Below are 55995 nucleotides of genomic sequence, written 5' to 3' on the forward strand. Positions count from 1 at the left end.
CCCGCTGCGCAAGCTCCACATTGGTCACTCGGCCTTCCTCTTGCAGTTCGGCGAGCAATTTCCGGTCAATCTCATCCAGGTTGGCCATGATCCTGTCCCATTCAACGCGCTGCAGTGAAGCTGCAAGACCGCGAAACTTTCCTCTTACTATCCTACCCTTGAGGATAATTTTATTGTTTCTGCCAGCAATTGTCCCGCTTTGCAACGCGCTGGGAACGCAAGCTGAGCACAACGGTAGAAACTGGTAAGCCCACGCCTTGGCGAACGCGCGCGCATACGACATGGTGCTGCGTATCGCGCCATGTGCCGGAGATGCGATGTTTTTCGATGACCGCCTTGCCACTGTGCTGCGCCACCGCGCTGCGGGCGAGAATGCGGCGCGCACGCAGTTCCGGCAATTGCTCGATTTGCTGGGCAATCGCAAATATGGCCGCGACGAAGCGCTGATTGCTGCCGCATGGTTGCGGCTGGCGGCACTTGCAGAGCAGATCAAACCGGCAGAGCGAGTGCGGATCATCAGCGAGCCGGGTTGGCGGTTCCGTTCGCCTGAGCTTGCCGCGCATCTGGCTGAGGACGAACCGGAAGTCGCTGCAGCGGCGCTCGCAAGGGCTGACCTGGAAGAGAATGATTGGGAAGACCTGATCCCACGCTTGCCGATCCGCGCCCGCGGTTTCCTGCGGCTGCGCAAGGACTTGCCTGAGCGCGCTGAGGCCATTCTCGATGCGCTGGGCGTGTCAGATCGCGGCTTGCCTTTGCCTGCCGAAATGGCGGACGCAAACTCGCCTGAAGATGAGCCTGATGAGGCGGAGCCTGCGGAGACTATCGATCCCGTCGCTGAGGAGCATGAAGAGCCTTCGCGCGTCATCAATCTCGATGACTACCTGATCCTGCGCGAAGATCAGGCGATCACTGAAGACGAAGGGTCCGGGCAGCTTCCGACCACAGAAGCCACTGAACCGGTAAAGGAACTCCAACCGAAACAGGACAAACAGCCAAGCGAAATCGCCGCGCTTGTTGATCGCATCAACCGCTTCCAGCGCGAGCGCAGCGGCGAATTTGAAGATCCTGATTTGTCACCGCGCTTGCCGCTCGATGATCTGGCCGAGCCGGATGACGCGCTGATCGCAGGCTTCGGCTTTGCGACTGATGCAGTGGGACGGATCGAATGGGCGGAAGCTATCGCTGCGCCCATGGTGATCGGCAAACGTCTGATCCGCCAACGCCAGCTTGGCGCGCCGCTTGCGACCGATCCGCTATCGCGTGCGTTCTCTGCCCGCCAGCCGATTGAAACTGTTGCAACTTCGCTGGAAGGTGCGCCCGCGATCACCGGCGACTGGATAGTCGATGCAGAGCCGCGCTTCTCCCGCGTAGGCGGACGTTTCGAAGGCTATGTGGGACGCTTCCGCAGGCCAGCCGATGACAGTGCTACCAATCCGGCCGTCCGCGAAGGGGAGCGCGTGCGGCAATTGCTGCATGAGCTGCGCACGCCAGTGAACGCGCTTCAGGGTTTTGCCGAGGTCATCCAGCAGCAATTGTTCGGCCCCGCCCCGCATGAGTATCGCGCACTCGCAGCAAACATTGCCGGTGATGCGGCACGCATTCTGTCCGGCTTTGACGAGCTGGAACGCCTCGCACGGCTGGAAAGTGGCGCACAGGACATACTCAGCGGAACTTGCGATCTCGCCTCGCTCATCGCGCGCATGACGACCCAGCTACAGCCAGTGCTTGCTCCACGCATGGCGGGGATCGAAACTGCGCCTGATTTTCCTGCCAGTCTCGATGTTGCTGTGCACAAGGACGAAGCCGAAGCGCTGGTCTGGCGTATCCTCGCGACATTGTCCGGCATTGCAGGTGCAGGCGAAACACTGAAGCTGCGCTTGAACTATGCCGCAGGCCAAGCGGTCTTTACTTGCGACTTGCCTGATCGCTTGAAACGAGAAGAAGATTTGCTCGCTTCGCAGATCAATCCCGGCGCGAAGGGGCCGCGTGCCGGTTTGTTTGGCGCGGGCTTCAGCCTGCGTTTGGCTTCGGCAGAAGCTGTTGCAGCGCGCGGAGAATTGCGCCGCGAAGACGCTCAATTGAAACTTGTCCTGCCTCTGGCTGCTCGCGAAGGCGGCGGCGGTGATCAACCGGCAGCCATGCGCGGCACCGGGTCCGATGAAAGCGAGGAAAGCGAGCCTGTCCGCGAAGCTGCAAACGGGCGTTAGCGCCCGGCATAAGGCCTAGACCTCGCAATTGCACTTTTTTGCTAATTTTGGCTGTTTGAACGCTTGTATACTTGGCGCGCCCATTGTAGGGGCCGCTTCCGCATTGCATCGCATGAGGCAGTGGGCGGGCCTGTAGCTCAGTTGGTTAGAGCTGGCCGCTCATAACGGCTAGGTCGCGGGTTCGAGTCCTGCCGGGCCCACCAACCACGCGCAGCGCAGTGCACTGAAATCTGTCGGGGAGTGGCGCAGCCTGGTAGCGCACCTGTTTTGGGTACAGGGGGTCGCTGGTTCGAATCCAGTCTCCCCGACCAGATTTCACCGCGGGGAAACACCGCTTTTCACACGATCGATGGATACATGATCGCAGGCCGTGATCGACCTGTGTATCCGCCATGTATCCAGAGGATCCTCCACTTAGTGTCTCGTAGCTGGCTTTGTCAGGATTTAGGCCGGGAGCAGAATGTCGGTTTGTAAGCTTTCCACCTCTTTAGCGGTCCGTCTGCTCTATGTTGAGACAAAATTGCGCCTCGCTCAGCAAATGGCGCCTTGATGCCTCAGCGAGGAAGAATAGCGCTATCGGTTCCTTCGCTGCAGCTGATAGTCGTAAAGCGAAGGCACCAGGGTGACTGGCGCATTGTGGCCTTCGACATAGGGCTCAGGCACATGCGTCAAACGGATATCGCGGTTGCCGTGCATGCCGACAACACGTGCGTCTGGTCCCTCCGAGCCTGCAAGGATCATGATGGGTGCGTCTGGCGCGACCCCGCCCGTCACCTGGATGTTGAGGTTCCAGGTCGTGTTGTAGCGACCATGCCCCGGCTGCCAGTACCCCGCGCCCCCAGCCTTGTAGAGGTCATACATCGGCGTGCCGTCAGGAGCGGTCCGATCGGGCGTTACATACACCGTCACATTATCATAGAGGTTCTGGTGGTTCGCGCCTGCATGCTGGTCGAGCGTGGGCGTGGTCCACACAGTCGCGTTCTTGTAAACCGACTTGGTCGATTGCGTGTTGAATGACAGCGCATGGACGGTCGGATTGTAGACTGTCAGGTCCTCGACCAGCACATTGTGCACATTGCCGATATGGACACTGTAATGCGCGGTGTGGTCGCCCTCAGTTACAACATTGCGGATCGTCACATTCGCAAGATCATCTGTCAAAATGCCACTGTCGCTGTCTGCAATGCGCACATTGCTGATCCAGCCATTATGCACGCCGGTGAAATAGATGCCGTTAAAGCCGCTTTCATTGTGGTGACCGAAATAGGGGTTCTCCGGAAACGTGAGAGCAAGGTCCTGAATGCCCACCTCGGACAGGTGGTCCCATTTCGCGAAATAGGCTGGCAAGTCACCATTGATCGAATGTAGCAGGGGGTCAGCGATCGTGACTGTGTTGCCATTGATCGCTTCAATTCTCGTGGCCTGACGCACTAGCGGCCGATCAGGCTTCTCCCAATGGCGGCTACCGATCTTCAAGTCTGTCTCGCCATACATTGACGTGATCAGCGCACCGTCCGGCCCGTCGCGATTGTGCCAATGGATCTGCAGGACATCGCCGACCTTGAGGGTGCCTGGGTCAGCCACAGTCAGCTGGCGCGTGAATTCTTCTCCAGCTGTGATTGGTGTGATGACCACAGGTTCGCGGTCGTAGCGTTCAAGATAGGTCGCATGACGCCTGCCGGGAAAGCGCGTCCAGATGAAGCCTGCGCTCCAGCTATATTCAGAGAACAGTACTTCGAGATTGGCATCGGGCTGGCGCTCATACTTGTCATTTTCGATCAGGTACTCGCGTATTTCCTTAAGCGCGCCGCCATCGTCGATCTGATCGAGCGGGCGCGGCATGAACAGCTCAGTGCCTTTGTCGCCCATACCCACGCCAGCGAGTACGATCCCGCTTTTCTCGATCCACAGGATCTCTGTGAGAATGTAGCGGCCTGAACCAAGTTGAACGCGTACAGGTCCATCAGCGTAATGCGCGGCTTTGAGCGCGGCGATCAGCGCTGCGCTATCGTCTTTTCCATCGTCCGGGACCGCGCCAAAATCGGCGACGTCGATCACGTTCTCGATTTGCGGGAGCGGAGCATTGCCAAACTCGTAGCCTGCATAGGAGAAGTCCGGCAGCGGATGGTCAGCCGCTGTTGCAGGATTGCCGAGAATATCCGGCAATTCACTTGCCTGAAGCGGGGTTTGCACACTCGCTGCCGCAAAGGCAAACGCCAGCAAATATCTAATATTACGATGAATTTTTGACACCTTCTGCCTCTCCCAAAGCGATCTTAGCAGCTTTTTCAATTCGGGTATTGACGCGCAATGATACCGGTGTCAAATATTTAGGTAACCGGTGTCACAAACAGGTGAACCGAAGCCGTCAAGGCTATTGGGAGGAGAACTATGATCAAATTGGCCACGCCGCGGGCGACTGTCTCGCGTTCTCATTTGCGCGCAGCTCTGCTCGCATCTGTCGTAACACTCGCTGTGCCGAGCGCTGCATTCGCGCAAGACGAAGCTGCTCAGGAAGAGGAAGTCCAGGACGAAATTATTGTTACTGGCGAAATCGCTCGTACGATTGAGAACTCGCTGGAAACAAAGCGTCAGCTTGATGTTATCGGCGATGCGATTGTGGGCGAGGACATTGGCGATCTTCCGGATTTGTCAGTTGCTGAAACGCTCGAGAGAATTGTCGGCGTTACGTCCGACCGCTTTAAAGGCGGTGCATCAGAACTATCCATTCGCGGGCTCGGCGCATTCCTGGGTGCGAGCTACCTCAACGGCCGCGAAATCTCGTCAGGCAGTGACGGCCGCGATGTAAACTTCGGCCAGTTTCCTTCAGAGCTGATCAATGGCGCGATTGTCTACAAATCGCAGCAAGCGAGCTTCATCGAAGGTGGTGTCTCTGGTCTCATCGAGCTGCAGACCCTGCGCCCGCTCGACTATGGCAAGCAACGCCTGCAGGTACAGGCCTTGGCCGGTTACAGTGGGTATGAGGACCGGGTGCGCGATGGCGAGCCGTTGAACCTGCGTCTGACGGCATCCTATGTCGATCAGTTCCAGGCTGGCGATGGTGAGCTGGGCATTGCGATCGGCGCTCAGATCCGCCGCGACACAGCTCCCGAAGACATCTTCACTACCAGCTCAACTTTCCGTCCTTGCAACACGATCGAAGGTATCGATCAAAGCAATAACTGTGCTTTCGATACGGACGATCAGGGTATGCCCAATGGCGCGTCGGATCAGTTCTATTTCGTATCGAACCAGTACATCTACCGCGCAATGGCAACCGATGCGGATCGCGATGCGGTGATGGGTGCCATCCAATGGCAACCGAGCCCCTCGCTCGATATTAATATTGATGCGCAGTACTCTTATCGCGATGACGTTGAAGAGCGCGCGAACCTTGTCGTGGCCGATGGTCGCCGTGATATTGTGCCGCTGGAAATTTCTCCAACCGGCGCGCTGTTGAACTGGACGGGTGAGACCCGGCTTGAGAACCAGTCCGTGTGGCGTCAACGCACTGAGGAATATGTCGGCCTTGGCGGTAACATCGCATGGAATTCTGGCCCGCTCACTCTCTCTGTCGATGCGAGTTATTCACAAACGCAGCGTCGTCAGGACGAGATGGATATGCGTATCCGCACAGGCGACCGCGTATTGTTCGAACTGGATACGCGCGGGGTCGAGATTCCCAACTTGATCCTCACAGATGTGAGTGACGTTGAAGATGACACGGGCCTCGTCTTCGATCTCAGCAATCACGATCTTTATGACAATGGAGCCCGCGCGCGTCGCCGTCTCGAGAACATCGATGATGAAATCCTGGCGCTGCGGTTCGATGGCGAATATGAACTCAACGGCAACTTCCTGAGCAGCGTCGAGTTCGGCCTGCGTTATGGCGATCGCTTCCGTAAGCGCGATGACGGTATCGATACCACGCTTTCTCTGGTGGATGGAAATTACTTCAATGACGCAGCGATTGCGGCGCGTCTTGATACGTTCATCGTGGAGGATCTGTTCGAAGGGGCGGATACCGATATGGTGGGACTGTCCTGGGCAACCTGGGACCCGCGCGCGCTGTTTGCGGCATTGACCGGCGACATCGATGCAGGCTTGCCAGCTCCGGGTGAATCCACACGTTCCACTCAGGACGCAGAGGTCACTGAAAAAACCTATGCAGGATATCTGCAGGGCAATTTCGACACGATGTTCGGTGAAACTCCGGCGCGTGGTAATTTCGGCGTGCGAGTCATTCGTACCGAGATTTCGTCGGTTGGCGTTAGCTCTGCGCTTGAAACGAGCCCAGGCGCTGATCCTGACACGCTCATCATTACTGAAGTTGGCGATCCGATCGTGAACTTGGAGACCAACAGCTTCACGAACATCCTGCCAAGCGCGAACCTCATACTCGAGCTTGCGCCGGACAAACTGCTGCGCCTCGCTGCCTATCGGGCGATTGCAAGGCCTGATCCCGAAGCGATGTCTGCTGCGCTCTCATTCGATGACGAAGCAGATCTCGGAGATCTGGGTTCCATCGTTAGTGCGAGCGGTAATCCGTTCCTTGAGCCGCTGAAATCATGGAATGCGGATGTCTCCTTTGAATGGTATGCGTCAAAGACAAGTTCATTGTCCGTTGCGCTCTATGCCAAGCAGTTGCAAACGGGCTTCCGCACCGATGTGACGCCGCTGACTATCCAGGTCGATGGTACGCCGACCGATGTGATCATTGGCCGGACGGTGAACTCGGATGACAAAAGCCATCTGCTGGGCTTTGAGATCTCCGCTCAGCACAAGTTCGATATGGGACTTGGCTTCCAGGCGAGCTACAACTTTGCGGACTCGAACTTTGAGTTTCCCGATCCTGTCGTTGTCTCTGGCAATGCTATTGCGGATTTCACTGAACCAGCGAACATCCCGGGCTATTCCAAGCATTCGATGAACGCGACAGTGTTCTATGAAACCGGCCCGTTCAATGCGCGGCTCGCTTATCGCTGGCGTTCGGAATATTTCAAACCGTTCCGCAGCGGTCAGAACCGCTTCACCAAGGATCAAGGTTTCCTTGATTTCTCAACCAGCTATGAAGTTGTCGACGGTGTACAGGTCCGTTTCCAGGTGCTGAACATTCTGGACGAGCCGAACATCTTCTATCGTCCGACCGGCGACAGCTTTGCACAAGCAGACTTCTCCGGAAGGCGGTTCTTTGTAGGCTTGAGGGGCCGGTTCTAAGAAGCGCGCTGGTTCTAAAGAGAACGACAGTGACTGACAGCACACCCATCGACTTGCCTTCCTTGAGCGCATCGGGTCGCGCAATCTCGGAAATCCTGCGTGAAGCGCGCAAAAAGGCGCGCGCTTTGCCGGGTTTTCCGGGAGATGTGCCCGACACGCTAGAAGAGGCTTACGCCATTCAGGATGCATCGCGGCAGGCATGGCCTGACACGCTGATCGGATGGAAGGTCGGTGGGATGTCAGCTGGAGCGGCAGAGCGCTTTGGAACCAGCCGTTTGGCTGGGCCAATATTCTCCCGCACGTTGCAGAACGCCAAAGCTGGCGAGCGCACTCGAATGCCGGCTTTTGAAGGCGGTTTTGCTGCCATCGAGCCTGAGTTTGTTTTGTGCTTGGGTGACACCCGCGAGACGGACCGCTTGTTCATCGGTTGCGAGATTGCGAGCAGTCCCGTGCCGGACATTAACGGCTATGGCCCAGCGGCAGTCATCTCTGACTTCGGCAACAATCACGGATTGCTGGTTGGCCCGGAAGTCACTGATTGGCGCAAACCTGCTGATCCGGTACCGGTCGGCATCATGATCAATGACGAGCTTATCGGCAGCCGCGAACTGGACGACATCACGATTGATGTGATGGCTGCGCGGGAGTTCCTGCTCGCGCTTTGCGCTGAGCGATCGATTGAGCTGCCTGTGGGAACGCTTGTATCCTGCGGCGCTATCACAGGCGTGCATGAAGCCAGCATAGGCGCGAGCGCGCATATCACTTTCGGATCGCTTGGCGCGCTCGACCTTGAGCTTGTGCCTGCCAGGCAAAGCTGAAGCGAAGTAAGCGATGACATCTGAAAGCTCTGCGCCTCTGCCATCGCTCAGTTTCAGTCGCCGTGCAGTCCTGGGCGGAGCCTTGGCGATGACCGCGGCGTGCGGAACCCGGCTCGGCAGTGTCTTTACATCCGCTGACACACATGTCGGCACGTACCCGACTGTGCGGGCTGTGGAGCGCTTGGGCGCCATCCTGTCTGAGCGGACCAATGGCAGGCTGGGCGTTAAGGTCTATCCCGGCGGTCAGCTCGGCAATGAGCGCGATACGCTGGAGATCACGACTTTTGGCGGGCTTGATCTCAACCGCGTCAACCTCGCGCCGCTCAATTCGATTGAGCCGCTCACTCGCGTTGCAGCGCTGCCTTTCCTGTTCGAATCCACCGAGCACATGCGGCGCTCGCTTGATGGCGAGATCGGTAACGAAATCCTTGCTTCGCTTGAGCCGCATGGGCTGATCGGCTTGTGCTTCTACGATTCCGGCTCGCGCAGCTTTTACAACACACGCGGGCCCATCACGAAGCCTGAGGACATGCGCGGATTGAAGCTGCGGGTTCCCGGTTCTGACTTGTACATCGCCATGGTCCAGTCGCTCGGCGCGGACGCGGTGCCTATGCCGCTTGACGAAGTGTATCAGTCGCTCGCGCAAGGTGTGATTGACGGAGCAGAGAACAATTGGCCGTCCTTTGAAAGCGGCAAGCATTTCGAGGTTGCCCGCTATTACAGCCTTACCGGCCATTTGCTCGCGCCTGAAGTGCTGGTCATGTCGAAGATCACCTGGGAAGGTCTTAGCAAGGACGATCAAGCGCTTGTGCGCGATGCCGCCCGCCAATCCGTGCCTTACATGCGCGAGCTGTGGGATGCGCAAGTGGAAAAAAGCAAAGCGATCGTCACCTCCGCCGGCGTTGCTGTGAATGAAGTTGATACTGCGCCATTTGCCGATGCGATGACAGGCATGTGGGAAGAATTCCTCGAGACATCACGCCAGCGCGATCTGGTCGAGCGCATTCTCGCGTTGAAGAGCGGGGCACGCTGATGGACCGGATATCAAACATCCTTATCCGTCTTGGCGCGGCCGGCCTGATCCTCATGACAGGCGTGATCGGCTGGCAGGTTTTCGGCCGGTTTGTCCTCAATGCAAGCCCGTCCTGGTCAGAGCAGACCGCGCTTGTTCTGATGATCTGGTATGTCTTCTTCGCCGCGGCGGCAGGCGTGTGGGAGCGCTTCCATATCCGTATCGAGTTGCTTGAGCATAGCCTTGCACCTGAGAAAGTCCGGTTGCTGCGGATCGGCATTCACATTGTCGTGGCGCTCTTCGGCCTGGTGATTGCTGTGCTCGGCGCGCAGCTTGCATGGCTCGTGAAAGACCATGTCATCCCTTCACTCGGAGTGAGCCGGGCACTCGCCTATGCGCCGATACCGATCGCAGGCGCGCTCATGACCATTTTCTCGATAGGCCGCATCAAGCGCCGCTTGGCAGGGGAAGACTGATGGAGATCCTCGTCCTTTTCCTTGTCCTTTTCGCACTTCTGGCTCTCGGTGTGCCGGTGGCCTTTGCATTGCTGGGCGCAGCGCTCGCGACTTTTGCTGTGATCGACATTCCGTTGATTGTCGCGATCCAGCGAATGGCCGCAGGGATTAGCGTGTTCACACTGATGGCGATCCCGTTCTTCATCTTTGCCGGAGACCTGATGTACCGCTCCGGCATTGCCGAGCGGCTTGTGCGCGTGGCTGATGCAGCCTTCGGGCGCGTGACGGGCGGTCTTGGCGTAGTCAATGTCGGCGCATCGATGATGTTTGGTGCGGTGTCCGGCTCGGCCATTGCAAGCGCCTCGGCCATCGGGTCCACCATGGTGCCGCTGATGGAAGAGAAGCAGTACGACAAGGACTATTCGGTCAATGTCACTGTGACGGCAGCCATTGTCGGCCTGCTGATCCCGCCATCGCACAACATGATTATCTACTCTGCTGCTTCCGGCATCGGCGTGAGCATCGGCGATTTATTCCTCGCCGGGATTATTCCGGGCATTCTTACAGGCACCATGCTGATGCTGACCGCCTGGCTCATTGCCAAGCGGCGCGGACTTCCCAAAGGGCAATTCCCTGGTTGGCGGGCTTTCGTACGAGCCGCGGTCTACGCCATTCCCGGCTTGATGACTGGGATCATCATTATGGGCGGCATCCTGAGCGGCATTTTCACGCCGACGGAAAGCTCTGCCATTGCAGTTATCTATACAGCGCTGATCGGGAGCTTCGTCTATCGCAGCCTTGGCTGGAAAGGTTTTGTGGAAGCGGCTCAAAAGTCTGTCCGCACAGCGTCGATGGTCTTGTTCATTATCGCGTCGGCCACAGCCTTTGGCTTCGCGCTTGCGCTGCTTGAAGTCCCTGCCGCGCTTGCTCAGCTGATCGCGCTGATGACAGACAATCCGATCCTGACCCTCGTCATCATCAACGTGATGCTGTTGCTGCTTGGTACATTCATGGACATGGCACCGCTGATCGTCATCACGACGCCGATCTTCCTGCCGGTCGCGATGGCTACAGGTATCGACCCTGTGCATTTCGGCGTCATTCTGATGATCAATCTGGGCATCGGGCTAGTGACGCCGCCTGTCGGCTCAGTGCTGTTCGTTGGCTCTGCGGTTGGCAATATTCCGCTTGCGCAGATGGTGCGGACGATCTGGCCGTTTTACCTCACGCTTATTGCGGCACTGGTGCTGATCACCTTCGTTCCGGCATTGTCACTGATGCTGCCAAACGCATTCTGACTTCAAATTGCACGCCAAATCGGCCTAAGGGGAATTAGTCGAGCAAGGGGATGACAATGGCGAAGAGTGGCAAACCGACGATCAATGACGTCGCGCGCCTTGCCAATGTCTCGAAAAAGACGGTCAGCCGCGTCATCAACAAGTCGCCTCTGCTGAGCGAAAAGACGCGCGAACATGTCGAGAAGGTGATTGCGGACATCGGCTTTGTTCCCAACCTTCAGGCGCGCGCTCTCGCGCTCAGCCGCAATTTCATCATCGCTGCGATCCACGACAATCCCAACGCGCAGTTTCTGGTCAATGTCCAGAAAGGCATCCTTGAAGGGATCGCGGGAAGCGAATTCGGATTGATGGTCCAGCCGGTGGATCGCAATTCGGCAACCATCGTCTCCGATATCCGCGCCTTTCTCGAACGCCACAAACCCTATGGCGTCGTACTGTTGCCGCCCATCTCGGAAGACGATGCCATCGCGAAGGCGTGCGCGGATTTTGGCTGCGGTTATGTCCGGATGGGCTCAGTAAAGCTGGACGAAGAGGTCCATACGGTGAGCTCGAATGACCGTGAAGCGGTGCGGCAGGCAGTCACCTATCTAATCGAGAAGGGGCATCGCCGGATCGCGCTGATCGAAGGCCCGGTTGGCTTTACTTCGCCGCGCGAGAGGCGTGCGGGCTTTGAAGAAGCGATGCAGGCTGCAGGCCTTGCGCTGGACCCTGAATTAGTGCGTCCCGGTCAGTATACATTTGAATCCGGAGTCGAAGCCGGACAGTCCCTGATCGAGCTGGAACAGCCACCGACAGCCATTTTCGCATCAAATGACGAGATGGCGATTGGTGCAATGATTGCAGCGCGACGAAGCGGCATGCTGATCCCGGAAGACGTTTCGATCATCGGTTTTGATGATACGCCGCTTTCCAGCCATGTCTGGCCAACACTGACCACTGTGCATTGGCCGATTGTCGCAATGGCAAGCACCGCTGCGCGCAAACTGATCGCACCCGAAGACAAGGCATTGGCAGAGCGCTGGCTGCTGAAATCGGAGTTGGTTGAGCGCGCTTCGGTTGTCCCCCCTAAACAGACCTAAGTTTCCCGCCACGCCCTTTCAGAAGGCGCTTGCATCCAGTAATGACACCGGTTACCTAAACAGACAATTGAGGTTGGATTTGCAGCGTACACAGGCGCAGAATGCAGTCCCAGAAGAGAAGCGAGAATTATGAAAGTTGCACTGATCGTCGAGAACAGCCAGTCTGCCAAGAGTGACATGATCCATGACGCGTTGACGTCAGTGGCAGAGCCTTTGGGGCACGAAGTCTTCCATTACGGAATGTACACGCCGGAAGACAAAGCGCATCTGACCTATCCGATGAATGGCCTGTTGTCGGGCGCGTTGATCAATTCCGGTGCAGCGGATTTCGTTGTCACAGGTTGCGGTACGGGCATGGGATCCATGCTTGCACTGAACGCGATGCCAGGCATCTTCTGCGGTCTTATCATCGATCCAACCGATGCTTTCCTGTTCAGCCAGATCAACGCCGGTAACGCTATCGCGATGCCCTATGCCAAGGGTTTCGGCTGGGCGGCAGAGCTCAATTTGCAGGACTGCTATCGCAAGCTGTTCGAAAACGAGCCGGGTCTAGGCTATCCCAAGGAACGGGCCGAAGTCATGGCGAAGAACCGCGGGATCCTTGCGGACCTCAAGAGAGTCAGCTGCAACGACATGCTGACGATCCTCAAGAATGCCGATCAGGACTTGCTCAAGACCGCTATCTCCGGTGAGCGTTTTGCCGAGTACTTCTATCCGAACTCAAAGGATGCAGAAATCAGCGCCTACTTGCGCAGTCTTTGAGGCCCGCAAAAGGAGGGGGAAAGCATGAGCGAACATCCGTTTGATCTGAGCGGCAAGGTCGCCATCGTCACCGGCGCGAACACCGGTATCGGTCAAGGTATCGCAGTGGCGCTTGCGAAAGCTGGCGCGGACATCGCGCTGGTCGCACGTAGCGATCCGTCAGAGACCGCCGGGCTTATCGAACAGGCGGGACGCCGCGCTTTGGTGGTGAAGGCGGACCTCTCTTCGACTGAACCATGCGAGCGCATTGTCAGCGAGACTGTCTCTGGGCTTGGCGGGCTCGACATCCTTGTCAACAATGCCGGCATCATCCGCCGCAATGACGCACTGAATTTCACGGAGGATGATTGGGATGCGGTGATGAACACCAATCTCAAAGTGCTTTTCTTCCTCACGCAAGCGGCCGGACGGCACATGGTAGAACATGGTGGCGGCTCTGTTATCAATATCGCGTCCATGCTGACTTTCCAGGGCGGTATTCGTGTTGCGAGCTACACCGCCTCGAAAAGTGGAGTGGGCGGCCTGACGAAGTTGCTCGCAAATGAATGGGCAGCGAAGAACATCACAGTGAACGCGATCGCGCCGGGATATATCGCGACGAATAACACCGCGGCCTTGCAAGCTGATGAGACACGCAACCGGCAAATCCTTGAACGCATTCCGGCCGGCCGCTGGGGCGAGCCATCGGACCTTGGCGGCGCGGCGGTCTTCCTTGCTTCTGATGCAGCGCGTTATGTCCAAGGGCATATTCTGGCTGTCGATGGAGGATGGTTGGCGCGCTAGTGCAGGGGACTGTCGTCTGCTTCGGAGAGATCCTCAACCGGCTGAGCCCGCCTGTACCGCTGCTGTTGGAACAAGCGAACACGCTGGAAATCTGCACCGGAGGCGCTGAAGCGAATGTCGCGGTTGCGCTTGCCAATCTCGGGCGCTCAGCGCGCATGGTTTCTGTCCTGCCGGACAACCGGATGGGGGATCGCGCACTCAAATCCATCGCTGCGCATGGCGTTGATGTGAGCACCATCACAAGCGCGCCCGGGCGGATGGGTCTCTATCATTTCACTCCGCCTTCCGGGCATCGCAGCGGTGAAGTGATCTACGACCGCGCGCATAGCGCTTTCGCAGCCGCCACAGCTGACCAGTTCGATTTTGAAGCTGCGCTGAGCGGGGCGTCTCACTTGCATATCTCGGGTATCACGCTGGCGCTGAGCGAGGCCTTGGCACAAGCCGCAATCGACTTCGCTAAGGCCGCAAAGACTGCGGGCGCATCGGTCTCTTTCGATGGCAATTATCGCGCTGCGCTCTGGGCTGAGGCACGCCATGAACCGCGCGAATGGATCGCGCGTGCTCTCGGGCTGGCAGACATTGTCTTCGGCAATCATAAGGATGCAGCGCTCGTGCTTGACCGCGCGTTCGATGGTGATGGGCCAGAGAGGCGCCGCGAAGCCTCGCTCGCGCTCATCGACGCTTTTCCCACTATCAAGGCCGTCGCATCCACCGCGCGCCATATCCATGATGGCAATGCGCATCGAATCACCGGACGCATCGATACGCCTGATAATCATGCTGAGAGTGCGGAATGGGTGATGAACGATATTGTTGACCGGGTCGGCACCGGCGATGCCTTTGCAGCAGGCGTCTTACACGGCTGGCTTCGCGCGTCTCACGATCTTCATGCAGCGGTCGATTTCAGTATGGCTATGACCGCGTTGAAGCATGCAACATGGGGCGACTTCTCGCTCGCAACTCAGTCAGATGTCGAACTGGCCTTGGGAGGGCAAAGCGATGTTCAACGCTAGCAGATTGTTTGCGGTGCTCTTGGCGGGTGCAGTCATTCCAGCATCCGCCGCTATCGCTCAGGAGGAGGAGAACCCTGCTGCGCCGGTCGCGGCTCAGCCCGTTTGTAAAGGTGCGCAAGGCTATGCGGAGAGCTTTGACGGGCGGCGTACCTATTTGTGGCGCCCGCAGTGGCTTCAAGCCATCGCTGAGAACGCCCGCGAAGACAGCAAGGCGCGTAAGGGCATCGCCGCGGCTGCCGATGCGGCAATGAAACTTCGAATCCAGTCTCCCCGACCAGATTTCTAACTTTCTCTTGTCTGTCGACCTTGCTGCTATCTTGGGGATGGTGCGTAGCCGCGCATTCTGGCAAGGGCAGAAAATGTCCAGACAACTTTCATCGTTCGACTATTGCATTCCAGTGGTTGTCGTGGGTGGAGGCGCGTGTGGAGCAACGGCCGCATTGGCGGCAAAGGCAGGCGGTGCTGAAGTTCTGCTGATCGAGCAGGACCCGCACCCTTATGGCACGACGTCCATGTCGCAAGGCCTGATCGCGGCGGCTGGCACGAAAGCTCAGGCTGCTGCTGATATCGAAGACAGTCCCGACGTGCTCTTTGATGACATCATGACAAAGACCAAGGGCGAAACTGATCCGGTAATTGCACGCGCGCTAGCTGACAATTCCGGCCCGACGATCGACTGGCTAACCGAGCATTGCGATATTCCGTTCGCGCTCGACCTCGGCTTCAAGCCTTCTTACGGCAATTCGCGATACCGCGTGCATGGCTGGCCCGGGCATGGCGGCGAAGATCTGCTCGGGCTGATGCACAGACGGCTCGACGATCATGGTGTCGACGTGATGCTGGGCTGCAGGCTGAGCAATATCTTTACAGACGAGCGCGGCGCGGTCAGTGGCATTGCTATAACGCAGCCAGATGGGAGCCGCGAAGAATTTGGCTGTGAAGCGCTGGTGCTCGCCTGCGGAGGCTTCGCCGCAAACGCAGAGCTTGTCGTAAAGCACATGCCTGAGCTCGCCAATGCGCGCTATAACGGCCACGAAGGCAGCCACGGCGATGCGATTGTCTTAGGGCAAAAGCTTGGCGCAGCGGTCGGCGATATGGGGTCATATCAAGGCTATGCGATGCTAACCGATCCGCAAGGCATTACCGTCCCGCCCCTGCCTCTCATTGAAGGCGGCGTGCTCATCAACACAAATGGCGAGCGGTTCGTTGACGAGAGTCTCGATATTGCTGGCATGATGCTGGAAGTGCTCGCACAGCCCCGCGGATATGTCTGGGTGGTCTATGATGAAACGATCGAAGCGACCTGCCTCTACACAACCGAGATGGCCGAACTTATCCGCCTCAATGCGCCGCGGACAGCGAACAGCGTTAAGGCGCTCGCTAAAGCGATAGGCGTGCCGCACAAGGCCTTGGACCGAGAGTTCCAGATAATCGACCGGGCAAAAGAGACTGGCAATCGCGACGCAATGGGCCGCGACTGGAGTGAATGCCACGTGCCGGAAAAGGGCCTAAGAGCACTCAAGGTGACCGGCGCGCTTTATCACACCCAAGGGGGCTTGCAGATTGACGGGCATGCGCGAGTCCTGCGCGAAGATGGCAGCGTGATCCCCGGCCTCTTCGCCGGCGGCGGTAGCGCGCGCGCAGTCTCCGGCCCAAGCCATTGGGGTTACATGCCCGCCATGGGCCTCTGCACGGCTGTGACGCTTGGCAGGCTCGCAGGAATGGGTGCCGCAGAGCGCGCGTCCAAGCAGGCCATTTCCGCTTGAGCCAAACGGCGAGCCAACCGCCCGGTGCGGCGCTCGACACACGCGCGATCTGGGCGATTGCTCTGCCCGCCATGCTCACCAATGTCGCCACCGCACTGATCGGGCTTGGCGATATGTGGATCGTTGGACAATTGAACGACGCGCCAACGCAAGGCGCTGTCGATATCGGCGCGCGGCTGTTCGCCATGCTGTTTGTCGTCATGAACTTCTTGAAGACAGGCACAACCGGACTGGTCGCACAGGCAGGCACACGTGAGGGTGAGAAAGCGCAGGCCGAGCTCCTCGCGCGCGGACTGGCGATCGGCCTTGCGATTGCGCTTGGCCTGATGCTGGCAAAGCCTGTGCTTCTCCCTGCCCTGCTGAGCGCGCTCGGTGCGGAAGGCAAGGTTCTCGAGGCTGCCCGTACATATGCTGTGATCCGGTATTGGAGTGCGCCGGGCGTCATGCTCAACCTTGCTCTGATGGGCTTTCTTATCGGGCGGCGGCAGATGGTCGCCGTGCTCTGGATCGAAGTCGCTTACAACGTGCTCAATGTCAGCCTTGGCTACTGGCTTACGCTGATCCTCGACTGGGGAATTGCAGGCATTGGCTGGTCGAGCTTCATCGCGGAATATGCGAAGCTCGTCGTACTGCTTACCCTCGTCATGCGAGGTTCCGCTGCGCGCGACATCTGGGCATCGCTGACCAATAGTGCCATCCTTAAATGGCAAGCGATCAAGCCGTTCCTCAGCACCAATCGCGACCTGTTCTTGCGCACGGTCGTGCTGATGCTGGCGCTAGCTGCCCTTACGCGCCTGTCCGCCGAGCGCGGTCCCGATGTGCTCGCCGCCAATGGCATTCTCTACCAGATGTTCGTGCTGACCGCCTTGCTGCTCGACGGGTTCGAGAACGCAGCACAAGTCCTCAATGGTGAGCGGCTGGGCGCAAAGGATAGGCAAGGCTTTGCAGCCTATATCCGCGCGATCCTGTGGCGCGGCCTTGCCGTGGCCGGCGTCGTCGCGCTTGGCTTCGCTTTGCTTGCTGACCCGATCCTTGCAAGCTTTGCAGCGACCCCTGAAGTCGCGCGCGAAGCGCAAGCGCAAGCAATCTGGCTGGTCATCATCCCGTTTGCCGGGGTCGCGAGCTTTGTCTTCGATGGTGTTTTTGTGGGGGCAAGCTGGACCCGCGCGATGCTCGCTTCGATGATCGGTGCAGCAATCGTCTTCGCGCTATCGTTATGGCTCAGCTGGCCGCTTGGTAACGCAGGGTTGTGGGGAAGCTTCGTGCTATTCCTCGCCGTGCGCGCAATCCTGCAAGCAGCGATAATCCCCGCGCGCATGCGAGCAAGTTTCGCGGATTAAGCCGCTTCGTCAGTAGCGAGAGCAGCAGCCGCATTCTCTGCCATCGGTTCACGCTTTTCCTCTCGCCGATCAGCCAGCACCTGGTTCCGCCCGGCCTCCTTCGCCCGATAAAGCGCTGCATCTGCGCGCGCGAACAGCTTGCCAAAGCCTTCCTGTGGACGGCATGTTGCGACACCAAAGCTAGCTGTCAGCCGCACATCACTGTTGATCCCGTCATGGGGCATCGCAGCAAAGGCTTCGCGGACCCGCTCGGCCAGACGCTCCGCCGGATCAAGCTCGCAATTCCAGATCATGATACAGAATTCTTCGCCGCCGATGCGGCCGCAAACGTCGTCTGCGCGCACCATGCGCTGGATCAGCTTGCCAAAAGCGACAATCGCGCGGTCACCCGACTGGTGACCCCAAATGTCGTTCACTTGCTTGAAGTGATCTATATCTGCCACGATCATGCTGACAGGCACATTCTTGCGCGTGCCGCGATCAATCATGTCCATTGCAGATTGTTCAAATGCACGGCGCATCTTGAGGCCGGTCAGGTGGTCGTTTTCTGAATCCTCGCGAACCATGCTCATCTGGTCCTGAAGCACCGCTGCGACAATAGACATGGCAAGCGCCAGCGTGAGCACACCTACCGCCACCATAAGCAATGCATAATAGTCTGAGGACTTGTAGACTTCGACTGTCATGCGCTGCGTCACAATGATGGAGAGGACCGGTCGCGCGAAAAACATTGCCGAGCAAATCCCGACAACCCAAACGATAACCTTGTCGATGCTCGTGCGGATCCCAAGCTGCATGAGGTCACGCGCGGCAAGTGCAAATATCAGTCCATGGCCGACATTGGCAGAATAGAGCCATGGGCGCATGTCATCGCCAACAATCGAGACTGACATTAACACCGCTGTGATCGCCTGGATAACAGCAAACAGTCGGATCGGAGCATACAGGCCGACGCGGTGATAGAGCCCCCAGAACATCATAATGCCTGCGACCGAATACAGTGTGTGAACTGCAATCATCGCCGGGATATTGGTGGGCGCGGCGGCATAGTGGAACAGCAGGAAACCCAAGCCGACCAGCATGTATGTGCCAGAAAAGGCTAGGACGTGCCGTGCATCACGCATGCGCAGCCAGAGCGCTGCGAACGCTCCTGCGAGAATAAGCGTGATGGATGGGACAAAAAGCCCCAGAATCTGGCTAGACACCGTGTTCCCCGTTTCGATCCAAGAAACGGCATAGCCTGCGCGTAGTTAACAGGCTGATAAGGGGCCTGAAAAGTGCTGCGAATTTCGGGCTTTTAATCCTCGACGAGAGGTTGCTTGCCCTTGCCGCTCTCACACCCTATCTGGCCCCTGTAATTCTCAAACAGATTCAGACTTGAAGGACCCGCCCCATGGCCGCGCAATACGCCTATGTGATGAAAGGCATGACGAAGAGCTTCCCCGGAGCTCAAAAGCCTGTGCTTTCGAACATTAATCTTCAATTTTATCAAGGCGCTAAGATTGGTATCGTTGGTCCCAACGGGGCCGGCAAATCGACCCTGATGAAGATCATGGCGGGCATCGACACCGATTTTTCGGGCGAAGCATGGCCGGGTGAGAACATCACCGTGGGCTATCTCCCACAGGAGCCTGAGCTCGATACGTCGAAAAACGTGCTGGAAAACGTGAAAGACGGCGCGCGCGAGATTGCGGACAAGGTTGACCGTTTCAACGAAATCACGGGGCTAATGGGCGATCCGGATCGCGACGATTTCGACGATCTGATGATGGAAATGGGCACGCTTCAAGAAGAGATCGATGCAGTGGACGGCTGGACGCTCGACAACCAGCTCGAGATTGCGATGGAGGCGCTGCGCTGCCCGCCTTCGGACATGCCGGTCGATAACCTTTCCGGCGGTGAGAAGCGCCGCGTCGCGCTCACCCGTCTGCTGATCCAGAAGCCGTCAATCCTGCTGCTGGACGAGCCGACCAACCACCTGGATGCCGAATCCGTCGAATGGCTTGAGAACCACCTCAAGGAATATGCTGGCGCCGTGCTGATGATCACCCACGACCGCTACTTCCTCGACAATGTGGTGGAGTGGATCCTCGAACTCGATCGCGGCACATACTACCCGTATGAAGGCAATTACTCGACCTATCTCGAGAAGAAAGCCAAGCGTCTGGAGCAGGAAAGCCGCGAGGAATCGGGCAAGCAGAAAGCGCTCAGCCGCGAACTGGAATGGATCCGCCAGACCCCTGCCGCACGCCAGACCAAGTCAAAAGCGCGTATCCGCAAGTTCGAGGAGCTGCAGGAAGCTCAGGCCGGACGCGCGCCCGGCAAGGCGCAGATCGTCATTCAGGTGCCGGAACGCCTTGGCGGCAAGGTCATCGAGGCGAAAAACATCTCGAAGGCCTATGGCGACAAGCTGCTCTTCGAAAACCTCTCTTTCATGCTGCCCCCCGGCGGTATTGTCGGCGTGATCGGTCCGAACGGCGCGGGTAAATCCACGCTGTTCCGCATGATCACAGGGCAGGAAACACCTGATACCGGCTCAATCGAAATCGGCGACACGGTGCATCTGGGCTATGTCGATCAGTCGCGCGACGACCTCAATCCGAAGAACAATGTCTGGGAGGAAATCTCCGACGGGCTCGATTACATGCAGGTCAACGGCCACGACACCTCGACCCGCGCTTATGTGGGTGCGTTCAACTTCAAAGGCGCGGACCAGCAGAAGAATGTCGGAAAGCTTTCGGGCGGGGAGCGCAACCGCGTGCACATGGCGAAGATGCTCAAGCAAGGCGGCAATGTGTTGCTGCTGGACGAGCCGACCAACGACCTCGACGTGGAAACGCTGGGCGCGCTGGAAGATGCGATCGAGAATTTCGCCGGCTGCGCTGTGGTGATCTCGCACGACCGCTTCTTCCTGGACCGTCTGGCGACGCATATCCTGGCGTTTGAAGGGAACTCACACGTCGAATGGTTCGAAGGCAACTTCGAGGCTTACGAGGAAGACAAGCGGCGGCGTCTGGGCGATGCAGCTGATCGGCCGACGAGACTGGCGTATAAAAAGCTGACGCGGTGAGGCTCTAAACGGTCAACTTGTGTGACTATGGTCCGATAGGTGGCAAGTTCAAAAAAGCATCATTGGTGGCCAGTCGGTCTCCAATCATACTGGGCCGACCACAAAGGTGTCGTAAAATCAATCGATCCGGATGGGATTGTTGGATGTAAGAAATTCCACAACCGTCAAATTGCTAAGAAAAGACATGGTCACACAATGCGCCTGAAGCAGGGCGTGTGGGAAATGAACTTCGAGCCAGAATTTGAAATTGACGGCAAAGTCCATTCAATCGTGAAGAAAGCCTTTGACCTACCAGCGCCAGGCAACCACATATCGGATTGGCCGCGGACAATTCGATCAGTCTTTAATGGCGAGATGATGAGCGAGGCAGCGTGCAATTACTACACGCTCGACGAAACATCTCATCGTGATTTGCTCTTACTGATGATCTCTCTTCTCACGCGCAGCCCCGCTTGCCGCTGGAGGCTAGAAAACATTCCGAAATCCTACGGTTTGCCCGCCAACGAAGACATCGGAAAGCTCAACATGTACCATAGGTTTTTGCAGGCGAAGGCACTTTGTAACAATGGCTTGTTGTCATTGCAGTATTTCGTCGCTCTGCACGCCAAAACGAAAAACTTCATCTTTGGAGATGGGTTTCTGGACTCGGTAATTCCAGGACTTCTATCAGGTAGTATCACCGGTCGAGCGTATGTTCCTTTGACCCCGAACCTATGCATCTACTTCTCGACCGCAAACCGTGGACGACCTCAGCCGAACTTTGCATCGCTTAGTGCGCCCAATTGGGTGATCGACCGTATTAATCAGACTACCCAAGCTTATTCGCGAGACACGCTCTTTTTCAAAGGGCGCAAGCCTAAGCTCTCCGAAACCTTTACGAGGCGGGAATATCTTCAACTGAAATTCCATTCTGACAGTCTTACCTCCAGATTAGACGCCTTGGCAGGGAATCCATCGGGAGGGGGAAATCAAGCCTGAGATGACATCTCGGCCAAACTTAAGCTGATAGCGAGTTGCCGTGCTTCGACAAGCTCGGCACGAACGGTGTAGAGAGGGCATATGCCCACCTCCTCCAAATTTGACCGCACCATATCCGAATGGCTTGAGGCCGAAGGGATCGTCGAGCCGTCATCGCCCGGCGACATTGCGGATACAACCTGCGTTCGCGAATTGCTGATCGCTGCAGCCAGGGAGGCGCGCGCGTTAAGCTATTCCGAGATACTCGGAATGTTAGGTCACCGCTTCACGCGGCCCAAGATGCGCGCGCTGTGCAAGACACTCGACGCCATCGACGAGAGCGGCCGCGCCAATGGCGAACCCGGCCTTGCGGTGCTGGTTGTACGCGAAAGCGACCGCTTGCCCGGTCAAGGCTGGTGGGTCGGCAATGCCGAGAGGCTCAAACACAATGGCGACTGGACAGGTGCGGAGGCCGCAAAGCTGATCCGCAAGGAGCAGCGCCGCGCCTTCGCTCACTGGCGCGACAAGCCGGATCAGGCATAGCGCCGCGAGCCGTTTCCTACACGGGCATCCGCCGTTACCCTCGCCAGCGGTTCTTTCTTACTGTCGATCCCACCGCTCGCCGCGAGTTTTCCTAAAATAGGAAAGGTGTCAACTTTGTTGGAGTTGGCAAATACCTGTAATCACACAAGAACAGCTCAAAAAGCGCGCTTTTTGTAGGTGACACTGTCAAGTTTGTTGGATTCGCGCAAAAGCCCGCTCAAGCCCGCGCAATCAAGGCGAAACCCAGCGTCCCTGCCATTCTTCGCCTTTCCCGGCGCGCGAAAACTGTGCGCGAACATGGCCGGTATGCGCCAGATAGAACCAGTCGAGCTCGCGCAGTTCGATCTTCAATATCGCGAAGTTCTCGCGCGCTGGTGTCAAAACCTCGTCCGAAGGCTCCACCCCTTCATACTCGCCAGGCAGGCCGGAAGTCGGCGCGTCAGAAGCGCTGCCCGGTCCCTCGCCCAAATAGCAACGCCGCGCGAAATTGGTGCTTGCAGCCCAGGCCGTATCCACTTCCTCGCCCTCGCGCACGATCCGCCCTTCCCCGCGAAGTCGCAGCTGGACTTTTTGCGGCTTGTCATAGCCGAGGACTGCAATGGGCGAGCCGCTCTCGCCAATCGCCTTGCACTTGGGCGCGCGGCTATCCGTGTGGAACCGCAGGCTCCACGTATCGCTATCAAAGTCGCGCAGGACCATCACCCGCGCATCGGCATCAGCGGTCGCAATCACAGGCGTGTGCATCGGGTTTTTGCGGTCTTTTGCCGCGCGGGTCAGTCGGCGGGCAATGTCAGCGCGGACATCATCGAGAGTGTCAAACATGGGCGCCGCCATCCCTCTCATGGGCCTCTGTGTCAATCCGGATCGGTGATTCAGAAAACATCCCATAAATATGAACGGGAGGCTAACTACACGGTTCAGCTAGGACTCAGCCCGTCGTCCCTAAAACCCGATTCATCAAACATGACCGCAGGTGGTGGGGCGGCAATCAGAGGAACCAAGGCATGTTGACCAGCCAGTTTTTGAAAGGAAGCGCGTTTGCTGCGATTGCGGCAGCCCTAGCCTTTACCGCAGCCCCGGCCCCTGCTGAAGCGCAGAACCGTGGGGCTGAACGCCCGGAACGGAGCGAGCGCCCTAACAATCGCGGCCAGCGTATTCGTGAAGCGAGACAGGACCGCCGCAACATTGATCGCCGCATTGAGCGCCGCGGTGATCGACGCTCAGAACGCCGCGGCGATCGACGCACTGAACGTCGGACAGAACGCAGAGACGACCGTCGCACGGAGCGCCGGGTTGAGCGTCGTCGGGAAGTAACGCAGCCAGTTGAACGCAGAACGGATCGGCGTGGTGAGCGTCGGGTCGAACGCCGCGATGATCGCCGTTTCGATCGGCGCACGGAACGCCGTGAAGATCGCCGGACCGAGCGTCGGGTAGAACGCCGCGATGATCGCCGCTTCGATCGGCGCACGGAACGTCGCGTAGAACGCCGCGATGACCGCCGGACGGAACGTCGTGGCGAACGCCGGGCCGACCGGACTTACCGTGATGGCCGCCGCAATGGCACTTATCGCGACCGGACCTATCGTGACGGATATCGTGACGGTCGCCGCGCGGATCGCCGCAGTGACCGCTACGAGCGCCGCTCGGCCTATCGTGATGGTCGGCGTGATGGATACCGCGACGGTCGCCGCAGTGGTTACCGTGATGGCAGGCGTCATGTGCACCGTGACCGCCGCTATTGGGGCCGGGGTGACTATCGCCGCGATTACCGTCGCTGGGATCACCGCCGTTGGCGCAGTCACAGCCGGTATAACTGGTACGGCCATCGCCGCGCGCATCGGAATGTGTTCCGCCCGGGCCGGTATTACTCGCCCTATCGCTATCACAATTACAGCCGGATCCGGATCGGGTTCTATCTCGACCATCTGTTCTTCGGCAGCCGGTACTGGATCAACGATCCGTGGCACTATCGCTTGCCCGACGTCTACGGCCCCTATCGCTGGGTGCGCTACTATGACGATGTGCTGCTGGTGAACATTTACACTGGTGAAGTCCGCGATGTGATCTACGACTTCTTCTGGTAAGCTAGCAGCCGAAAGGCCCGATTACCAGACTTTCCTACCAGCCCCTGCTCGGTCTAACCGGGCGGGGGCTTTTGCTTGAGGCGGCACTGCGCAATTGCTAGCCCATATAGGCAAATATGGCGAAGACTGACATCATCCCTGACAAGGACGCTCTTGCCCGCGTCGGCAAAGCGGTGCGCGAGCGGCTGGAGGCTGATGAGCGGGCTTACAAAGTGCCGACGGACAAAGCTGATCTGTTTGCGATTGGCGACTTCCTGAGTGCCAGCGAATGCGAGCGGCTATGTGAGATGATTGACGCAATCGCCAAGCCCAGCACACTTCATGAAGAGAGCTATGCGAGCGGCTTTCGAACTTCCTATTCCGGCGATCTCGATCCGTGGGACAGTTTTGTCATGGGGATCTCGCGGCGGATTGATGACGTGCTCGGGTTGCCGAGTGAGAACGGTGAAGCGGTGCAAGGCCAGCGCTATCTGCCGGGGCAGGAGTTCAAGCCGCATAATGACTGGTTTTACACGAGCCAGGACTATTGGAAGCTGGAGCAAAAACGCGGCGGGCAACGCTGCTGGACGGCAATGGTGTTCCTGAATGATGTCGAAGAAGGCGGTGAAACGCATTTCACAGAAATAGGCATCAAGATCGAACCCAAGCCCGGCGTTTTGCTCGTTTGGAATAATGCCCTGCCCGATGGCACGCCCAACCCCGACACTATTCATGCAGGCACACCTGTAGCGAAAGGCACCAAGTACATCATCACCAAGTGGTACCGCACGAGGAAACACCGCTAAGCGACGGCCCATATTCAGGATTTGGCGAGCGCCTCTGCGATCAGCTTGCGGCTGTTCTCGATGCCGTAGAGTGCAATGAAGCTACCCATGCGGGGCCCTTGTTCAGAGCCGAGCAGCGTTTCGTAGAGCGCGCGGAACCAATCGCGAAGGGAGGCGAATCCGAATTCTTCGCGCTTGCCGATCTCGTAGACTTCAGTCTGGATATCTTCCGCCGAGATCGCCGGATCAATGTCCGCCAGCACTGCATCAAGCGCACGTAATGCCGCTGCTTCATTCGCTGCCGGGGCTCGCTTCTTGAGCGTCGGCGCCACAAAATCGCGGTTATACGCGAGCGCTGTACCAACCAGCACATCGAGCTCCGGATGCTTGGCCGGGTCTGCATCCTCGACGTAATTGGCGAGGTAGGACCAGACAGCTTCGCGGTCAGCCTCTGCTCCTAACACACCAACCAGGTTCAAGAGCAGGCCGTAAGTCACGGGCAAGCTTTCACCCGCACCCGGTGCTTCTGTCGCATCAAACCCGCCATTGGCGCGCAGCAAGTGCCAAACCGGATTGCCTAATTGCTTGTCGAGCGGCTGTTCCGCAATGCGTTCTCGGAACTGCCAATAGTCGTCGACCGCGCGCGGGATTACGCCGACATGCAGTTGTTTGGCGCTCTTGGGATTTGGGAAGATGTAGAAGCCCAGGCTCTCTTCGCTGCCATAGGTCAGCCACTCTTCGATCGAGAGGCCGTTGCCCTTCGACTTGGATATCTTCTCGCCATTCTCGTCGAGGAACATTTCGTAGATGAGGCCTTCCGGCTTGCGACCACCTAGTGCCTTCACGATGCGACCGGACTGCACCCCGCTATCGGTGAGATCCTTGCCATACATCTCATAATCGACGCCGAGCGCATACCAGCGCATCGCCCAATCGACTTTCCATTGCAGCTTGGACATCCCGCCCAGCGCGGATTGCTCGACTGTGGAGCCGTCTTCGTCAGTAAACCGCACGATTCCTGCTTCGGCATCGACAACTTCGACCGGCACTTGCAGCACATGACCGCTCACTGGCGAGATTGGCAATACTGGTGAATAGGTCTGCCGCCGCTCTTCGCGCAGGGTCGGCAGCATGATGTCGAGTATGTCCTGGTTCTTGCGCAGCACTTGCTTCAGCGCATCATCGAACCGGCCCGAATTGTACATATCGTTGGCCGCGATGAACTCGTAATCGAAGCCGAAACGGTCGAGGAATTCGCGCAGTTTGGCATTGTTGTGCGCAGCAAAGCTCTCATGCCCCGCATCGAACGGATCGGGAATACGCGAAAGCGCCTTGTGCAGATGAGTCGTGAGCATATCCTGATTGGGAACATTGTCCGGCACCTTGCGCAGGCCGTCCATATCGTCTGAAAACGCAACCAGTCGCGTCTTTCCATCCTCGGGCTTGGCTCCGATGACCGCTTCGAATGCGCGGCGGACAAGCGTCGTGCGCAGCACTTCCTGGAACGTACCGATATGTGGCAGGCCTGAGGGGCCATAGCCGGTCTCGAACAGAATCGGCGAGCCGTCCGGTTTCGCCCCGTCCGGATAGCGCTTGAGCAAGCGCTGAGCCTCTTGAAAAGGCCAAGCCTTGTTCACCCGTGCAGCGTCCATCAGTTCGTTCATGCTCATGGGGGAAGCCTCTTGCGCAAGCAGCCGAGCAAGGCAAGCAAGATGTTGTTCGCAAATTCTGCAAAAGCGTTCGACAGAAACGCACTTGAGAGCGCGCGTACGGGCTGTCAGGGAATTCTCGATGACATCGTGGAACAACCCAGTTTTGTTGGTCGCTTTGCTCGCAGCCTTGTTGCTGCGGGTCACTATGGGGGCGCCCTGCTGCTGGAGTGAAGGCGCGCACCGACAAGCGACGGTTTCGCATGAACACCATGCAGAGCATGCCAACCATTCTAGTCATGCGATGATGCAGAACGCCTCAAATGGGACGCATGACGCTCACGGGGAAGACAATCACGCAAACCCATGTTGTTCCGCCTGCGGACCGACCCTACCACCAGCAATCAGTCCGTTGAGCATGGCTGCGCTCTCTCCCGGTGAGCCAGCTCCGGAAGCAATTCGCACACTTGCGACACGATCCCCCTATCCAGCTTACGAAGCCACTGGACCACCCTTCAGGATCTGAAGCCTCTTGAGCTCACAACAGATTCGAAAGGGAAATTATCATGAAAACCGTTAACTGGGCGGCCGGTTCGGCTGCCTTCGCGCTTGGCTGCGCTGCAATCAGCGCGCCAGCCAATGCACACGAAGTTGATGCGCTGGACCATGCACCTATCGGTGTGATGGGCGATCATCGTCATGGAGAAGGCGAGTGGATGATCAGCTATCGCCTGATGCACATGGATATGGGCGGCGTGCAGATTGGAAACGATGACGTCGATCCAGACACTGTGGCAACTACGATCCCCAATCGCTTTGCCGGAATGCCTATGCAGCCGCCGACCTTGCGGATTGTTCCAACCGAGATGCGCATGGACATGCATATGGCTGGAGTGATGTATGGGTTATCCGATAGCGTTACCCTCATGGTCATGGCGAATTATGTGACCAAAGAGATGGATCACATCACCTATCAAGGCGGAATGGGCACGACGCTGCTCGGCAATTTCCAGACTTCGCCCGCAGGGTTTGGCGACACCAAGTTCAGCGCGTTGATTGGGTTAAGCGATGACGTACATTTCAATGCTGGTATCTCGAGTCCGACAGGATCGATCAGCAAAACAGACGATATCCTGACGCCAATGGGCGGCACGCCAACCGTTCGTTTGCCTTACCCCATGCAATTGGGATCGGGCACTTGGGACTTGGAACCAGGTTTAACCTATCGCCGCCAGACCAAGGATTGGGGCTGGGGGGCACAGATCAAGGGCGTGATCCGGTTAGGCGATAATGATGCAGGTTACGCCCATGGCGACAAGGCTATGGCGACAGCTTGGTTGGCACACTCGATTACACAAGGCGTTGCCTTCTCCGGCCGGCTACAGGCGGAAACCAAGGGTTCCATTGACGGCATAGATCCGCAGATCATCGGCCCTGTACAGACCGCAAATCCAGAATTCCATGGCGGAGAAAGCTTGACGGCATTTGCTGGCCTCAACTTTGTTGCGGCCCATGGACCGCTGGCGACATGGCGTCTCGGTGTGGAACTGGGCGTACCAGTAGTGCAGGACCTTAACGGACCTCAGATGCCGACCGATTGGACGTTTACGATCGGATTGCAAAAGAGCCTTTAGAACCTGAGTTCTGAGGAAGATTGCGAGGCGGGATGTTTACATTAAGTTCCGCCTCGCACATCAAATGCCGGTGCCTGCACCGCTCCCACTCCCCGCGCTTCACGCCAGCCATTCCGGTACTTGGCTGAGGCCACCTAATGGCAACACGGGAGCTGTTTCCAAAGGCGATGCGATCATGGCAGCGGCGGATACGCCCGTGCTGCTTCTGAACGCGCCGCTGGTGGCTTCGCGGCTGGGATATCCTGATCTTTCCGGGCTCGATCTGCTTGAGCTGTTCGCATTCATCCATCCGGCCCGCTTTTGTGTGCCGACGCCGCGCGGCTTGGCAGAGGCACTCGAGCTTGATGAGCCTGAGAGCGACAAATCTGTGCCTGAATTCCTTCAGGCTGCGGCAGGCTCGCTGATTGCCACATGCGAAAGCGACACATGGCGCGAACGTGAAGGTGCGTGGTCCGCCTTGCAATCGCTGGTGCGGATGCGTTGGCCATGGGCGAATGTCATAACGCCCCATGTCGCCAAGCCCGAAAAGGCCGAGAAATGGCTGTTCTCCAAACTACCCGAATGGGAGGAAACGCCCGAACGTGCAGCGCCTCGACAGGTCGAATTGCCACCAGAGGCCGTCGAGATGCAGCTCGATGACCTTACCGGCGCTGGCGCGGAGAAGCGCGACGGGCAGCGCGCCTATGCAAAAGATGCTGCGCGCATGTTTGCACCGCGGGACAAGCGCGATCAGCCGCATGTGTTGCTGGCACAAGCAGGTACAGGGATTGGCAAGACGCTGGGCTATCTTGCGCCTGCCTCACTCTGGTCTGAGGCTTCGCAAGGCACCGTGTGGGTCTCGACCTTCACGAAGAACTTGCAGCGCCAATTACGTCAGGAAAGCCGCCGCGCTTGGCCTGAGAACCGCGCAGATGGATCACGCCCCGTGGTCGTGCGCAAGGGGCGGGAGAATTATCTTTGCTTGCTCAATCTGGAGGATGCACTGCAAGGTGGGTTTGCTGGACGCCCCGCCATTCTTGCGCAATTGGTCGCGCGCTGGGCCGCCTACAGCCAGGATGGCGACATGATCGGCGGAGATTTGCCCGGCTGGCTCGGCACGCTGTTCAGAAAGCGCGGCATCACAGCGCTTACCGATCAGCGTGGCGAATGCGTCTACGCAGGCTGTCCGCATTACCGCAAATGCTTCATCGAGCGCGCTTCCAGAGCCTCTTCGCAGGCTGATCTCGTGATCGCCAATCACGCGCTTGTCATGGTCAACGCGGCGCGCGGGCGCGACCATGCGCAGCGCCCGACGCGCGTCATCTTCGACGAAGGCCACCACGTTTTCGAGGCAGCGGACTCGACCTTCGCCGCCGTTCTTTCCGGACAAGAAGCCATCGAACTGCGCCGCTGGATCATCGGGCCAGAACGCGGCAATCGCGGGCGAAGACGCGGACTGCTGGCGCGGCTTGCTGACGTGTCGAGCTATGACGAGGCAGGCGAAGCGGTCGAAGCCGCTGTGGAAGCTGCGCATGCCCTGCCTTCCGATGGCTGGCTTCAACGCCTCAACGAAAACGAACCATCGGGGCCTGTCGAAGCATTGCTCTCGCAAGTGCGCAGCACCACCTACGCCCGCGATGAAAGTGGCGGTCAGGAAGCGGGCTATGGCATTGAGACCGAAGCGTCCGGTCTTCCCGGCGAATTGATCGAGGCAGCAGGCAATGCGCAGGCCGCGCTTGGCGCGATCCGGGCACCGCTGATCAAGCTTGGTATGCGGCTGGAGGCGGTGCTGGTCGACGCGCCCGACTGGCTCGACGGACAAGGCCGAGCGCGCATCGAAGGCGCAAGGCACTCGCTTAGCTGGCGGATCGATCTGCTTAATGCGTGGGAATCGCTGCTCGAAAGGCTTGGTGGCCCGCTTGACCCTGAGTTCGTCGACTGGCTCAGTGTCGAGCGCAATGATGCGCGCGAGTTCGATGTCGGTATTCACAGGCGCTGGCTCGACCCGATGAAGCCATTCGCCAAGGTTGTTCTTGAGCCTGCCCATGGCGTGATGCTGACCAGTGCAACGTTGACTGATCGTGCGCCGGATAGCGATCCGTGGGAAGCGGCAGTGGCGCATTCCGGTGCGCAATATTTGGACACTCAACCGCTGCTGTCAGCGGCAGACAGCCCGTTCGACTATGCGAGCCGCGCTGAAGTGCTGATCGTCACCGACATCAAGAAAGGCGATCTGCCCGCACTTGCGGGCGCCTATGCCCGGCTGATCGAAGCGGCAGAAGGTGGCGTGCTTGGCCTGTTCACAGCGATCCGCCGGATGCGCGCAGTGCATGGACGCATTGCCGACCGGCTCGCTCGTGCCGGATTACCGCTCTACGCGCAGCACGTCGATCCGATCGACACCGGAACGCTAGTGGACATCTTCCGCGATGATCCGCGCGCTTCGCTGCTCGGCACTGACGCCTTGCGCGACGGAGTCGATGTTCCGGGCGAAAGCCTGCGCTGTGTTGTCATGGAGCAAGTGCCATGGCCCCGGCCTGACATCTTGCACAAGGCGCGCCGCGCAGCGAATGGCGGCTCCGCACATGATGATCGCATAATTCGCGCGCGCCTTGCGCAAGCCTTCGGACGGCTCATCCGCAGCAAAGACGATGCGGGGCATTTCGTTGTGCTTTCCTCCGCCTTCCCCAGCCGGTTGCTGTCCGCTTTCCCGCCGGGAACGCCGGTTACGCGGCTCACCCTCGATGAAGCACTGAAACGGGTCGAACAGGGAGTTGCGGGCGCGAGTAACTCTGCTACTCCTGCCGGCGAACCTGTTGGTGGAGGTTCAGTCGAGCAGTGAGACAGAAGCCCGTGAAAATTCTTGCCCTCTTGCGGCATGCCAAGTCCGACTGGGACGATATGGCCAAGCGCGATTTCGATCGCGGCTTGAACGATCGCGGACGCAAAGGTGCGGGTCTGATTGGTGAGCATATCCGCGATCACGGGATCCATTGGGACGCGGTTCTGGCCAGCCCTGCCGAGCGGGTGAAGCGCACGATCGACTCAGCTCTGCCCGAAGCCGAAGTCACTTTCGATGCGCGGCTCTATCTCGCAAGCGCGGAGACGATTTTCGAGACCGTCGCAACGCAAGCCGATGATGCAGAGCGAGTGCTGGTTGTCGGCCATAACCCTGGCCTTCAGGAAGTACTTTTCGAGCTTGTCGCACCAAGCGACGAGAACGAATTGTTCGACGAAGCCTCCCGCAAGTTTCCAACCGCTGCCTTTGCAGTGCTGGAATGCGACATCGACAGCTGGGACGAACTGAAAGAAGGCTGCGCGAAGATTGTTCACTTCGCCCGCCCGCGCGATCTGGATCCGGAACTAGGGCCTGAGTACTGATCGGCTGAGGTTAGAACCAGGCTCTCAGACCTAAAATGAATCTGAAGCCGTCGGGGTCTTCGCCAACGGCGCGCGCGATGTCGGCCGTCTCGCCCAGCTTCGCTTCATATTCGATGCCGACATAGGGCGCGAACTCCGGCACAAATTCATAACGAAGTCGAAAGCCGGGCTCGACCTTTGTGATGCCCGCTCCGATTTCGCGTTCGGGTATGTCCTGCACGCTGATCTCCACTTCGATGCGCGGTTGCAGGATCAATTGCTGCGTCAGTTTCTGGTCGTACTCGGCCTCGATCCGTGCGGTTAGATCGCCTCGGTCGGAAAGGAAAAGAGCGCCATCGACATGAAACATATAGGGCGCAAGGCCTTGCACTCCGAGTACAGCATGGGTGCGCGTGTCAGGCTCAGGATCAAAACGAACCCCTGCTTGAAGATCGAAGAACGGACCGATCGCGCGGCTGTAGAGCGCCTGCACCTCAGCGTTCTCGAGCGAGCCGGAGAATTCGCCTTCGCCCTCGGTCTTGAAGACGATCCGATTGATGTCACCGCCATACCAAGCTTGCGCGTCCCAGACATAACCTGTTTCGCCGCCATCGATAGGAATGCGCGCTTCCAGCCGCTCGATCATGACCTTGCCGGTCTTCATCGCACCGTTTTCACGGGCGAGCTGTGCGCGCGAAGGCGCCATGGCCTGTTCGCCCCAGATCGCGTCGGCCGCATGACGCGGACCTTCGAAGGCTCGAGCCGGCACGGCGTCCTCCGGTGCGGCACCTGGAGCGGACTTGTCCATTGGCATCGCATGAGCTGATTGATCCGTCTGTTGATGCTGCGAGTGGTTCATTTGGGAATGATCGACCGGAGCAGCTTCATCCGCATCCGGCGCTTGATGCTGGGAATGATCCTTCTGTGAGTGCGCCATCTTCGAGTGGTCGTGCTCAGCCGCGCTGTCTTTGGGCGGACATTGCTCCGGCGGCAGATGCCCCATCGCGCAGTGATCCATCTCCTGCGCAGCGGCAGGAGCCGCTAGGAAAACCATGCATGCCAAGAGAACCGCGCGGATCACGCGGCGTCTTCCGGGACTGGACGCACGGTCACGACCTGCATCATACCAGCGTGCATGTGGTAGAGCAGATGGCAGTGGAATGCCCAGTCCCCCGGCTCATTCGCGGTTAGGTCAAACGTCGCAGTGCCGCCCGGCTGCACCACCATTGTGTGCTTCAAGGGTTGGTGCATATGGTCCACCCCGTTGACCATCTCGAAGAAATGGCCGTGCAAGTGGATCGGGTGCGCCATCATCGTCTGGTTGACGAGCTTGACCCGCACCCGCTCGTCATAGCCAAAGCGGATCGGATCATCGGTCACAGCGGTGAACTTCTTGCCATCGAAGCTCCACATGTAGCGTTCCATATTGCCGGTAAGATGGATCTCCATCTCGCGCTCGACTTCGCGATGTGGATTCATATGCTTGGCCTTGAGATCGGTGTAGCGCAGCACGCGATGCGGCACGTTATCGAGGCCAAGACCCGGGAAGCTCATCCGATCCATTGGGCTCGGCGCAACCATGTCGAGACCGGGGCCGACATTCACATCGTCAGGCAGTTTCGAGGTGTCGCGCATGCTGTGATCCATGTCGCCCATGTCATGGCCCATCGCGGCATGTGCTGAATGGTCCATCATGCCCATATCGGTCATGGTTAGTGTGGGCGTTTCACGCAGCGGCGGCTGTGTCGCAATATGACCCTTGCGGCTGGTCAAGCTCGCAACTCCCATACCGCTCCGATCCATTGCTTCCGCGACGATCGCATGACTGCCATCTGGCGGCGCGACGATCACGTCATAGGTTTCCGCCACCCCGATCTGGAATTCATCGACCTCGACCTCGTCCACATATTGCCCGTCAGCCTGGATCACAGTCATCGGCACGCCCGGAATGCGGACATTGAAGAAGGTCATGGCCGATCCGTTAATGACCCGCAGGCGCACGCGTTCGCCTGGACGGAAGGCCAATTGCAAGTCATCGGCGGGACCGTGGCCATTGATAAGGTAAGTGTAGGTCGAGCCCGTCACATCAGAGATATCGCGCGGGTTCATCCGCATCTGACCCCACATGCGACGATCAGCGCCGGACATAGCTCCATCGCTTGCAGTCTGCATGCTGCGATTGAAATGGTGCTCGCCAACTTTCAGCTTGCGCATGATTTCATGGGGATGGATCGGCGTGAACTCGCTGAGTAGCACGACATAGTCGCGGTCATAGCGCGGCTCCGGCTCGGCGCTCTCGATGATGATCGGGCCGTAGTGCCCCGCCTGTTCCTGCAAGCCCGAATGCGAGTGCCACCAATAGGTCCCGTTCTGTCGGACCGGGAAATCATAAGTGAAGGTTTCACCTGGTTTGATGCCGGGGAAGCTGACGCCCGGTACGCCGTCAAACTGAAATGGAAGCAACATGCCGTGCCAATGGATCGAGCTGTCCTCGCGCAGCTTATTGGTGACGTGCAGGCGGACATTCTGTCCCTCGCGGAGGCGGAGAAGCGGTCCGGGCACGGTTCCGTTGACCGCGAAAGCATGACCCGCCCGACCACCGGACATGAAGTGATGGTCGGCAATCGTCAGATTGATGTCTTCGCCCGACAGCTCGCCAAATCCGTTCTTCGCGTGCGGAAGGGAGGTTCCCTTGGCCCATGCGGGCATGGGCCAAGAAACTGCAGCGGCCAGTCCAGCAGTACTGGTGATAAGATTGCGGCGGGAAATTAATGGCATTGTCGTGATATCTCTTGGCTCAGCGGAGCTGAGAGTATATATACCCCCGCAGGGTATTTCAACCGAGTGAGATTGCGATGTCGGAACAGTCAGCCGCCAAGATCAACCGGCTCAATCGTATAGCTGGCCAAGTGCGCGGCGTTGCTCAGATGGTCGAGGACGATCGCTATTGCATCGAAATTTTGAACCAGCTCGCCGCGATCAAGTCAGCACTCGTCAAAGTCGAAAGCCAAGTGCTGAAAGATCATGCGGCCTGTTGCGTGGCAGAAGCCATCGCAAGCGGCGACGAAACAGAGCAGCGCGAGAAATTTGAAGAACTCGTGGACCTGTTAGAGCGGACGCGAAAATAGCGGCTCGACTTGCTTTGTATTGCGAATCAGGCCGTTAATCGAATTCAACCCAGCACCTGCCTCGGCCCCGAACCTTGCTCGGCCAAATGGTCTTCCTTGTTGTAGAGTTGGCATTTCTTGAGGCTCAGGCAGCCGCACCCGATGCATCCATCGAGCGTCTCGCGAACGCGGGACAGTTCTGCGATCTTCGCATCAAGCAGGGAGCGGATCGAGCGACTGATCTTTTGCCAATCGCGCGCATTGGGGGTGCGGCCTTGCGGGAGCTTTTTGAGCTCTTCCTCTATATCCGCAAGCGCTAGGCCGAGGCGCTGCGCGATGAGAATAAAGCTCAACCGCCTGATATCGCTGCGCAGAAAGCGCCGTTGATTGCCCGCGCTGCGCCACGCCTCCACAAGCCCCTTCTCCTCGTAGAACCGGATCGCAGAGACGGATAGGCCGGTGCGCCGCGCCAGCTCTCCGATGGACAGAAGATCACTCGCTTTCATGAAAACAGAGTATCGAACTTATTCCTTGACCTCAAGTAAGCTTGAGGTTGCAGAAGGCTTGTACACGCAATTTTGTGATTCGCATCCCGCCCTCGTGCCGGCTGCGTTTCATCAACTAAAGTGGAGTGCAAACATGCCCAAAGGCACCATCGAACACGCCAATATCTCTGTTACTAATCCTGCCCGCAGCGCCAAGCTGTTCGAGCATTTGCTCGGCTGGCACATTCGCTGGGAGGGCGAGAGCATGAACAATGGCCGCACCATTCATGTCGGTGACGAGACGACCTATATGGCTCTCTACACGAGTAATGCGGTCACAGGCGACTATTCCAAAGGGCAACCGCTCAACCATGTTGGCATGGTGGTCGATGACCTTTCAGGGGCAGAGCGCGTGGTTGAAGCGCACGGACTCAAACCCTTCGGCCACGACGACTACGATCCGGGCAAGCGGTTCTATTTCTTCGACTGGGACGGGATCGAGTTCGAAGTCGCATCCTATGCAGGCGATGCGTCATGAACGAACCTATCCTGAAAGAGCCGATGTTTGAGTCTAGAGAAGAGACTGCTGGTGCGCAGCCCCTTTCGTCCAGGGCTGATCGGTCCGATCAATCGCGATTGGGCCCTGCCATGGCTGGCATAGCTCGCGCGTTTCTTGCGGTGTTCCCGTGGTCCAAAGAGCGTAATGCTCCGGCGCCAGAATGACAGGCATGCGGGTGTGAACCTCTGCCGCCACACCCGCAGCATCAGTCATCACCATCGAATAACACGCGCCCCACTCGTCACTCTCTCGCCACACGCCTGCACAGGCAAACAACTCGCTGTCGGGCAGGCTCATCCAGCTGCGCGTCTTGCTGCCTTTTGCCCCTTCGGCTTCCGCCCATGCGGTGACCGGAATCAGGCAGCGCCGCTCTGCAAAGCTATGCTTCCAGAAGAAGCTGTCGAGCTTATCCGTGCGCGCATTATTGACTGGCTTGGGCTTTAATGGCTGGCCCTGCTTGCCTTTCAAAACCAGCGGGAAGCCCCACGTCATCTGGCGCAGACTTCCTTCCGCAACCACTGCGCCGGGAAAACCGGGATAGACTTCCTCGCCGAAATTCGCGCCGCCTACTGCCTCGATCGCTTCAAACCAGGCCGCGACTTCGTCCTTGCCTTTGGTCATGCGATATAGATTGCACATGGGCTCTACCCCTCAAGCGTTTCCAACGACAAAGCATGCCGCTGCCATCAGAGCGCCTGCCCAGCGGTTTGAGCGAAACCTCGCTAGCGGATTGTCCGCGTCATCCGGATCAAGTGTCGCGACTTGCCAGAACAGATGCAGCGCGACAGGGACGAGCGCGAGTAGAGCGATCCAGTCCGGGCGATAAAACCAGACACCGAGCCCCCACAGCCCGACCGCTCCCAGATAGAACAACCCCACGCCGCCTTGCACATGGCTGCCCATCCGCAGCGCGCTGGATCGAATGCCGACCAACGCATCATCCTCACGGTCCTGCAAAGCGTAAATCGTGTCGTAACCGATGATCCAGAGCACTGTGCCGGCATAGACGGCGGCAAGCACATCGAGATTATCGCTGCGCATCGCGAACCATCCAACCGGCAGCCCCCAACTGAACACCATGCCGAGCCAGGCTTGCGGCCACCAGGTTATCCGTTTCATAAAAGGGTACGCGGCGACGAGAGCCAGACTAGCGAGCGCTACCACCTGCGCTTCAATGCGCAACTGGAGCAAGACAATGAGGCCAATAAGGCTAAGCGCAATGAGCCAGCACCAAGCGAGTTTCTTGCTGACCCGCCCGCTTGCAACGGGCCGCACCGCTGTTCGCGCCACTTTCGCGTCAAGCTTTGCATCAACAATGTCATTGTAGACGCAGCCGGCGCCGCGCATCGCAATGCTGCCCAGCAAAAACAAGCCGAGCAGCGCGAATTGCGAGCCGCTGCCGGACAGCCACACGCCCCAAACACACGGCCAGAACAGCAGCCACCAGCCTATCGGACGGTCAAATCGCCCAAGCTGAGCCAAATCGCGCGGCAGCTGCGGCAAGCGCGCGACGATGCCGCGATGTTCGGTATCTGGCACGATTTGTTCGTTCATGCTTGCTCACTAGCGTTAGCCGCGCTTAGTGGGAACCCATGCCTGCCACTCCCGCCTGGCCGCCCAAAAGCGCACCGCGACTGTTCGTCCCAGAGACGCTGTCTGAGGGCGCCGAAATAATGCTTGGGGGCAGTCAAGCGCATTATCTCAGCCGTGTCATGCGCGTTGGTGCAGGCGACACTGTAATTCTGTGCGACAACCAGACAGGCGAGTGGGCATCAGAGGTTCACGAGGTCGCTAAACGCAGCGTATCTGTGGCTGTCACAGAACTACTACGTACCCGCGAAGATGTGCCCGACTTCTGGCTTTGCCCTGCTTTGCTCAAGAAGGATCGCTTCGATCTGGTGCTCGAGAAAGCGACTGAGCTTGGTGCCGCGGCGTTCAAGCCTGTCATTACCCGTCGGTGCGTTGCAGATAAACTCAATGCCGAACGGGCGCGCACCATCATGACAGAAGCAGCGGAGCAATGCGCGCGAACCGCACTGCCCTTTCTCAGCGAGCCGCAAAAGCTGGACGCCCTATTGCGTCACTGGCCCGAAGATCGCGTGCTGTACTTTGCTGACGAAGATGGCGGTGCCCCTGCTGCTGGCGCCTTCGCCGCGCATGATGGCCCTGCCGCTTTGCTGATTGGACCTGAAGGCGGTTTCGATGACACCGAGCGGGAGATGCTGTGCGCTCATCCGAAGGTGTCTCCAATCAGCCTAGGTCCGCGAATACTGAGAGGCGAAACCGCTGCCATTGCGGCCACAGCGCTTTGGATGGGGACTCAAGGAGACTGGTCAGATGACAATAGGTCCTCGCGATAAAATTACTGGCAAGTCGCATTTGGGTTGCCTAAGGCAACTGACATGAGCACGCGCGAAGCATCCGGGGCCGAAGATCCCATCATTCAGAACTTCGCGCAGCTTGTTGCGCCCATGGCTGCAGGCGAAAAGCCTATCGAGCAATGGCGCATCGGGACCGAGCACGAGAAGCTCGTCTACAAGCGGGACGATTTCCACGCGCCTTCCTACGACGAAGCAGGAGGTATCCGCGATATCCTCCTGAGTTTGCGGGAATTTGGGTGGGAGCCGATCGAAGAGAACGGCAAGGTTATCGCCATGAAAGGCGATGATGGCACGGTCAGCCTTGAGCCGGCGGGGCAGCTCGAATTGTCCGGCGCGCCGCTTGAAAACCTGCACCAGACATGCGCTGAAACCGGACGCCATCTGAAACAGGTCAAACAAATCGGCGACAAGCTTGGTGTGAGCTTTATCGGACTCGGCATGTGGCCGGACAAGATCCGCGAAGAGCTGCCTGTCATGCCCAAGGGTCGCTATGCGATCATGATGGATCACATGCCCAAGGTCGGCGATCTGGGCCTCGATATGATGCTGCGGACCTGCACGATCCAGGTCAATCTGGACTATTCTTCAGAAGCGGACATGGTGCAGAAATTCCGCACGAGTCTTGCTCTGCAACCGCTCGCGACCGCTCTGTTTGCGAATTCGCCGTTCACTGAAGGCAAGCCAAACGGATTTCTTTCCTATCGCAGTCATATATGGTCAGACACCGATCCGCATCGCACCGGGATGCTGCCCTTCGTCTTCGAAGACGGGTTCGGTTATGAGCGTTGGGCGGAGTACATGCTCGATGTGCCCATGTACTTTGTCTATCGCGACGGCACATACATCAACGCAGCCGGCTTGAGTTTCCGCGATTTCCTCGAAGGCAAACTGGAAGTGCTCCCGGGAGAAAAGCCATCTGCCGCCGATTGGTGGGACCATCTCTCTACAGCTTTCCCGGAAGTACGCCTCAAGAGCTTCCTTGAAATGCGCGGTGCGGATGGCGGTCCGTGGAGCCGGATTTGTGCGTTGCCCGCCTTCTGGGTCGGTCTGCTGTACGATCAGAGCGCGCTGGATGCAGCTTGGGACCTCGTCAAGAGCTGGTCGATGGAAGAGCGCGAAGCCTTGCGCAATGCCGTGCCTGCTCAAGCGCTCGACGCGTCCATCCCGGGCGGCGGCCGCTTGCGGGATCTTGCGAAAGAAGTGCTCGATATTGCCCGCAGCGGCCTCACATCGCGCGCGCGCCTGAACGAGGCCGGTGACAATGAAACGGGTTTCCTCGAAACGCTGGACGAGATTGTCGAAAGCGGGAAAGTTCCAGCCCAGCGTTTGCTAGACCGCTATCACGGCGAATGGGATGGAGATGTCAGCAGGGTCTACAAGTACAGTTTCTGAGTTCGGAGGTTTGAAATGCTTTTAGTGCTTGCAGAAGCAAAGCTCGGCGAAGGAACACTCGAAACTGCACGCGCAGCATTCGAACCAATGATCACCGCATCTAGAGCCGAAGATGGCTGCATATCCTACGCCTATGCACAGGACGTGCTCGATCCTTCAGTCCTTCACATCACTGAGAAATGGCAGGACGAGGAAGCGCTCGCGACACATTTCGCAACTCCGCACATGGCCGAATTTCAAGAAGCACTAGGCCAGCTCGACGTCACGATCACTGAACTCGCAAAATATCAGACGGATGGCGGTCAGCCATTGCGCTGACCAACCATCGTGACTTCTAACGGAAAGCGCGGATCCTGCCGTTGTCATCCAGGATATAAAGCGTGTCGTTTGCGACGACAGGAGGCAGGCTGACGCTCTCGTCAAGATCGCGGTAGAGCGTGGCAGAACCTTCGCCTGTGCTGATCTTGTAAAGCGCGCCGCGCGAGCTTGCGACCCAGAGATTTCCACCTGCGAGCACCGGACCGGTCCAGAAAATCGGACCCTGGCGATCTTTTTCGTCCTTGTAACGCTGGAGCTGTGCAATCCACCGTACCTTGCCACTCGAACGCGCAATTGCGAGCAGGCGCGCATCGTCAGTCAGCGTGAAAATCCACTCGCCTGCGATTGCAGGTGTCGAGATACCGGCGAGGTTAAGCTCCCAGATGCGCTGACCTGTGACGAGCTCGTACGCTGCCATACGCCCGCCCTGCCCCAGAGCGTAGACACGACCGGAATCGATGATTGGGTCTGCATCAATGTCCGTCAGCGAGCCAACTTCGGTCGAAATCGAGGTGCGTGCCAAGGCATCAGCCCAAAGGATACGGCCGTTCTCATAACGATAGGCCGAAAGCTCGCCAGAGGAGTAGCCCGCAAGGACCGTGCCCTGCCCCGCTGCTGGGGCTGCAACGCCGAACACACCGGCCTGCGTTGCTGAACCCGATTCCTGCCAGATCTGCGCGCCGGTGTTAGCATCAAGCGCAAAGATCTGGTTGTCCTGCGTCATCACAAAGATTTGACCGAACGCAATCGTGGGCGATCCGCGTAGCGGCCCAGCGGGTTGGACTTTCCATTCTTCCGCGCCGGTCTCAGCATTGAGAGCAATAACTTCGCCCACGCCGTTCGTCGCGTAGACGCGGCCATTGGCAATACTGGCACCACCGCCGAATGCCGAGTTCTCAAGCTTGCCTTCAAGCTGCATCCGATAGGTCCAGCGTCGCGTACCGTTTTGGGCATCGAGCGCATGAACCACGCCATTCGTATCCACGGCAACCAGCAATCCGCCGCCTATCACAGGAGACGCAGCGAGCCTGCGACGCTCGCTCGAACCGGCAATTTGCGCGCTCCACACCTGCGACGGATTATCAGCCAAAGCCAGGTGACCGTATGACTTGCCTGCATTTCCGCCCGCTTGCGCCCATTCCGCATTGGTTTGCGCTGGCGGCAAGACGACTGTGACGTTGGCAAGGTCAGGCGATACTTTCGCACCTGTTTCGATCCGCGAGAGGATCGGCATACGTTCCCCAATGGTCGGGGTCGTCTTCTTGTCGCCGCCACCAAACAGACCGCCGCCACAGCTGCCAAGCGTTGCGCTCGCCATTGCAAGGAGCGCTGCGTGAGCTACAAATTTGCGCGTATTCATCACTGTTTTCATAATCCCGTTATTGCATGCTTGCGGTCATTAAAGCGCCATTGACGCTATTCGAGACCGGCTCCTGCATCCCTCTCGCCAGAGCGCGTGATACCTTGCTCCTCCAGCAATTCATCTACATCTTCAATCGCATCGACACCCAACAGTCCCGCCAGCTGGCGCGCTCGTGCCCGCAAACTTTCTGGCACGTCTTCGGACTTCGAAATTTCACTTAGCAAGGTGCCGGCCTGCGCTTGATCGCCATTCTCCAGGTGAGCGAGCGCGACAAGCTCGCCAGCGCTGCCGAACCACGCATTGCCTGGGACAGCGAGCGGACCAAGCTTTGCGATTACATCGGACGGCTCACGCTCGTCGAAAGTCAACGCGACCTGCCGGACCAGCGCGAGATTGCGAAATGCCTCAGGCGCATCGCCATTCGCTGCGATTGTTCCGTAAATGGCCGCAGCTTCCGCACCTCGCCCTTGCTCGACGGCAATCGCGGCCTTCGTCATCTGAGCCAGCACGGCTGCGCCGCCTTCGCTGCTTTCTTCCAGCGTCGATGCGGCTGCGTCAGCCTCTGACAGATTACCGGCCTCATATTGGTCGAGGACAGCAATCAATTGCTCTGATTCCGCTTCCATCGCGGCTTCCTGTTGTCCCTGCCAGAAGAGATATCCGCCGAAACCTGCGAGTCCCAGCACAACAGCGCCGACAATCGGCACGCCAAAACGCTTGGCGAAATCCGCATAATCGTCTTGCCGGACGGCATCGTCGATTTCGCGCAGAAGAACTTCGTCCTCTGCTGCGATCTTATTCTGTTTGTCGTCGGCTTTGCCGCCGGTCTTCGATGGTGTGAGAGCCACTTTCGGGCGCTTCCCTTGCAATCTCAAATTCGTGTCAGGCGGCTTTAGTGAGGCTAAGGCCGCTCCGCAATGGCGCGTTGACCCTGTCCACCGACACTTGAACCGCCAATGAAGCCATTATTCAGCACGGCCGAGCTATTCAGGCTGTGATTTCCGCTTTCATGGCGCTCGCATAAAGGCGCCGATACCGGTCGAGCGCTTGCTCCGCGTTGTAATGTTTTTTTGCCTGTTCGCGATTTGCAGCCCCCAAGCGAACCCTTAACAAATCATCCTTCGTCACCGCGCTTAGCGCTTGGGTGATTGACTTCTCAGTCATGCCGGTAGCCACTTCGCGGCTAAACTCCTCGGGAAGAAGCGCCGCTATGCCACTGTTTTGGCTTGCCAGGACGGGCTTCTCCAATGCCATGGCTATCAGTGCATTGCGAACCTCATCGGATCCGTCAGTAAGAGCAATCCAGATATCGAAAAGCCCCATGACCTCAGCGGATGTCTGCTTGCTATCAACGGCATGAACCCGGTGAGACACATCCGCTTGGGCCGCTGCATCGGTGATCCCGTCAGCCTCTAGTCCATTTGTCAGAACCACCAGATGCCAACTGTCTGGCAGTTGTGCCAGTGACGCGATCAGTCCAGCGCGAGCAGCGACGTCAGCTGGAGTTGCGAGCTCACATCCGATCCAAAGCTCGCCTTCGCGCTTGATGATGCCGCGCAGCGCGTCAGCCTTCGGCCGCTTTGGCTTCGCCGGAATTTCGACGCCGGGCGCGAAATGCTTCACTCGGCCGATAGGCTGTTGCCAGTCGACCAAGGCCGCTTCCTCCAAACGTTCGGAAGGGACGACAAGCCCTGCCGCCTTGCCGAGCGCGACGCGGCGATACCAGCTGCGTTTTCTGCTCAATCGCTTTTCTTCGCCCGCGAGCGCAGTTTCGTGATGGATCAAAGGCGGCAATCCCAGCGCATCGCTGAACAATGTGTGCGCCATCGCGACATCAATCGCCCCCCAGCCGTAAGTCAGAACCAGGTCATAGGGTTTGATTGCATTGGCGAGCCGCAAGAGCCGCCCGGGAGTTGGTTTTCCTTCCAGCGACGGGAATTCCTGCGGAAACAGCAGTTTGAGCTTGTTGGTCATAACAGAAACCGAATGCCAATCTTCGTCCGAAACACCCACAAATTCATGATAGAGGTTCCGGCCCAACCGCGCCAAGCGATCTGGCAAGAGCTCCGCTGCAAGGGCTTCTCGTCCGCCCAAGCAATGCAGGATACGAAGGACTTTCTTGCTCATTTGGCTTCAGCGAGAAGAGCATCAATAGCCACGAGCGACTCTGGTTCGCTCAGAATGGGCGCATGACCGATGCGAGGCACTGTGACCTGTTTCATGGATGGAATGCGCCGCTGCATCTCTGCCAGCGTCTCACGCGTTAACAGGTCGCTCAATTCGCCGCGCAAGACCAGCAAGGGCGTGTTACCAAGCGCTTCAAAAGCAGGCCACATATCCGGTGGTGCGGCGTTGCCGGGTTCCTTGAATGGTTCTGCAATCGCCATGTCATAATCGAGCGCGATCCGGCCATTTGGGCCGACAATCATCGTGCGCTTGGCCATCTCCAGCCAGGTCTCAATGTCATATTCGGGAAAGCTGTCGCCATGCTCGTCCTTGAGAGCGCGCGCTGCATGCATCCAGGTCGGGAAACTGCGGCCTTGTCCCACATATCCAGCGATGCGATCAATTCCTGCGGGATCAACGACAGGCCCGATATCGTTGATTGCCGCCGCGGCAATCCGGCTCGCATCTTTTACTGCCATCAACATGGTCATGATGCCGCCCATCGAAGTTCCGATAGCGACAAACCGTTCGATCCCTTCCTGTTCCAGCAAAGCTTCTACATCTGCGACATAGACCGGCGGGGTATAGGTCGCGCTGTCCTTGGCATAATCGCTAAGCCCTCGCCCGCGCATCTCCGGCACGAGCACGCGATGCCGTTCACATATGTGTTCTGCCAATGGCGCGAAATCGCGCGAGTTGCGGGTTAGGCCATGCAAGCAGAGCACCGGCAACGTATCTTCAGGCCCAGCATAATCACGGAAATGCAGGTTCAAACCATCGGAGCTGGTCCAGCTCCGGTCGCGATACGGCAAGTCGGTCAATTCAAAAGCGCTTTCGTGTCCAGATCGGCTCGCGCAGCTTGCGCCCGCCCTTGTGAAGTCCCACTATTGCCAGATGAACGGTGAACCGCAACCTGCCACAAGCGCGATTGCGCCAAATCCACATTATCGCGCCGATCCCGCTTTGCTCTCGCTGGCAGAATGGCTTGGCGATCCGGCAAAACCTGCAGACTTCCCGGCAGCGACTGTTCGCTTTCGCAACGATCTGGCAGCGTCAAGTGTTGGCCTGGATAAGCTCAGCGATGAGGAGTGGATTCGCCATTTCGCGCGGTTTGAGCCACTGCCCGAGAATATCCCCCAGCCCTTGGCGCTCAAGTATCACGGGCATCAGTTTCGCGTTTACAATCCGGAGATCGGAGACGGGCGCGGTTTCCTGTTCGCGCAGGTGCGCGAAGGCGGATCAGATGATGGTCGTTTGCTGGACCTTGGTACCAAAGGGTCTGGCACAACGCCCTATAGCCGCACCGCCGACGGACGTCTGACGCTCAAAGGCGGTGTTCGCGAAATCCTCGCAACGGAAATGCTCGAGGCGCTTGGCGTCAACACTTCCAAGACCTTCTCCATCATCGAGACCGGTGAGAAGCTCTATCGCAATGACGAGCCCTCACCTGCGCGTTCTTCCGTTATGGTCAGGCTTAGCCATTCGCATATTCGCATCGGCACCTTCCAGCGCTTGCTCGCGATGGAACAGCAGGACGAGATGGAGCAGCTGGTTTCCTATTGCCTCACGCATTTCCCCGGTCCGATTCCGCCAGAGGACGCGCCTGATCGCGAGAATCCAGCGGTCATACTTCTCCATCAGGTGGTAGAACGACTGGCCGATCTCGCGGCAAGCTATATGGTCGCGGGGTTTGTCCATGGCGTGCTAAACACAGACAATATGAACATAACGGGCGAAAGCTTTGATTACGGTCCGTGGCGCTTTCTGCCGACTTGGGACCCGGGCTTTACAGCTGCCTATTTTGATCAAGGCGGGCTCTATGCTTTTGGTCGCCAACCTGAAGCGCTACATTGGAATTGCGGCCAGCTTGCTGTCGCCTTGCGCATGCTGGCGGATAGCGAGCCGCTGCTGAATGCGATGAACCGGTTCGGTCCGCTTTACATGGCAGCTGTCGGGCGGCGGTGGTGTTGGCGTTTGGGCATTGAATCGCGCGACGAAGCAAGTAACGCGACGCTTGTTGCAGCTTGCGAGAAGGCATTGCGCGAAGACGGCTGGCAGCCTGACGGGTTCTTCCACCAGCACCGAGGTGGTCGGAATGCGTCGGGTGAATTGGCGGAAGCATTTGCCGGCTTCGTGCCTAAGGCTTCCGATCACCACTATTGGTCAGAAACGGACGTGCAATCGATGCTGATCGACGAAGTTGAAACCATCTGGGACGCGATTGCACAAAACGATGATTGGTCGCTGCTTGAGGACAAGATTGCAGCGATCCGCAGAATGGGCCAGGCGCATGGCACTCAACCTGCGCCAGCCGGCCACGGCACCTGCGGTTGAGGCCTGTTCAGTCATCTACGTAAGTTCCGTAAACATCTTTTCTTTTTGACCTTTGCGCCCTAACGCAGCTTACAGAGAAAAGCGTGACCATCGCGGCTTGAACGAGAGGTGGCCGAGGTGAAATCAAGAACAGCGGGGGATTGACGATCACAAAGCTTGTTTCGCACGAACCCGCGACGGGCAAACAGATGTGGGAAGGCAGCGTCAGCGATATCGACGCTTGTGCCAAGCGCGCTCGACGTGCCTGGCCCAAATGGGCTGCGAAATCTCTTACAGATCGCATTGAAGCTGTCCGCCGGTTTGCCAATGAAGTTCGTGATTGCGCTGACGAATTTGCAAAGCTGATTTCGCGCGAAACGGGCAAGCCCTTGTGGGAATCGCGTACAGAAGTCGACGCAGTTATTGGCAAGGTCGAAATCTCGATCACCGCTTATGCCGAACGCACCGGCAAGAAGAAGCTTGATAGCGCCGCACAAGGTACGGCTGCAGTGCGGCACAAGCCGCATGGGGTTATGGCAGTCCTCGGCCCCTATAACTTCCCCGCTCATCTGGCGAACGGTCACATTATCCCTGCGCTCATTGCAGGCAATACGATCATCTTCAAGCCGAGCGAGAAGACCCCGGCGGTCGGCGAGTTTCTTGTCGCCTGCTATCACAAAGCCGGAATTCCCGAGGATGTAGTCCAACTCGCTTTGGGCGAAGTTGAAGAAGGCAAAGCCCTCGTTGCGCATCGCGAAGTTGATGGCGTTCTCTTCACCGGATCTGTGCAGGCAGGCATCGCGATAAACCGAGCGCTGGCCAAAAACCCGGGCAAACTCGTCGCGCTTGAAATGGGCGGCAACAATCCGCTTGTCGTGCTCGATACACCGCGGCTTGAAGATGCAGCGGCATTGATCGTGCAGTCAGCTTTCACAACCGCGGGTCAGCGCTGTACGGCTGCGCGGCGACTGATTGTTCTGGAAAGCGTATTCGAGCCGCTGATGGAAGTGCTTTTGCCAACGGTGCGTCGCATCATCGTCGATCAGCCATTTGCTGACCCTGCGCCCTTCATGGGGCCAGTGATCGATAACCAGACCGCTCAAAAACTGGCCGAGAGTTTCCTTTTCCTTATGACGGAAGGTGGCAAGCCCCTCGAACACCTGCGCCGCCCTGATGACACAAAGCCATTTCTGACACCGGGATTGATTGACGTCACGGACATGAAGAACCGTCCGGATGTCGAATTGTTCGGTCCTTTGCTTCAAGTCATTCGTGTTCCGGATTTCGACGAAGCAATCAAAGAAGCAAACAACACGCGCTTTGGTCTATCGGCCTCGCTGATCGGAGGAGACGCGCAGGATTACAACCGGTTCTGGGCAAACACACGAGCTGGCATTATCAACTGGAACCGCCCGACAAACGGTGCGTCTTCTGCTGCTCCATTTGGCGGTGTCGGGCTGTCGGGCAATCACCGGCCTGCAGCATTCTATGCGGCGGATTACTGTGCCTATCCAGTCGCTAGCACTGAGATGGAAGAACCTAAGGCAACATTGGGCATCGGCCTCGCCGAGACAGTGTAGTCCGCAATGCAAAAGGCGCCCCTTGCCTTGCGGTCAAGGAGCGCCTCCACAGCCCCCACAAGTGAGACCTGTGCCCTGAGCCATTGGTGGGATGGCTCAAGCTTGTGTGTTTGGTGAGGAGGCGCGCTCGCTGAACTACGCCTCCGTCCGTCGCGCTTAGCGGCAGCGCGAGTTGCTGCGATCAATGGCTCGGCCGAGGATTGCACCGCCGGCTGCGCCCAGGATTGCACCTAACGTGCGGTCTCCACGACCCGCCAATTCATTCCCGGCAAGAGCGCCAACACCTGCTCCAATCAAGAGGCCGGTCGTGCCGTTTTCCTTGCGGCAATAGTACCGGCCGTCGCGCCCGCGCCAAACGCGTGTGTCGCGATACACGCGTTCGCCGTCATAACGCCCCCGACGATCATAGTAATAATCGTCATCGTAATGGCGATGCTTCCACTTCTTGCGCTTATGCTCATAGGTCATGTCACCAAGCATAGTGACAGCGCTCGTAGCGGTTTGCGGAGTTTCGAATTCTGCTGCGGCTGCTGGCGCAGTGAATGAAAGTGTCGCGGTTGCTCCAAAGGCAAGAGCGATCGATTTTGCTTTGCTGAAAGGCATGATCTTGGTCCTTCTTCACTCAATCAGCGGATCGGGGAATACCTCCGCTTCATCAGTTCGTTCAGTTATAAGGTCCACAATCTGAACAATATGCAACGGTGCGTACAGATTTGTTCAGGTTCGGCCAGTTGTGCATGAATAGCTGACGAATTGAGTGATTGACCGCAAATGCTCCGCGCCCTAGCGCGCTTGCGATGGACGAGATGGACAATGCAGGCCTCAACTCAAGCGGACTCGTGGCTGCATTCGGCGCCTATCTCTTGTGGGGGTTCCTGCCACTCTACCTGATTCTCGTGCGCGAAGTTCCGCCATTTGAGTTTGTCGGCTGGCGCATCATCTGGACAATTCCGGTCTGCCTTTTGCTGATCCTGGTGCGCAATCAATGGGCGCAAGTGAGAGCAGCCATTGCAGATCGTCGCACGCTTGGCTGGCTGTTTGTGAGTGCTGCTCTGATTGGAGCGAACTGGCTCATCTACATCTGGGCTATCCAGTCCAACTATGTCTACGCTGCCAGCATGGGTTACTATCTGAACCCGATGCTCAACGTTCTGCTCGGTACTGTATTCCTTGCTGAAAAGCTTTCGCGCAGACAGTGGATCGCTGTCGCCATCGCAACCGCTTCCATTGGATCGCTTCTATTCGGCGCTCTATCGACGCTCTGGATCACTTTGTCTCTGGCCGGCACTTTCGGGTTCTACGGTCTGGTTCGCAAGCAGACACCGGTTGGCGCTGTGCCAGGTCTTGCCATTGAATCGATCCTGTTGTTAGTCCCGTCCTTTGCGATCGTCTGGTGGTATGCGCAGACTCCGGCGGGGCCGTCATTCGGTCAGGAGCTCGAGCTGAGCCTGCTGATTGTTCTGGGCGGTGTCGTCACTGCAACGCCGCTTTTGCTGTTCGCCATTGCTGCGCGCAAGCTGCCTTATTCGACGCTGGGCTTCATCCAGTTCCTGGCCCCGACCATCGTGTTCATTCTCGGCCTGACCATATTCGACGAGAAGCTGGACAAAGCAGAGCTCGGCGCTTTCATCTTGATCTGGATCGCGATTGCGATCTTTGTGAGCGACCTGTTTGCAAAGCGGCCTGCAAAGGCGGGTGCCTAGTCGACCATTCGCCAATTCAAAGTCTCGCCTGAATGGAATGGGACCATCTCTTCACCTGCGGCCGTCAGCATATCCGGCACCTGATGCGGCGCACGCTTGAGAGTGATGAATGTGTCATTCACAGGCAGCTTGTAGAAAGCGGGGCCATGGAGCGAAGCAAAGCCTTCAAAATGCTCCAGCGCGCCTTCCTCCTCGAACACCGCAAGATAGCTCTCGAGCGCGAACGGCGCGTTGAAAATGCCTGCGCAGCCGCAAGCACTTTCCTTCGCATGTCGCGCATGAGGTGCGCTGTCGGTTCCAAGGAAAAACTTCGGATTGCCCGAGGTCGCCGCTTTACGCAGAGCCAGCCGGTGTCGCTCGCGCTTGGCGACAGGGAGGCAATAGGCGTGCGGTCTGATCCCGCCCACAAGCATCGCATTGCGGTTGATGTGGAGATGTTGCGGCGTAATCGTCGCGGCGACATTCGACCCGCATTCGAGAACAAAGTCGACCGCATCGCTTGTGGTGATGTGCTCGAACACAACGCGCAACCTAGGGAAGTCGCGGACAATCTCGCGCAGGTGCCGTTCGATAAATTCCGATTCTCGGTCGAAAATGTCGATCTCGCCCTCGGTCACTTCACCATGGATGCAAAGGACAATGTCCTCGGCTTCCATGCGGGCGAACACCGGGGCGAGCTTGGCAATGTCCGACACTCCATGTGCTGAATTCGTGGTCGCATTAGCGGGGTAAAGCTTGGCCGCGGTAAACACGCCTTCAGCAGCTCCGCGCGCCAGATCTTCGGGATCTGTGTCGTCAGTCAGGTAGCACGTCATGAGCGGCGTGAAATCTACGCCGTCCGGTACAGCCGCCATGATCCGCTCCTGATAGGCTGCAGCACACGCTGTGTCAGTCACCGGCGGCGTGAGGTTTGGCATGACAATCGCGCGCGCGAACTGACGCGCCGTGTAAGGCACAACATCACGCATCATATCTCCGTCGCGGAAATGCAGGTGCCAGTCGTCCGGGCGGCGAATTGTCAGAGTGTCTGCCATAGCTTGCGCGATAGTCGCGTGCGCGAAGACTTTCCAGTCCTACGATTGGGCATTAGGCGCATCTTTCATGGCACGAATCGGATTTCTCGCATGCAATGGAACGCTCGCAGGTTCAGAGCGACGCCGCGCTGACGCATACGAACATGATCTGTCTGTCGCAGCGATAGAGCCGGCAGTTTTGAGCGCTGGGCACGAGTTTTGCGTGATAGATTGGGAAGCACCGTTGGAGGCATTTTCCGGACTCGACTTGGTCCTGCTGGGCACTGTCTGGAATTACCAGGACAAGGAAACCGCGTTCCTCGGGCGGCTTGACGAGCTCGACACTCAAGGCGTGATCATCTGCAATCCGCCAGAGGTTGTGCGATGGAATATCGACAAACGCTATCTAGCCGAAATGGCAGATCGAGGCGTACCGACGGTCCCCACGCACTGGGTCGACAATGCGAAGGCTGACGATATCCGCCAGGCACAACGCCATTTCAGCAGTGATCGGATTGTCGCAAAACGCCAGATCGGTGCGGGCGCTGAAGGCCAATTCCTGTTCGGCGGCGACAATCCAATACCGGAAGGTTGGAAAGCCGAACGTCCAATGATGCTCCAACCCTTTCTTCCATCGATCCAGAGTGAAGGCGAGTATTCCTTCATCTTCATCGATGGCGAGCCGAGCCATGTCCTCAACAAACGCGCGGCTTCTGGAGAGTACCGAATCCAGTCACTCTATGGAGGTACCGAGATCGCCGCCTCGCCAGCTGCGAAAGATTTCGCCTCAGCACAGCATGCCTTTGACAGGATACCGTTTGACGCGCCGCTTTATGCCCGTATCGACATGGTACGCGGAGAAGATGGGAAATTGCTGCTGATGGAAGCCGAGCTGATCGAACCGTATCTGTATCCAGAGCAAGGTCCGGAGCTGGGGCCTCGCCTTGCCCATGGCATTGTTAAGCGCCTTGAAGCGCGTCAGCCCGCCACTACTTAAGAACAATGACCGCGACGCACCTTTCCAACCGCTCTGTGATCCGGCTTTCAGCTCGCGAGTCGAGCGAAGACATTGCTTCATTTCTGCAAGGGCTAGTCACCAATGATGTGACCGGCGATCTGCCCGTCTACGCTGCGCTATTGAGCGCGCAGGGCAAAGCCATGTTTGACTTTCTGGTCTGGTCCGATCCTTCGACAGGCTCAGGACGAGCGGGTGATCTGCTCCTCGATTGCGAAGCGGGTGTCGCGGCAGACTTAGCTAAGCGCCTGTCACTCTATCGCCTGCGCCGCGCAATCGACATCGCCATTGATGAGTCCCTTTCCATGCATTGGTCGCTTGAAGAGCACCCCGGCGCTTCTCCTGATCCGCGCCTAGCAGAGCTGGGCTATCGCTGGATTGCGCCAAAGGATGATAACGAAGCTGCCAATGAGGCGTGGCTCGCACACCGCCTCTCGCTTGGTGTTCCGGAAGGTCAGGCCGAGCTTGGCGAGATTCTCTGGCTTGAGACCAACGCGATCGAGCTGAACGGCGTGAGCTTCGACAAGGGCTGCTATGTCGGTCAGGAAAACACAGCGCGCATGAATTGGCGACAAAAGGTCAATCGCCGGCTGGTCGTCGTCCCACTTTCCGCCTCCCAAGATAAGCGCCGCAAAGTTGCCTATGATGACTTAGGGTTGGCAGTCGATCACTTGCGGGTAGACGACATTGATCGCGAGGCCCTACCCGATTGGCAGAAGCACGCGCTCGCTACGCCTGATTGAAAGCCGCAAGCGATCCTTCGAGCATAAGCTCAGCCCGGTCTCGCGCCGCGGTTTCAGGCAATCCAAGCGAACGTGCGAGCGCGGACCCGATCAATGCATCGCCCATCGCCATAAGGACCAGCGCAAGCGTGACTTCATGGACATGCGTGACAGTACCGTGTGCAGCGGCCTCATCAGGGGCGATCTCGTCCACAAGCTGATGGATTGTCTCCACAATTGGGCTCAGCGCATCTTCATTGCCGGTGAGGATCATCCAGCTCGCAAGCGCCCCTGCGCCTTCCTTGTCGAATGCATCGAAGGCGAGGTCCACGACTTCGCGAGGGTTTCCCAGCCCTGCCCTGCTCGCTTCCACCGCTTGCTTGATCGTCTCGCACACGGTTTCGCACAGATGTCGCGCGAGCTCTTTCTGGAGGCCAGCAGCAGAGCCAAAGTGGTGGAGCAGGTTGGCATGCGTACGGCCGACACGCGCTGACACAGCTTTCAATGTGACCGCTTGGGGCCCCGCTTCGATCAGCAGGGCGCGCGCCGCTTCCAAAGCGGTCTGGCGCGATTCTTCAGGAGATAGTCGTTTGCGACTCGCCATGTCTGTTCTTTTCCACTCCCGGTCCGCGAGAGCCTATCTCGCCGGTTAGTTGATAAAGGGCATGCAGGAGCAGGACAAGTCAACCAGCGGCTCAACACACTATTGACAGGAGTGTTAGTAAGCGTTACTGACATTGATGTAAGTTATTCCCGCTGGAGCCACTATACCATGAATGCCCCCACTTCTTTCGATCTTGAAGCACAGAGAAAAGGCCCCACGCCTGATGATCTTGAGATCACTGTTCGCGACGAACGCTTTGCCCGCGGCATCAAGGCGCGCCGCTGGTGGCTCAATGGCGATCCGGTTGCGACGGCATGGATGAATGCATTGTCCGCGACATTCCCGCGCGGTGAGGCTTTTTTCATCGAATCGGTCAAGGCCTTCCGCGATGGTGCCGATCCCAAGCTCACCGCAGAGATCCGCGCGTTCGTGAAGCAGGAAATCAACCACACGCGCGAACATGTCGCCTTCAACCGCATGGCTTCTGACGCGGGCTATGACATTGCCGCAATCGACAAGCGCGTCGAAGAGATGCTGGCTGAACTCAAGGATCGCCCGCAAATCCTGAACCTCGCCGCAACCATGGCGCTTGAGCATTTCACCGCCATGCTCGGGCATGAGCTGCTCAAGAAACCCAAATATCTCGAAGGCGCTGATGGCGATCTGGGCGACCTTTGGCGCTGGCATTCCGCTGAGGAAATCGAGCACAAAGGCGTTGCCTACGACACCTGGCTGCACGCGACCCGCGGCTGGAGCCGCTACAAACGCTGGAAAGTGAAGAGCCTGATGATGCTGCTCGTCACGGTGCGCTTCATCAAGCACCGAAGCGAAGACACGATGGATCTGCTTCGCCAAGACGGTTTGACAGGCTGGAAATGGCGCATGGCGCTCGCAAAATATCTGCTTGTCAGTCCAGGCTTCCTCAGCCGCATCATCCCCGGCTGGCTTGCTTACTTCATGCCCGGTTTCCACCCCTGGAATGAAGATGATCGCGAACTGATCCAACTTTACGAAGGTGATTTCGAAGACGCGCTGATGCAGCCTGCTGAATAGCCAAGCACACAAGACTGATAATCAAAAAGCCCCGGCTCCGCGCAGGAACCGGGGCTTCTCTTTGTGCCGCCTTGGTTCGGGGGGAGGGTTTGGCGACACAGGGAAACCTGGTGACTTAGCCCTCAGGCAGCTCGCGCAACCGTAGCGCTATCACCGCTCTCATCATGTCCAGCCAAATCGATAACATAGCGCAGCGAGGAGACTTCACCTCCGCGCGCGAGCGAAAATTGCGCGCGCCGCTCGCCAGTGGGGCGGAGGCCAACCTTGCGCAACACGCGGCCCGATGCAGGGTTATCCGTAAAGTGACCTGCCTCAATACGCTTGATCCCAAGCGTACGTGCCACTTCGAGGATACCGCGAACCGCTTCGGTTGCAATGCCCTGCCCCCAATGACTCCGGGCGATCCAGTAGCCGAGCTCGACGCCGTTCTCCTCGCCGTCATCATGGCAATTGAGGCCGACCATCCCGACCAGCTGCGATCCATCGTCACCCGGCATCGTGATAACGAAGCGGGGCAAAGCATCGGGCGCGGGTCGAGAGAGAAATTCGCGCGCGTCTTTCAGCGTATAGGGCCATGGCGCACGGGCGAGATTGCAGACCACTTCGCGCTCGCCAATACCGGCGAAAATCGCTTCTGCATCTTCTGGCCATGCGGGCCGCAACAACAACCGCTGTGTAACGTGAAACATCGAACTTCTCCCAAAGGGTCGACGCGCTGGGGTCCTAATCCAGCCGCGTGACAATTGCGTGATGGCGAAGGGAATTTCCGCCGAGCTGAGTTTTCAGAGGGAGAAACGACAAGAGGGAGACGGGTTGGCCCCATCTCCCTCTTGGTGTGTCGGTGGAAATTCCGACTAGGACCGTCCCGCTTGGACGATCCTGTTATTGAACCGTCCGGTTATTCAGCTGCCTCGGCAAGCATGTCCACTGAGACATATTTGCGGCCGAGTTTGCCTTTGTGGAATCGCACCACGCCGTCTTGCAGCGCGAACAGCGTGTGGTCCTTGCCCATGCCCACATTCGAGCCCGGGTAGAACTTCGTGCCGCGCTGACGCACGATAATGTTGCCAGCGATTACACCTTCGCTGCCGAACTTTTTCACACCGAGGCGACGACCGGCTGAGTCGCGACCGTTGCGTGATGAGCCACCTGCTTTTTTATGTGCCATGGTCTCTTAACCTCTTACTTCTTGTCGGCCTTAGGCGCTGCCTTCTTGGCAGGAGCCTTCTTGGCTGGAGCTTTCTTCGCCGCCGGCTTCTTCTCGGCTGCTGCCTTAGGCGCTGCCTTCTTAGCCGGAGCCTTCTTCGCAGCAGGCTTCTTGGCCGCTGCTGGTTTTGCTTCAGCGTCTGCCTTCTTAGGCGCAGCTGCCTTCTTCGGTGCAGCCTTCTTAGCGCCTTCGCCTACATCGGTGATGCGCAGCAGCGTCATCTGCTGGCGGTGACCGGCTTTGCGACGATAATTGTGGCGGCGGCGTTTCTTGAAGACCACAACCTTTTCGCTCTTTGCCTGAGCGATGATTTCAGCAGAAACCGTTACCTTTGAAGCGTCAGCAATCTTGTCGCCTTCGCCAGCGAGCAAAACGTCGCCCAGCGTCACGGTATCGCCCGCTTCACCAGCGAGTTTCTCGACTGCAATCTTGTCTCCGGCGGCAACCCGGTATTGCTTGCCGCCTGTGCGCACTACTGCGAACATGGTCGTATCACTTTCAATCTTGTGCTGTGCCTTCTCACCCGTGGAAAAGGCGCGCCCGACGCCCCGCACAATGCGGGCCGCCGGAAAGAAGCGTGCCGTTAAGGGAAGAGCGGCTCCAAGTCAACGCCAGATCGCCTGTTTTTGCCTCCTCGCGCAAGATAGTCGCAATCCTTTGGAAACAGGCAACGCGAAGCTCTAGCCTTGAAGCTTTACTCTGCTATCATCGCGACACCATGGTCGTAAATGTTTCTCGACACCTGATGGCGAGTGCAGCTCTTGCGCTTCTGCTTACCGGCTGCGCTGGCGCGAGCGATCGTTACCCCTCGCTTGCCACGCGCGATATCGAGCGGGTTTCAGGCACATTTGAGCCCGTTGCAGCGAGTGATGCGCAGCTAACCCCCGCCCTAGCCCCCGCCAATCAGGCGGAGCAGCTCCAGAGCCTCGTCGCACAGGCGGCAACCGCCCATGCGGCTTTCATGACGGCTGTTCCCGGAACACGCGCTGCAATTGCCCGGATCGGTGCAAAAGAGCCTGGCGACAAGAGCTGGACCGATGCCCAGATCGCGCTGGCCGAGCTCGATTCGCAGCGAAGCCGCGCGGCTATCGCTTTAGGCGACCTTGATCTGCTCTATGCCAATGCGAGCGTGGATTTCGTTGAGCGCGAAGCGATCGCCGAAGCGCGCGCAAATGTACTTGCGTCCGTTCATCAGGAAGACGCAATTCTTATAGAGTTGAGAGG

At 58.2% G+C, this 55995-nt stretch carries 53 protein-coding genes and 2 tRNA genes (2 of these 55 running past the window's edge); 35 read left to right on the forward strand and 20 right to left on the reverse strand.

All coding sequences use genetic code 11. The annotated features are described in order from the left end of the window. Positions 1-88 carry the beginning of an Lrp/AsnC family transcriptional regulator gene (locus tag HUO12_RS06055; RefSeq protein ID WP_176272731.1) on the reverse strand. 377 nt of this gene lie to the left of the window's left edge, so 88 of the gene's 465 nt are visible here — the first part of the coding sequence; the start codon lies at positions 86-88; its stop codon lies off the left edge, out of view. Positions 89-257: 169 nt separating this feature from the next. Between HUO12_RS06055 and HUO12_RS06060 the strand changes: the two genes are divergently transcribed. The 3 genes from HUO12_RS06060 (at position 258) to HUO12_RS06070 (ending at position 2518) form a co-directional block, all read left to right on the forward strand. Continuing rightward, positions 258-2207, forward strand: coding sequence for a sensor histidine kinase (locus tag HUO12_RS06060; protein WP_232367319.1), 1950 nt, complete (start codon positions 258-260; stop codon positions 2205-2207). Positions 2208-2333: 126 nt separating this feature from the next. Beyond that, positions 2334-2410, forward strand: a tRNA-Ile gene (locus tag HUO12_RS06065). 31 nt (positions 2411-2441) lie between these two features. Then, positions 2442-2518: transfer RNA gene (locus tag HUO12_RS06070), tRNA-Pro, on the forward strand. Positions 2519-2780: 262 nt separating this feature from the next. On the opposite strand, the gene HUO12_RS06075 is transcribed toward HUO12_RS06070, so the two are convergent. Then, entirely contained in the window at positions 2781-4400 is a 1620-nt protein-coding gene (locus HUO12_RS06075) for a glycosyl hydrolase family 28-related protein (protein ID WP_176272732.1), read from the reverse strand. Positions 4401-4598: 198 nt separating this feature from the next. Between HUO12_RS06075 and HUO12_RS06080 the strand changes: the two genes are divergently transcribed. From HUO12_RS06080 to HUO12_RS06135, 12 genes are all read left to right on the forward strand, one after another. Beyond that, a complete protein-coding gene (locus tag HUO12_RS06080) occupies positions 4599-7424 on the forward strand; it encodes a TonB-dependent receptor (protein ID WP_176272733.1) in 2826 nt (941 codons plus the stop codon). Positions 7425-7453: 29 nt separating this feature from the next. Next, on the forward strand, positions 7454-8242 hold the full coding sequence (locus HUO12_RS06085) for a 2-keto-4-pentenoate hydratase (protein WP_176272734.1): 789 nt from the start codon (positions 7454-7456) through the stop codon (positions 8240-8242). A 13-nt stretch (positions 8243-8255) separates the two neighbouring features. Further along, positions 8256-9275 (forward strand): TRAP transporter substrate-binding protein, encoded by a 1020-nt coding sequence (locus HUO12_RS06090; protein ID WP_176272735.1) that lies wholly within the window; start codon positions 8256-8258, stop codon positions 9273-9275. Continuing rightward, complete coding sequence (locus tag HUO12_RS06095) at positions 9275-9730, forward strand: TRAP transporter small permease (protein ID WP_176272736.1); 456 nt, start codon at positions 9275-9277, stop codon at positions 9728-9730. Before HUO12_RS06090 ends, HUO12_RS06095 begins: the two co-directional genes overlap by 1 nt. Beyond that, a complete protein-coding gene (locus tag HUO12_RS06100; RefSeq protein WP_176272737.1) occupies positions 9730-11007 on the forward strand; it encodes a TRAP transporter large permease in 1278 nt (425 codons plus the stop codon). The genes HUO12_RS06095 and HUO12_RS06100 overlap by 1 nt, the downstream gene beginning before the upstream one ends. 56 nt (positions 11008-11063) lie before the next feature. Further along, a complete protein-coding gene (locus HUO12_RS06105; RefSeq protein ID WP_176272738.1) occupies positions 11064-12086 on the forward strand; it encodes a LacI family DNA-binding transcriptional regulator in 1023 nt (340 codons plus the stop codon). Between the two features lie 129 nt (positions 12087-12215). After that, on the forward strand, positions 12216-12848 hold the full coding sequence (locus HUO12_RS06110; protein WP_176272739.1) for an RpiB/LacA/LacB family sugar-phosphate isomerase: 633 nt from the start codon (positions 12216-12218) through the stop codon (positions 12846-12848). A 24-nt stretch (positions 12849-12872) separates the two neighbouring features. After that, on the forward strand, positions 12873-13631 hold the full coding sequence (kduD, locus tag HUO12_RS06115) for a 2-dehydro-3-deoxy-D-gluconate 5-dehydrogenase KduD (protein WP_176272740.1): 759 nt from the start codon (positions 12873-12875) through the stop codon (positions 13629-13631). After that, positions 13616-14644 (forward strand): sugar kinase, encoded by a 1029-nt coding sequence (locus HUO12_RS06120; protein ID WP_176272741.1) that lies wholly within the window; start codon positions 13616-13618, stop codon positions 14642-14644. The genes kduD and HUO12_RS06120 overlap by 16 nt, the downstream gene beginning before the upstream one ends. Further along, positions 14631-14930 carry a hypothetical protein gene (locus tag HUO12_RS06125; RefSeq protein ID WP_176272742.1) on the forward strand — a complete coding sequence of 100 codons (300 nt, stop codon included), beginning with the start codon at positions 14631-14633 and terminating at the stop codon, positions 14928-14930. Before HUO12_RS06120 ends, HUO12_RS06125 begins: the two co-directional genes overlap by 14 nt. A 73-nt stretch (positions 14931-15003) precedes the next feature. Continuing rightward, complete coding sequence (locus tag HUO12_RS06130; RefSeq protein WP_176272743.1) at positions 15004-16410, forward strand: FAD-dependent oxidoreductase; 1407 nt, start codon at positions 15004-15006, stop codon at positions 16408-16410. Then, positions 16407-17750, forward strand: coding sequence for an MATE family efflux transporter (locus tag HUO12_RS06135; protein WP_176272744.1), 1344 nt, complete (start codon positions 16407-16409; stop codon positions 17748-17750). Before HUO12_RS06130 ends, HUO12_RS06135 begins: the two co-directional genes overlap by 4 nt. On the opposite strand, the gene HUO12_RS14660 is transcribed toward HUO12_RS06135, so the two are convergent. Beyond that, on the reverse strand, positions 17747-18955 hold the full coding sequence (locus HUO12_RS14660) for a GGDEF domain-containing protein (RefSeq protein ID WP_176272745.1): 1209 nt from the start codon (positions 18953-18955) through the stop codon (positions 17747-17749). The two genes, HUO12_RS06135 and HUO12_RS14660, sit on opposite strands and share 4 nt — an antisense overlap. A gap of 188 nt (positions 18956-19143) precedes the next feature. Between HUO12_RS14660 and ettA the strand changes: the two genes are divergently transcribed. The 3 genes from ettA (at position 19144) to HUO12_RS06155 (ending at position 22320) form a co-directional block, all read left to right on the forward strand. Beyond that, a complete protein-coding gene (gene ettA / locus HUO12_RS06145) occupies positions 19144-20820 on the forward strand; it encodes an energy-dependent translational throttle protein EttA (RefSeq protein ID WP_176272746.1) in 1677 nt (558 codons plus the stop codon). A 39-nt stretch (positions 20821-20859) separates the two neighbouring features. Continuing rightward, complete coding sequence (locus tag HUO12_RS06150; protein ID WP_176272747.1) at positions 20860-21798, forward strand: hypothetical protein; 939 nt, start codon at positions 20860-20862, stop codon at positions 21796-21798. 81 nt (positions 21799-21879) lie between these two features. Then, on the forward strand, positions 21880-22320 hold the full coding sequence (locus HUO12_RS06155; RefSeq protein WP_176272748.1) for a ribose-phosphate pyrophosphokinase: 441 nt from the start codon (positions 21880-21882) through the stop codon (positions 22318-22320). Positions 22321-22551: 231 nt separating this feature from the next. On the opposite strand, the gene HUO12_RS06160 is transcribed toward HUO12_RS06155, so the two are convergent. Beyond that, complete coding sequence (locus HUO12_RS06160; RefSeq protein ID WP_176272749.1) at positions 22552-23142, reverse strand: PNPOx family protein; 591 nt, start codon at positions 23140-23142, stop codon at positions 22552-22554. A 182-nt stretch (positions 23143-23324) separates the two neighbouring features. Here HUO12_RS06160 and HUO12_RS06165 point away from each other — a divergent pair, with 182 nt between their 5' ends. Further along, on the forward strand, positions 23325-24404 hold the full coding sequence (locus HUO12_RS06165; RefSeq protein WP_176272750.1) for an RcnB family protein: 1080 nt from the start codon (positions 23325-23327) through the stop codon (positions 24402-24404). 116 nt (positions 24405-24520) lie between these two features. Beyond that, positions 24521-25189: a prolyl hydroxylase family protein gene (locus HUO12_RS06170; RefSeq protein WP_176272751.1), complete on the forward strand. Its 669-nt coding sequence runs from the start codon at positions 24521-24523 to the stop codon at positions 25187-25189. 14 nt (positions 25190-25203) lie between these two features. Here HUO12_RS06170 and HUO12_RS06175 read toward each other — a convergent pair whose 3' ends face one another. Beyond that, on the reverse strand, positions 25204-26838 hold the full coding sequence (locus HUO12_RS06175; protein ID WP_176272752.1) for a lysine--tRNA ligase: 1635 nt from the start codon (positions 26836-26838) through the stop codon (positions 25204-25206). 545 nt (positions 26839-27383) lie between these two features. Between HUO12_RS06175 and HUO12_RS06180 the strand changes: the two genes are divergently transcribed. The 3 genes from HUO12_RS06180 to HUO12_RS06190 all read left to right on the forward strand — a co-directional run bounded on the left by HUO12_RS06180 (position 27384) and on the right by HUO12_RS06190 (position 31811). Continuing rightward, positions 27384-28451 (forward strand): transporter family protein, encoded by a 1068-nt coding sequence (locus HUO12_RS06180; RefSeq protein ID WP_176272753.1) that lies wholly within the window; start codon positions 27384-27386, stop codon positions 28449-28451. A gap of 64 nt (positions 28452-28515) precedes the next feature. Next, entirely contained in the window at positions 28516-31272 is a 2757-nt protein-coding gene (locus HUO12_RS06185) for an ATP-dependent DNA helicase (RefSeq protein WP_176272754.1), read from the forward strand. A gap of 11 nt (positions 31273-31283) precedes the next feature. Further along, the gene (locus HUO12_RS06190) at positions 31284-31811 is read left to right on the forward strand and encodes a SixA phosphatase family protein (protein ID WP_176272755.1); all 528 of its coding nucleotides are present in this window, start codon (positions 31284-31286) and stop codon (positions 31809-31811) included. Positions 31812-31821: 10 nt separating this feature from the next. Here HUO12_RS06190 and HUO12_RS06195 read toward each other — a convergent pair whose 3' ends face one another. Together HUO12_RS06195 and HUO12_RS06200 are read right to left on the reverse strand one after the other, a co-directional pair. Continuing rightward, a complete protein-coding gene (locus HUO12_RS06195; RefSeq protein WP_176272756.1) occupies positions 31822-32871 on the reverse strand; it encodes a copper resistance protein B in 1050 nt (349 codons plus the stop codon). Further along, the gene (locus HUO12_RS06200) at positions 32868-34568 is read right to left on the reverse strand and encodes a copper resistance system multicopper oxidase (RefSeq protein WP_176272757.1); all 1701 of its coding nucleotides are present in this window, start codon (positions 34566-34568) and stop codon (positions 32868-32870) included. Before HUO12_RS06200 ends, HUO12_RS06195 begins: the two co-directional genes overlap by 4 nt. Before the next feature lie 77 nt (positions 34569-34645). Here HUO12_RS06200 and HUO12_RS06205 point away from each other — a divergent pair, with 77 nt between their 5' ends. Continuing rightward, a complete protein-coding gene (locus HUO12_RS06205; protein ID WP_176272758.1) occupies positions 34646-34918 on the forward strand; it encodes a metal-sensitive transcriptional regulator in 273 nt (90 codons plus the stop codon). 44 nt (positions 34919-34962) lie between these two features. Here HUO12_RS06205 and soxR read toward each other — a convergent pair whose 3' ends face one another. Further along, entirely contained in the window at positions 34963-35403 is a 441-nt protein-coding gene (gene soxR, locus HUO12_RS06210) for a redox-sensitive transcriptional activator SoxR (RefSeq protein ID WP_176272759.1), read from the reverse strand. 133 nt (positions 35404-35536) lie between these two features. Here soxR and HUO12_RS06215 point away from each other — a divergent pair, with 133 nt between their 5' ends. Next, positions 35537-35920 (forward strand): VOC family protein, encoded by a 384-nt coding sequence (locus tag HUO12_RS06215; protein WP_176272760.1) that lies wholly within the window; start codon positions 35537-35539, stop codon positions 35918-35920. Positions 35921-35953: 33 nt separating this feature from the next. On the opposite strand, the gene HUO12_RS06220 is transcribed toward HUO12_RS06215, so the two are convergent. Together HUO12_RS06220 and ubiA are read right to left on the reverse strand one after the other, a co-directional pair. Then, positions 35954-36580 carry an SOS response-associated peptidase gene (locus HUO12_RS06220; RefSeq protein WP_176272761.1) on the reverse strand — a complete coding sequence of 209 codons (627 nt, stop codon included), beginning with the start codon at positions 36578-36580 and terminating at the stop codon, positions 35954-35956. A 12-nt stretch (positions 36581-36592) separates the two neighbouring features. Beyond that, positions 36593-37495 carry a 4-hydroxybenzoate octaprenyltransferase gene (gene ubiA, locus HUO12_RS06225; protein ID WP_176272762.1) on the reverse strand — a complete coding sequence of 301 codons (903 nt, stop codon included), beginning with the start codon at positions 37493-37495 and terminating at the stop codon, positions 36593-36595. A gap of 38 nt (positions 37496-37533) precedes the next feature. Here ubiA and HUO12_RS06230 point away from each other — a divergent pair, with 38 nt between their 5' ends. Genes HUO12_RS06230 through HUO12_RS06240 form a run of 3 tightly spaced genes read left to right on the forward strand, consistent with a single transcriptional unit; the run spans position 37534 to position 40032 of the window. Continuing rightward, entirely contained in the window at positions 37534-38301 is a 768-nt protein-coding gene (locus HUO12_RS06230; protein WP_176272763.1) for a 16S rRNA (uracil(1498)-N(3))-methyltransferase, read from the forward strand. Positions 38302-38343: 42 nt separating this feature from the next. Continuing rightward, positions 38344-39714, forward strand: a complete 1371-nt coding sequence (locus HUO12_RS06235) for a glutamate--cysteine ligase (protein WP_176272764.1) — start codon at positions 38344-38346, stop codon at positions 39712-39714. Positions 39715-39729: 15 nt separating this feature from the next. Beyond that, positions 39730-40032 (forward strand): putative quinol monooxygenase, encoded by a 303-nt coding sequence (locus HUO12_RS06240; protein WP_176272765.1) that lies wholly within the window; start codon positions 39730-39732, stop codon positions 40030-40032. 16 nt (positions 40033-40048) lie between these two features. Here the strand turns inward: HUO12_RS06240 and HUO12_RS06245 are convergent, their stop codons facing one another. The 4 genes from HUO12_RS06245 to HUO12_RS06260 form a co-directional block, all read right to left on the reverse strand. Then, positions 40049-41392 (reverse strand): outer membrane protein assembly factor BamB family protein, encoded by a 1344-nt coding sequence (locus tag HUO12_RS06245; protein ID WP_332310377.1) that lies wholly within the window; start codon positions 41390-41392, stop codon positions 40049-40051. 56 nt (positions 41393-41448) lie between these two features. Beyond that, the gene (locus HUO12_RS06250; protein ID WP_176272767.1) at positions 41449-42243 is read right to left on the reverse strand and encodes a tetratricopeptide repeat protein; all 795 of its coding nucleotides are present in this window, start codon (positions 42241-42243) and stop codon (positions 41449-41451) included. A 139-nt stretch (positions 42244-42382) separates the two neighbouring features. Then, entirely contained in the window at positions 42383-43522 is a 1140-nt protein-coding gene (locus HUO12_RS06255; RefSeq protein ID WP_176272768.1) for a glycosyltransferase family 4 protein, read from the reverse strand. Continuing rightward, positions 43519-44382: an alpha/beta fold hydrolase gene (locus HUO12_RS06260; RefSeq protein WP_176272769.1), complete on the reverse strand. Its 864-nt coding sequence runs from the start codon at positions 44380-44382 to the stop codon at positions 43519-43521. Before HUO12_RS06260 ends, HUO12_RS06255 begins: the two co-directional genes overlap by 4 nt. A gap of 73 nt (positions 44383-44455) precedes the next feature. On the opposite strand from HUO12_RS06260, the gene HUO12_RS06265 reads away from it, so the two are divergent. Together HUO12_RS06265 and astD are read left to right on the forward strand one after the other, a co-directional pair. Continuing rightward, positions 44456-45895, forward strand: a complete 1440-nt coding sequence (locus tag HUO12_RS06265) for a protein adenylyltransferase SelO family protein (RefSeq protein WP_176272770.1) — start codon at positions 44456-44458, stop codon at positions 45893-45895. 140 nt (positions 45896-46035) lie between these two features. Beyond that, on the forward strand, positions 46036-47454 hold the full coding sequence (gene astD / locus HUO12_RS06270; RefSeq protein WP_176272771.1) for a succinylglutamate-semialdehyde dehydrogenase: 1419 nt from the start codon (positions 46036-46038) through the stop codon (positions 47452-47454). Positions 47455-47610: 156 nt separating this feature from the next. On the opposite strand, the gene HUO12_RS06275 is transcribed toward astD, so the two are convergent. Continuing rightward, positions 47611-48057: a glycine zipper 2TM domain-containing protein gene (locus tag HUO12_RS06275; protein WP_176272772.1), complete on the reverse strand. Its 447-nt coding sequence runs from the start codon at positions 48055-48057 to the stop codon at positions 47611-47613. Positions 48058-48251: 194 nt separating this feature from the next. Between HUO12_RS06275 and rarD the strand changes: the two genes are divergently transcribed. After that, the gene (rarD, locus tag HUO12_RS06280) at positions 48252-49157 is read left to right on the forward strand and encodes an EamA family transporter RarD (protein WP_232367320.1); all 906 of its coding nucleotides are present in this window, start codon (positions 48252-48254) and stop codon (positions 49155-49157) included. Here rarD and pyrC read toward each other — a convergent pair. Further along, positions 49154-50191, reverse strand: a complete 1038-nt coding sequence (pyrC, locus tag HUO12_RS06285) for a dihydroorotase (RefSeq protein ID WP_176272773.1) — start codon at positions 50189-50191, stop codon at positions 49154-49156. The genes rarD and pyrC overlap by 4 nt on opposite strands. A 67-nt stretch (positions 50192-50258) precedes the next feature. Between pyrC and HUO12_RS06290 the strand changes: the two genes are divergently transcribed. After that, a complete protein-coding gene (locus HUO12_RS06290) occupies positions 50259-51167 on the forward strand; it encodes an ATP-grasp domain-containing protein (protein WP_176272774.1) in 909 nt (302 codons plus the stop codon). Positions 51168-51172: 5 nt separating this feature from the next. After that, positions 51173-51928 (forward strand): CAF17-like 4Fe-4S cluster assembly/insertion protein YgfZ, encoded by a 756-nt coding sequence (gene ygfZ, locus HUO12_RS06295; RefSeq protein WP_176272775.1) that lies wholly within the window; start codon positions 51173-51175, stop codon positions 51926-51928. On the opposite strand, the gene HUO12_RS06300 is transcribed toward ygfZ, so the two are convergent. Continuing rightward, entirely contained in the window at positions 51915-52511 is a 597-nt protein-coding gene (locus HUO12_RS06300) for a TetR/AcrR family transcriptional regulator (protein ID WP_176272776.1), read from the reverse strand. The two genes, ygfZ and HUO12_RS06300, sit on opposite strands and share 14 nt — an antisense overlap. 168 nt (positions 52512-52679) lie before the next feature. Between HUO12_RS06300 and HUO12_RS06305 the strand changes: the two genes are divergently transcribed. Continuing rightward, complete coding sequence (locus HUO12_RS06305; protein WP_176272777.1) at positions 52680-53564, forward strand: metal-dependent hydrolase; 885 nt, start codon at positions 52680-52682, stop codon at positions 53562-53564. 122 nt (positions 53565-53686) lie between these two features. Here the strand turns inward: HUO12_RS06305 and HUO12_RS06310 are convergent, their stop codons facing one another. The 3 genes from HUO12_RS06310 to rplU form a co-directional block, all read right to left on the reverse strand. After that, entirely contained in the window at positions 53687-54253 is a 567-nt protein-coding gene (locus HUO12_RS06310; protein WP_176272778.1) for a GNAT family N-acetyltransferase, read from the reverse strand. Positions 54254-54462: 209 nt separating this feature from the next. After that, complete coding sequence (gene rpmA, locus HUO12_RS06315; RefSeq protein ID WP_176272779.1) at positions 54463-54732, reverse strand: 50S ribosomal protein L27; 270 nt, start codon at positions 54730-54732, stop codon at positions 54463-54465. Positions 54733-54746: 14 nt separating this feature from the next. Next, positions 54747-55256 (reverse strand): 50S ribosomal protein L21, encoded by a 510-nt coding sequence (gene rplU, locus HUO12_RS06320; RefSeq protein ID WP_176272780.1) that lies wholly within the window; start codon positions 55254-55256, stop codon positions 54747-54749. Positions 55257-55516: 260 nt separating this feature from the next. Between rplU and HUO12_RS06325 the strand changes: the two genes are divergently transcribed. Then, positions 55517-55995, forward strand: the 5' portion of a protein-coding gene (locus tag HUO12_RS06325; protein WP_176272781.1) for a hypothetical protein. 16 nt of this gene lie beyond the right edge of the window; only the first 479 of its 495 coding nucleotides appear in the window; the start codon lies at positions 55517-55519; its stop codon lies off the right edge, out of view.

This window comes from Altererythrobacter lutimaris (assembly GCF_013371495.1).
GTDB classification, from domain to species: domain Bacteria; phylum Pseudomonadota; class Alphaproteobacteria; order Sphingomonadales; family Sphingomonadaceae; genus Erythrobacter; species Erythrobacter lutimaris_A.

What these genes read in the sequence shown, in the direction of transcription:
- HUO12_RS06080 (WP_176272733.1), top strand. Translation starts at nt 4,599, where the DNA reads ATGATCAAATTGGCCACGCCGCGGGCGACTGTCTCGCGTTCTCATTTG.
- HUO12_RS06090 (WP_176272735.1), top strand. Translation starts at nt 8,256, where the DNA reads ATGACATCTGAAAGCTCTGCGCCTCTGCCATCGCTCAGTTTCAGTCGC.
- HUO12_RS06095 (WP_176272736.1), top strand. Translation starts at nt 9,275, where the DNA reads ATGGACCGGATATCAAACATCCTTATCCGTCTTGGCGCGGCCGGCCTG.
- HUO12_RS06100 (WP_176272737.1), top strand. Translation starts at nt 9,730, where the DNA reads ATGGAGATCCTCGTCCTTTTCCTTGTCCTTTTCGCACTTCTGGCTCTC.
- HUO12_RS06105 (WP_176272738.1), top strand. Translation starts at nt 11,064, where the DNA reads ATGGCGAAGAGTGGCAAACCGACGATCAATGACGTCGCGCGCCTTGCC.
- HUO12_RS06110 (WP_176272739.1), top strand. Translation starts at nt 12,216, where the DNA reads ATGAAAGTTGCACTGATCGTCGAGAACAGCCAGTCTGCCAAGAGTGAC.
- kduD (WP_176272740.1), top strand. Translation starts at nt 12,873, where the DNA reads ATGAGCGAACATCCGTTTGATCTGAGCGGCAAGGTCGCCATCGTCACC.
- HUO12_RS06120 (WP_176272741.1), top strand. Translation starts at nt 13,616, where the DNA reads ATGGTTGGCGCGCTAGTGCAGGGGACTGTCGTCTGCTTCGGAGAGATC.
- HUO12_RS06125 (WP_176272742.1), top strand. Translation starts at nt 14,631, where the DNA reads ATGTTCAACGCTAGCAGATTGTTTGCGGTGCTCTTGGCGGGTGCAGTC.
- HUO12_RS06130 (WP_176272743.1), top strand. Translation starts at nt 15,004, where the DNA reads ATGTCCAGACAACTTTCATCGTTCGACTATTGCATTCCAGTGGTTGTC.
- ettA (WP_176272746.1), top strand. Translation starts at nt 19,144, where the DNA reads ATGGCCGCGCAATACGCCTATGTGATGAAAGGCATGACGAAGAGCTTC.
- HUO12_RS06155 (WP_176272748.1), top strand. Translation starts at nt 21,880, where the DNA reads ATGCCCACCTCCTCCAAATTTGACCGCACCATATCCGAATGGCTTGAG.
- HUO12_RS06160 (WP_176272749.1), bottom strand. Translation starts at nt 23,142, where the DNA reads ATGTTTGACACTCTCGATGATGTCCGCGCTGACATTGCCCGCCGACTG.
- HUO12_RS06165 (WP_176272750.1), top strand. Translation starts at nt 23,325, where the DNA reads ATGTTGACCAGCCAGTTTTTGAAAGGAAGCGCGTTTGCTGCGATTGCG.
- HUO12_RS06170 (WP_176272751.1), top strand. Translation starts at nt 24,521, where the DNA reads ATGGCGAAGACTGACATCATCCCTGACAAGGACGCTCTTGCCCGCGTC.
- HUO12_RS06175 (WP_176272752.1), bottom strand. Translation starts at nt 26,838, where the DNA reads ATGAGCATGAACGAACTGATGGACGCTGCACGGGTGAACAAGGCTTGG.
- HUO12_RS06180 (WP_176272753.1), top strand. Translation starts at nt 27,384, where the DNA reads ATGAAAACCGTTAACTGGGCGGCCGGTTCGGCTGCCTTCGCGCTTGGC.
- HUO12_RS06185 (WP_176272754.1), top strand. Translation starts at nt 28,516, where the DNA reads ATGCCGGTGCCTGCACCGCTCCCACTCCCCGCGCTTCACGCCAGCCAT.
- HUO12_RS06200 (WP_176272757.1), bottom strand. Translation starts at nt 34,568, where the DNA reads ATGCCATTAATTTCCCGCCGCAATCTTATCACCAGTACTGCTGGACTG.
- HUO12_RS06205 (WP_176272758.1), top strand. Translation starts at nt 34,646, where the DNA reads ATGTCGGAACAGTCAGCCGCCAAGATCAACCGGCTCAATCGTATAGCT.
- soxR (WP_176272759.1), bottom strand. Translation starts at nt 35,403, where the DNA reads ATGAAAGCGAGTGATCTTCTGTCCATCGGAGAGCTGGCGCGGCGCACC.
- HUO12_RS06215 (WP_176272760.1), top strand. Translation starts at nt 35,537, where the DNA reads ATGCCCAAAGGCACCATCGAACACGCCAATATCTCTGTTACTAATCCT.
- HUO12_RS06220 (WP_176272761.1), bottom strand. Translation starts at nt 36,580, where the DNA reads ATGTGCAATCTATATCGCATGACCAAAGGCAAGGACGAAGTCGCGGCC.
- ubiA (WP_176272762.1), bottom strand. Translation starts at nt 37,495, where the DNA reads ATGAACGAACAAATCGTGCCAGATACCGAACATCGCGGCATCGTCGCG.
- HUO12_RS06230 (WP_176272763.1), top strand. Translation starts at nt 37,534, where the DNA reads ATGCCTGCCACTCCCGCCTGGCCGCCCAAAAGCGCACCGCGACTGTTC.
- HUO12_RS06235 (WP_176272764.1), top strand. Translation starts at nt 38,344, where the DNA reads ATGAGCACGCGCGAAGCATCCGGGGCCGAAGATCCCATCATTCAGAAC.
- HUO12_RS06240 (WP_176272765.1), top strand. Translation starts at nt 39,730, where the DNA reads ATGCTTTTAGTGCTTGCAGAAGCAAAGCTCGGCGAAGGAACACTCGAA.
- HUO12_RS06245 (WP_332310377.1), bottom strand. Translation starts at nt 41,392, where the DNA reads ATGAATACGCGCAAATTTGTAGCTCACGCAGCGCTCCTTGCAATGGCG.
- HUO12_RS06255 (WP_176272768.1), bottom strand. Translation starts at nt 43,522, where the DNA reads ATGAGCAAGAAAGTCCTTCGTATCCTGCATTGCTTGGGCGGACGAGAA.
- HUO12_RS06265 (WP_176272770.1), top strand. Translation starts at nt 44,456, where the DNA reads ATGAACGGTGAACCGCAACCTGCCACAAGCGCGATTGCGCCAAATCCA.
- HUO12_RS06275 (WP_176272772.1), bottom strand. Translation starts at nt 48,057, where the DNA reads ATGCCTTTCAGCAAAGCAAAATCGATCGCTCTTGCCTTTGGAGCAACC.
- rarD (WP_232367320.1), top strand. Translation starts at nt 48,252, where the DNA reads ATGGACGAGATGGACAATGCAGGCCTCAACTCAAGCGGACTCGTGGCT.
- pyrC (WP_176272773.1), bottom strand. Translation starts at nt 50,191, where the DNA reads ATGGCAGACACTCTGACAATTCGCCGCCCGGACGACTGGCACCTGCAT.
- HUO12_RS06290 (WP_176272774.1), top strand. Translation starts at nt 50,259, where the DNA reads ATGGCACGAATCGGATTTCTCGCATGCAATGGAACGCTCGCAGGTTCA.
- ygfZ (WP_176272775.1), top strand. Translation starts at nt 51,173, where the DNA reads ATGACCGCGACGCACCTTTCCAACCGCTCTGTGATCCGGCTTTCAGCT.
- HUO12_RS06300 (WP_176272776.1), bottom strand. Translation starts at nt 52,511, where the DNA reads ATGGCGAGTCGCAAACGACTATCTCCTGAAGAATCGCGCCAGACCGCT.
- HUO12_RS06305 (WP_176272777.1), top strand. Translation starts at nt 52,680, where the DNA reads ATGAATGCCCCCACTTCTTTCGATCTTGAAGCACAGAGAAAAGGCCCC.
- HUO12_RS06310 (WP_176272778.1), bottom strand. Translation starts at nt 54,253, where the DNA reads ATGTTTCACGTTACACAGCGGTTGTTGTTGCGGCCCGCATGGCCAGAA.
- rpmA (WP_176272779.1), bottom strand. Translation starts at nt 54,732, where the DNA reads ATGGCACATAAAAAAGCAGGTGGCTCATCACGCAACGGTCGCGACTCA.
- rplU (WP_176272780.1), bottom strand. Translation starts at nt 55,256, where the DNA reads ATGTTCGCAGTAGTGCGCACAGGCGGCAAGCAATACCGGGTTGCCGCC.